The 57,671-nt window shown below is 43.6% G+C and carries 50 protein-coding genes (1 of these 50 running past the window's edge); 20 read left to right on the top strand and 30 right to left on the bottom strand.

What is annotated here, in order from left to right:
* Positions 1–22 precede the first annotated feature (22 nt).
* Positions 23–478, bottom strand: coding sequence for a DUF417 family protein (locus ACED25_RS15820; protein ID WP_371695642.1), 456 nt, complete (start codon positions 476–478; stop codon positions 23–25).
* A gap of 281 nt (positions 479–759) precedes the next feature.
* Between ACED25_RS15820 and ACED25_RS15825 the strand changes: the two genes are divergently transcribed.
* Positions 760–1,122, top strand: a complete 363-nt coding sequence (locus ACED25_RS15825; RefSeq protein WP_122046314.1) for a RidA family protein — start codon at positions 760–762, stop codon at positions 1,120–1,122.
* Positions 1,123–1,265: 143 nt separating this feature from the next.
* On the opposite strand, the gene ACED25_RS15830 is transcribed toward ACED25_RS15825, so the two are convergent.
* Positions 1,266–2,852 carry a BCCT family transporter gene (locus ACED25_RS15830; RefSeq protein ID WP_009845503.1) on the bottom strand — a complete coding sequence of 529 codons (1,587 nt, stop codon included), beginning with the start codon at positions 2,850–2,852 and terminating at the stop codon, positions 1,266–1,268.
* A 450-nt stretch (positions 2,853–3,302) separates the two neighbouring features.
* Between ACED25_RS15830 and ACED25_RS15835 the strand changes: the two genes are divergently transcribed.
* Both ACED25_RS15835 and ACED25_RS15840 read left to right on the top strand, forming a co-directional pair.
* Entirely contained in the window at positions 3,303–6,470 is a 3,168-nt protein-coding gene (locus tag ACED25_RS15835; protein WP_122046315.1) for a chitinase C-terminal domain-containing protein, read from the top strand.
* Between the two features lie 292 nt (positions 6,471–6,762).
* Positions 6,763–8,226 carry a diguanylate cyclase domain-containing protein gene (locus ACED25_RS15840; protein ID WP_371695643.1) on the top strand — a complete coding sequence of 488 codons (1,464 nt, stop codon included), beginning with the start codon at positions 6,763–6,765 and terminating at the stop codon, positions 8,224–8,226.
* A gap of 90 nt (positions 8,227–8,316) precedes the next feature.
* Here the strand turns inward: ACED25_RS15840 and ACED25_RS15845 are convergent, their stop codons facing one another.
* Positions 8,317–8,571 (bottom strand): YgjV family protein, encoded by a 255-nt coding sequence (locus tag ACED25_RS15845; RefSeq protein ID WP_009845500.1) that lies wholly within the window; start codon positions 8,569–8,571, stop codon positions 8,317–8,319.
* A gap of 268 nt (positions 8,572–8,839) precedes the next feature.
* Between ACED25_RS15845 and ACED25_RS15850 the strand changes: the two genes are divergently transcribed.
* The 3 genes from ACED25_RS15850 (at position 8,840) to ACED25_RS15860 (ending at position 11,278) form a co-directional block, all read left to right on the top strand.
* Positions 8,840–9,424, top strand: coding sequence for a DUF4136 domain-containing protein (locus ACED25_RS15850; protein WP_009845499.1), 585 nt, complete (start codon positions 8,840–8,842; stop codon positions 9,422–9,424).
* A 178-nt stretch (positions 9,425–9,602) separates the two neighbouring features.
* Positions 9,603–10,787: a D-alanyl-D-alanine carboxypeptidase family protein gene (locus ACED25_RS15855; RefSeq protein ID WP_017097507.1), complete on the top strand. Its 1,185-nt coding sequence runs from the start codon at positions 9,603–9,605 to the stop codon at positions 10,785–10,787.
* A gap of 197 nt (positions 10,788–10,984) precedes the next feature.
* Positions 10,985–11,278 carry a YkgJ family cysteine cluster protein gene (locus tag ACED25_RS15860; protein ID WP_012600484.1) on the top strand — a complete coding sequence of 98 codons (294 nt, stop codon included), beginning with the start codon at positions 10,985–10,987 and terminating at the stop codon, positions 11,276–11,278.
* 184 nt (positions 11,279–11,462) lie between these two features.
* Here ACED25_RS15860 and ACED25_RS15865 read toward each other — a convergent pair whose 3' ends face one another.
* The 6 genes from ACED25_RS15865 to ACED25_RS15890 all read right to left on the bottom strand — a co-directional run bounded on the left by ACED25_RS15865 (position 11,463) and on the right by ACED25_RS15890 (position 17,024).
* Positions 11,463–13,145, bottom strand: a complete 1,683-nt coding sequence (locus ACED25_RS15865) for a pseudouridine synthase (protein WP_371695644.1) — start codon at positions 13,143–13,145, stop codon at positions 11,463–11,465.
* A 151-nt stretch (positions 13,146–13,296) separates the two neighbouring features.
* Complete coding sequence (locus ACED25_RS15870) at positions 13,297–13,917, bottom strand: glutathione S-transferase family protein (RefSeq protein WP_009845492.1); 621 nt, start codon at positions 13,915–13,917, stop codon at positions 13,297–13,299.
* 34 nt (positions 13,918–13,951) lie between these two features.
* On the bottom strand, positions 13,952–14,983 hold the full coding sequence (locus tag ACED25_RS15875) for an NADP-dependent oxidoreductase (RefSeq protein WP_371695645.1): 1,032 nt from the start codon (positions 14,981–14,983) through the stop codon (positions 13,952–13,954).
* A 137-nt stretch (positions 14,984–15,120) separates the two neighbouring features.
* Positions 15,121–15,711 carry a TetR/AcrR family transcriptional regulator gene (locus tag ACED25_RS15880; protein ID WP_371695646.1) on the bottom strand — a complete coding sequence of 197 codons (591 nt, stop codon included), beginning with the start codon at positions 15,709–15,711 and terminating at the stop codon, positions 15,121–15,123.
* Positions 15,712–15,881: 170 nt separating this feature from the next.
* Complete coding sequence (locus ACED25_RS15885; protein ID WP_371695647.1) at positions 15,882–16,355, bottom strand: FKBP-type peptidyl-prolyl cis-trans isomerase; 474 nt, start codon at positions 16,353–16,355, stop codon at positions 15,882–15,884.
* A gap of 42 nt (positions 16,356–16,397) precedes the next feature.
* A complete protein-coding gene (locus ACED25_RS15890) occupies positions 16,398–17,024 on the bottom strand; it encodes a thioredoxin domain-containing protein (RefSeq protein ID WP_099165583.1) in 627 nt (208 codons plus the stop codon).
* A 271-nt stretch (positions 17,025–17,295) separates the two neighbouring features.
* Here ACED25_RS15890 and ACED25_RS15895 point away from each other — a divergent pair, with 271 nt between their 5' ends.
* Complete coding sequence (locus ACED25_RS15895; RefSeq protein WP_009845487.1) at positions 17,296–17,889, top strand: OmpA family protein; 594 nt, start codon at positions 17,296–17,298, stop codon at positions 17,887–17,889.
* Between the two features lie 108 nt (positions 17,890–17,997).
* Here the strand turns inward: ACED25_RS15895 and ACED25_RS15900 are convergent, their stop codons facing one another.
* Together ACED25_RS15900 and norR are read right to left on the bottom strand one after the other, a co-directional pair.
* A complete protein-coding gene (locus ACED25_RS15900) occupies positions 17,998–18,357 on the bottom strand; it encodes a glutaredoxin (RefSeq protein WP_065679986.1) in 360 nt (119 codons plus the stop codon).
* A gap of 89 nt (positions 18,358–18,446) precedes the next feature.
* Positions 18,447–20,039 carry a nitric oxide reductase transcriptional regulator NorR gene (norR, locus tag ACED25_RS15905; protein ID WP_009845485.1) on the bottom strand — a complete coding sequence of 531 codons (1,593 nt, stop codon included), beginning with the start codon at positions 20,037–20,039 and terminating at the stop codon, positions 18,447–18,449.
* Between the two features lie 348 nt (positions 20,040–20,387).
* On the opposite strand from norR, the gene hmpA reads away from it, so the two are divergent.
* Positions 20,388–21,584, top strand: a complete 1,197-nt coding sequence (hmpA, locus tag ACED25_RS15910; RefSeq protein WP_371695648.1) for an NO-inducible flavohemoprotein — start codon at positions 20,388–20,390, stop codon at positions 21,582–21,584.
* Between the two features lie 159 nt (positions 21,585–21,743).
* Here the strand turns inward: hmpA and ACED25_RS15915 are convergent, their stop codons facing one another.
* Both ACED25_RS15915 and clcA read right to left on the bottom strand, forming a co-directional pair.
* Positions 21,744–22,724 (bottom strand): TDT family transporter, encoded by a 981-nt coding sequence (locus ACED25_RS15915; protein ID WP_122047488.1) that lies wholly within the window; start codon positions 22,722–22,724, stop codon positions 21,744–21,746.
* Between the two features lie 301 nt (positions 22,725–23,025).
* Positions 23,026–24,432, bottom strand: a complete 1,407-nt coding sequence (gene clcA, locus ACED25_RS15920; RefSeq protein WP_017078301.1) for a H(+)/Cl(-) exchange transporter ClcA — start codon at positions 24,430–24,432, stop codon at positions 23,026–23,028.
* Positions 24,433–24,972: 540 nt separating this feature from the next.
* Here clcA and ACED25_RS15925 point away from each other — a divergent pair.
* The 3 genes from ACED25_RS15925 to ACED25_RS15935 all read left to right on the top strand — a co-directional run bounded on the left by ACED25_RS15925 (position 24,973) and on the right by ACED25_RS15935 (position 28,210).
* A complete protein-coding gene (locus ACED25_RS15925) occupies positions 24,973–25,956 on the top strand; it encodes a GTP-binding protein (RefSeq protein WP_371695650.1) in 984 nt (327 codons plus the stop codon).
* Positions 25,957–26,138: 182 nt separating this feature from the next.
* A complete protein-coding gene (locus ACED25_RS15930) occupies positions 26,139–27,425 on the top strand; it encodes a DEAD/DEAH box helicase (RefSeq protein WP_371695651.1) in 1,287 nt (428 codons plus the stop codon).
* 164 nt (positions 27,426–27,589) lie between these two features.
* Positions 27,590–28,210 (top strand): LysE family translocator, encoded by a 621-nt coding sequence (locus tag ACED25_RS15935; RefSeq protein WP_004731394.1) that lies wholly within the window; start codon positions 27,590–27,592, stop codon positions 28,208–28,210.
* Positions 28,211–28,459: 249 nt separating this feature from the next.
* Here the strand turns inward: ACED25_RS15935 and ACED25_RS15940 are convergent, their stop codons facing one another.
* Positions 28,460–30,487, bottom strand: coding sequence for a PhoX family phosphatase (locus tag ACED25_RS15940; RefSeq protein WP_371695652.1), 2,028 nt, complete (start codon positions 30,485–30,487; stop codon positions 28,460–28,462).
* Between the two features lie 252 nt (positions 30,488–30,739).
* Here ACED25_RS15940 and ACED25_RS15945 point away from each other — a divergent pair, with 252 nt between their 5' ends.
* Entirely contained in the window at positions 30,740–31,081 is a 342-nt protein-coding gene (locus ACED25_RS15945) for a YggL family protein (RefSeq protein WP_004731398.1), read from the top strand.
* Positions 31,082–31,348: 267 nt separating this feature from the next.
* On the opposite strand, the gene ACED25_RS15950 is transcribed toward ACED25_RS15945, so the two are convergent.
* Together ACED25_RS15950 and ACED25_RS15955 are read right to left on the bottom strand one after the other, a co-directional pair.
* Positions 31,349–31,804: an exoribonuclease R gene (locus ACED25_RS15950; RefSeq protein WP_371695653.1), complete on the bottom strand. Its 456-nt coding sequence runs from the start codon at positions 31,802–31,804 to the stop codon at positions 31,349–31,351.
* 158 nt (positions 31,805–31,962) lie between these two features.
* Positions 31,963–32,892, bottom strand: coding sequence for a DMT family transporter (locus ACED25_RS15955; RefSeq protein ID WP_371695666.1), 930 nt, complete (start codon positions 32,890–32,892; stop codon positions 31,963–31,965).
* Between the two features lie 149 nt (positions 32,893–33,041).
* Between ACED25_RS15955 and ACED25_RS15960 the strand changes: the two genes are divergently transcribed.
* Positions 33,042–33,500 carry an Lrp/AsnC family transcriptional regulator gene (locus tag ACED25_RS15960; protein WP_102250017.1) on the top strand — a complete coding sequence of 153 codons (459 nt, stop codon included), beginning with the start codon at positions 33,042–33,044 and terminating at the stop codon, positions 33,498–33,500.
* 219 nt (positions 33,501–33,719) lie between these two features.
* Here ACED25_RS15960 and ACED25_RS15965 read toward each other — a convergent pair whose 3' ends face one another.
* On the bottom strand, positions 33,720–33,962 hold the full coding sequence (locus ACED25_RS15965; protein ID WP_009845471.1) for a hypothetical protein: 243 nt from the start codon (positions 33,960–33,962) through the stop codon (positions 33,720–33,722).
* A gap of 260 nt (positions 33,963–34,222) precedes the next feature.
* The gene (locus tag ACED25_RS15970) at positions 34,223–34,798 is read right to left on the bottom strand and encodes a hypothetical protein (protein ID WP_017101824.1); all 576 of its coding nucleotides are present in this window, start codon (positions 34,796–34,798) and stop codon (positions 34,223–34,225) included.
* A 96-nt stretch (positions 34,799–34,894) separates the two neighbouring features.
* Between ACED25_RS15970 and ACED25_RS15975 the strand changes: the two genes are divergently transcribed.
* From ACED25_RS15975 to ACED25_RS16000, 6 genes are all read left to right on the top strand, one after another.
* Positions 34,895–35,575 (top strand): SH3 domain-containing protein, encoded by a 681-nt coding sequence (locus ACED25_RS15975; RefSeq protein WP_371695655.1) that lies wholly within the window; start codon positions 34,895–34,897, stop codon positions 35,573–35,575.
* A gap of 567 nt (positions 35,576–36,142) precedes the next feature.
* Entirely contained in the window at positions 36,143–36,883 is a 741-nt protein-coding gene (locus ACED25_RS15980) for an SDR family oxidoreductase (protein ID WP_012600512.1), read from the top strand.
* 26 nt (positions 36,884–36,909) lie between these two features.
* Positions 36,910–38,121, top strand: a complete 1,212-nt coding sequence (locus ACED25_RS15985; RefSeq protein ID WP_371695667.1) for an acetyl-CoA C-acetyltransferase — start codon at positions 36,910–36,912, stop codon at positions 38,119–38,121.
* A 132-nt stretch (positions 38,122–38,253) separates the two neighbouring features.
* Entirely contained in the window at positions 38,254–38,601 is a 348-nt protein-coding gene (locus tag ACED25_RS15990) for a phasin family protein (protein ID WP_269334797.1), read from the top strand.
* 73 nt (positions 38,602–38,674) lie between these two features.
* Complete coding sequence (phaC, locus tag ACED25_RS15995; protein ID WP_009845465.1) at positions 38,675–40,486, top strand: class I poly(R)-hydroxyalkanoic acid synthase; 1,812 nt, start codon at positions 38,675–38,677, stop codon at positions 40,484–40,486.
* A gap of 258 nt (positions 40,487–40,744) precedes the next feature.
* Positions 40,745–41,707: a DUF2860 domain-containing protein gene (locus ACED25_RS16000; protein ID WP_371695656.1), complete on the top strand. Its 963-nt coding sequence runs from the start codon at positions 40,745–40,747 to the stop codon at positions 41,705–41,707.
* A 179-nt stretch (positions 41,708–41,886) separates the two neighbouring features.
* Here ACED25_RS16000 and ACED25_RS16005 read toward each other — a convergent pair whose 3' ends face one another.
* The 12 genes from ACED25_RS16005 to napF all read right to left on the bottom strand — a co-directional run bounded on the left by ACED25_RS16005 (position 41,887) and on the right by napF (position 56,159).
* Entirely contained in the window at positions 41,887–43,194 is a 1,308-nt protein-coding gene (locus tag ACED25_RS16005) for a sensor histidine kinase (protein ID WP_371695657.1), read from the bottom strand.
* A gap of 2 nt (positions 43,195–43,196) precedes the next feature.
* Positions 43,197–43,877 carry a response regulator transcription factor gene (locus tag ACED25_RS16010; protein ID WP_135383805.1) on the bottom strand — a complete coding sequence of 227 codons (681 nt, stop codon included), beginning with the start codon at positions 43,875–43,877 and terminating at the stop codon, positions 43,197–43,199.
* Positions 43,867–47,022 (bottom strand): efflux RND transporter permease subunit, encoded by a 3,156-nt coding sequence (locus ACED25_RS16015; protein ID WP_371695668.1) that lies wholly within the window; start codon positions 47,020–47,022, stop codon positions 43,867–43,869. The genes ACED25_RS16010 and ACED25_RS16015 overlap by 11 nt, the downstream gene beginning before the upstream one ends.
* The gene (locus ACED25_RS16020) at positions 47,012–48,238 is read right to left on the bottom strand and encodes an efflux RND transporter periplasmic adaptor subunit (protein ID WP_371695658.1); all 1,227 of its coding nucleotides are present in this window, start codon (positions 48,236–48,238) and stop codon (positions 47,012–47,014) included. The genes ACED25_RS16015 and ACED25_RS16020 overlap by 11 nt, the downstream gene beginning before the upstream one ends.
* Position 48,239: 1 nt before the next feature.
* Positions 48,240–49,448, bottom strand: a complete 1,209-nt coding sequence (locus tag ACED25_RS16025; protein ID WP_371695669.1) for a TolC family protein — start codon at positions 49,446–49,448, stop codon at positions 48,240–48,242.
* Between the two features lie 418 nt (positions 49,449–49,866).
* On the bottom strand, positions 49,867–51,066 hold the full coding sequence (locus ACED25_RS16030; protein WP_371695659.1) for an HD-GYP domain-containing protein: 1,200 nt from the start codon (positions 51,064–51,066) through the stop codon (positions 49,867–49,869).
* 451 nt (positions 51,067–51,517) lie between these two features.
* The gene (locus ACED25_RS16035) at positions 51,518–51,655 is read right to left on the bottom strand and encodes a TIGR02808 family protein (RefSeq protein ID WP_009845457.1); all 138 of its coding nucleotides are present in this window, start codon (positions 51,653–51,655) and stop codon (positions 51,518–51,520) included.
* A gap of 11 nt (positions 51,656–51,666) precedes the next feature.
* Positions 51,667–52,248 carry a NapC/NirT family cytochrome c gene (locus tag ACED25_RS16040; protein WP_009845456.1) on the bottom strand — a complete coding sequence of 194 codons (582 nt, stop codon included), beginning with the start codon at positions 52,246–52,248 and terminating at the stop codon, positions 51,667–51,669.
* A 29-nt stretch (positions 52,249–52,277) separates the two neighbouring features.
* Positions 52,278–52,739, bottom strand: coding sequence for a nitrate reductase cytochrome c-type subunit (locus tag ACED25_RS16045; protein WP_009845455.1), 462 nt, complete (start codon positions 52,737–52,739; stop codon positions 52,278–52,280).
* A gap of 125 nt (positions 52,740–52,864) precedes the next feature.
* Complete coding sequence (gene napA, locus ACED25_RS16050) at positions 52,865–55,354, bottom strand: periplasmic nitrate reductase subunit alpha (protein ID WP_371695660.1); 2,490 nt, start codon at positions 55,352–55,354, stop codon at positions 52,865–52,867.
* On the bottom strand, positions 55,351–55,656 hold the full coding sequence (locus tag ACED25_RS16055; RefSeq protein ID WP_009845453.1) for a chaperone NapD: 306 nt from the start codon (positions 55,654–55,656) through the stop codon (positions 55,351–55,353). Before ACED25_RS16055 ends, napA begins: the two co-directional genes overlap by 4 nt.
* A gap of 23 nt (positions 55,657–55,679) precedes the next feature.
* A complete protein-coding gene (napF, locus tag ACED25_RS16060; RefSeq protein WP_017101835.1) occupies positions 55,680–56,159 on the bottom strand; it encodes a ferredoxin-type protein NapF in 480 nt (159 codons plus the stop codon).
* Positions 56,160–56,412: 253 nt separating this feature from the next.
* Between napF and narQ the strand changes: the two genes are divergently transcribed.
* A protein-coding gene (gene narQ / locus ACED25_RS16065) for a nitrate/nitrite two-component system sensor histidine kinase NarQ (protein WP_371695661.1) crosses the window boundary here: on the top strand, positions 56,413–57,671 show its 5' portion. Its footprint extends 472 nt past the window's final position; the window shows 1,259 of its 1,731 coding nt (coding positions 1–1,259); it begins with the start codon at positions 56,413–56,415; its stop codon lies beyond the right edge, outside the window.

A 57,671-nucleotide genomic window follows, 5' to 3' on the forward strand; every position in this document is an offset into this window, starting at 1 on the left:
GATCAGATCGTAGGTTCTTGATTTAGTTCCATTGAATTACGCAACAAAGCCGTTCGATTACGCTAATAGCGATTGCCAAAAACAGAATATCTTTCACTAGGAAGAAGTTAGTGACTAAGATGCCATCCGATACTTTCCAAACGTTTGGCGTGGTGACTAGAAAGCTCAGTGTCACAACAAAGATAGCCGCTGCTGCAATACCTGAGTAGAAAGCAATAGTCGGCTTCTTAAATCCCACGATCAATCCAATCGCGACGATGATCTCTGCACCACCCACCATGTTAGACACTGCTTGTACCGAGAATAGATTGTAAAGCCAGTTCATTGCTGGGTGGTTTGCAATTAAAGGCTCAATTAGCATCGCTTCAGTTGGCGTAAACTTGTAAATACCAATCCAAGCTAACACTAATGCTACACCAATCACGCCTAGGTTGTATCCGACATTACTCTGTTTTAAATCATAGGTTTGAACATGCATAAAAGTACTCCATTTAATAAAATCTCTGAATATGACCGCAAGAGTTCAGATTAAATTTCGCGTTGAGAGTAATACTTAATATATTTATCTAGAGACTCAATAGATGGTGATTTATTGTTTTGATATTAATGCGTAGGCTAGTGATGTTGAACACCAAAGTCATAGGTTGGCGATAGTGCTGTTTAGCAGGTACTACGAGCTTTCTAATTTTTGTTTTCAATGTTAGGAATTTGGATTAGATTACGCTGATGTGCACCCTAATTATAAGAAGAGTATAACCAGTGAAAATCCATAGAATTAACCCGACCAAACGTTGGTCTGATGTGACTGTGTTTAACGGTATTGCAAGCTTTGTTGAAGTACCAGAGACGGATACAACGGCAGGAATTAAGAGTCAGGTTCAGCAAATCTTCGAACAAGCTGAAGAAATGATGAGTTTGGTAGACAGCGATAAATCTCGTGTATTGTCAGTGACTATTTACCTAACGGATTTCGCTAACTTTGATGCACTCAATGAAGTGTGGGAAGCGTGGTTCCCTGAAGGCTGCGCGCCAAGCCGTGCGTGCGTGAAAGTAGAACTCGCTAACCCTGAACTATTGGTTGAGATGTCATTCATGGTTGCTGCTGGTGAAAAGTTTCAATAAGCCGAAATCTCGGTAGATACAAGCGCTAGTAGACATAACTATTAATAAAGTCGACAGCGAACAGATAAAAAAAGCCACTCAGGTGAATCACTTGAGTGGCTTTTTAGTGTTCTACGCTATCCGAAACTAAATCGGATTAGGTATTAAGCGAGACCTTGATCTCTTGCCATCTGCTTCGCGATCTTCGGTGCATGCCATAGACATGGCAGCAAGATAAACGAAACAGGAACGGCAGTGATCACAATGAACGACTGCAGAGCTGAGATGCCGCCAGAGCCCATTGAGATAAGCGCGATAGCCACTGCCCCCATAATGACGCCCCAGAACGTTCTAACTGCTGAGTTAGGTTCTGTAGTACCAGTCATTACTACACTGATGGTGTAGGTCATTGAGTCACCTGTGGTCACAATGAACGTGGTCGTCAGGATAAGGAACAGGATTGCAATCAGAGTCGGGAACGGTAGTTGCGAAGTAATAGCCAGTAGTACAGCTGGAAGGTTGAAACCTTCGAATGCGCTAGATATTACGCCTGGGTTCTCTAATTCAAACGCTAAGCCACTACCACCAACAATGCTGAACCAAAAACAAGTCACAAGCGGTGCAACGATGCTGATAGAAACGATCATTTGGCGAATAGTTCGGCCACGTGAGATACGAGCAATGAAGATCGCCATCATTGGGCCATAACCTAAGAACCAACCCCAGAAGAATACAGTCCAGCCACCTAGCCACGCAGTATCTTGGCGGTATAGCGCCATTGGGATAAAGTTGTCGACCATTTCACCGATGCCTTGTAGGTAACCATCAATGATAAAGCTGGTTGGGCCAACAAGGAGAATGTAAACGATTAGGCACACCGATAAGATGATGTTGTAACGGCTTACCAGTTGGATGCCTTTACTTAGACCACTTAATGCCGACAGCGTATACATTGCAATAGCGAATAGAATAACGACACTTTGGGTAGCAAAGCTGTCAGAAATTCCAAACAGCTCGCTCAACGCATAGCTGATCTGTAGGCCAAGGAAGCCGATAGGGCCGATTGTACCTGCGGCTACTGCCACAATGCTGCACGCATCAACGACGTTACCAATCCAACTGTTGATTGCCTTGTCGCCCAGTACTGGGTAAAGCAGGGTGCGTGGCTTAAGAGGAAGGCCTTTTTCGTAGTGCAAGTACATAAGCACAATCGAAGAGAGACCACCTAAGATAGCCCATGCAAGGAAACCCCAGTGCATGAAAGATTGTGATAGTGCATTGAATGCCATCGCTTGAGGGTCTGCGTTGCCATACAGCGGTGGAGCTGAAACAAAGTGAGCAATTGGCTCTGCAGCTGCCCAGAACACGCCACCACCCGCAAGGAGTGTACATAGGACGATAGACATCCATTTAAACGTAGTCATTTCTGGTAGGGCAAGCTTCCCTAAACGAACATGGCCTGTGCGACTTAGTGCAAGCACTAAACCGATAATGAAATTGAGTAGTAGTAGGACTTGCCAGAAAGCACCGAACCATTTAGTTGAGTAACTAAAGCCGATGTTGACAAGTTCGGACAATACGGAGGTGTTGGTGAAAGCAAGGATGACAAAGAGGGTCAGGAAACTGCCACTCAGCCAAAAGACTGGGTTTCCGAGTTCCAGTTTTTCACCCAAAGATTGAGCTCTATTGAAATCGATAGAAGTAGATTCTGCGTTGATGTTTTCGTTGGCGACTTGCGTCAAGTTGGACATTATTTCTTCGCTATATTTGGCTCTTTCAAGCCTATGTATTTCTCCCACATTCGGATAAAAATGTGAGGCTCGTCAAAAAAGCCGCTGATACTAACATATTTGTAATCAAAAAGTGGGCGATTTCATAAAATAATCCCAAATCGCCAATAAATCCCTACTTTTTGGTTAGTTTTGATACGAATTTTTCTCAAACTCAAATCACATTTCTGACTCTTGAGACATTATTTTTTTAGCTTTCCGAAATAAATTAATTTTAGTTGTTGGTGCAAAATAAGTGTCGAATCATTGCATGCTATAAACAAATTAATGCGAGTCATTTTATAAATAGTAAATATTTTAGGTGTTTAATTGGCACTGTTACCTACAGTTGTTTTTCGAAGGAATTTAAGTGGCAAAAAAAGTGTCATTTACTTTAAATATCTTAAAACAACAACTTAAGGGACTGCTAACATGCACCTAAATCAAGGAAGAGTGGCCAAAAAGGTTTTTACACTCAGTACTCTCACTGCGTCATGCTTAATGGCTTTCAATAGCTATGCGGCTGTGGATTGCTCAACGTTAGAAGCGTGGGATCCTGCCACGGTTTACACAGGCGGCGATCAAGTTTCACATGACAGCAGCGCGTACTCAGCAAATTACTGGAATCAGAACAACAACCCAAGTCAATTTGAAGGTGACTACGCACAGTGGAAAAAGCTAGATGTGTGTAGCGGCAATGGAGGTGGAGGTACACCAAATGAAGCACCAACGGCTTCGTTAACGACTCCATCTGCCTCTGACATGTTCACTGAAGGCGATAACGTGGTGTTGAGTGCAACGGCGCTAGATTCCGACGGCAGTGTTACTTCGGTTGAATTCTTCATTGATGGAACTTCAGTCGCGGTTGTTACAGCAGCACCTTTCGAAGCGGTTTGGGCTGCAACGTCTGGTAGCCATCAGGTTTCGGTTGTTGCTACAGACAATGAAGGTGCGGCTAGCTTAGCGAGCGCGGTCTCTATTTCTGTCGATTCAGTTACACCTGGAAATGAAGCGCCGACAGTATCGGTTGCGCTTTCTGCATCTTCGGTTGATGTTGGTGGTGTGGTAACGCTTACCGCAACGGCAACAGACAGCGATGGTACGGTTGATAAGGTCGATTTTTATGTGGCAGGTTCTTTAGTCGGAACGGCTGCGACAAGCCCATACACGCTTAACTACACAACCACTCAAGCGGGTTCTTTAGCGGTTTACGCAAAAGCGACTGACAATCAAGGCGCAACGACAGATTCAGCGCTGGCTTCTTTGACGGTGAATGGCGTACCAACGGTGAGCACTTGTCGACCTGATGGCTTGTATCAAACTCAAGGTGTCGATGTTCCTTATTGTACGATTTACGATGATGAAGGCCGTGAGAAAATGGGCGCGGATCACCCACGTCGTGTCATTGGTTACTTCACCAGCTGGCGTGCAGGGGATGACCCACAAGCTGCTTACCTAGTAAATGACATTCCTTGGGAACAACTCACACACATTAACTACGCTTTCGTGAGCATCGGCTCAGATGGCAAAGTAAACGTGGGTGATGTGAACGATCCGAACAACGCAGCGGTTGGTAAAGAGTGGCCGGGCGTGGAAGTTGACCCAGCATTAGGCTTCAAAGGTCACTTCGGTGCATTAGCGACAGCGAAGAAAAAACACGATGTTAAGACTTTAATCTCAATCGGTGGTTGGGCGGAGACCGGTGGCCACTTCGCCACTGATGGTAGCCGAGTGGCTGATGGTGGTTTCTATACCATGACGACCAATGCTGACGGTTCTATTAACCATCAAGGTATCGAAACATTCGCAACTTCAGCGGTTGAAATGCTTCGTAAATACCAGTTCGATGGTCTAGATATCGATTACGAATACCCGACGTCAATGGCGGGCGCAGGTAATCCGTACGATAAAGACTTTATGGAACCACGTCGTCAATACCTATGGGCTTCTTACCAAGTGTTGATGAAAGTGTTGCGTGAGAAGCTTGATGCAGCCTCTGCGCAAGATGGCAATCACTACATGTTAACGATCGCGGCGCCTTCTTCGGGTTACCTACTGCGTGGTATGGAAACATTCGATGTAACCAAATATCTCGATTACGTAAATATCATGTCTTATGACCTTCACGGTGCGTGGAACGATCACGTAGGCCATAACGCTGCGTTGTTTGATACAGGTAAAGATTCAGAGTTAGCACAGTGGAACGTATACGGCACAGCGGCTTACGGCGGTATCGGTTACCTGAATACGGATTGGGCCTACCACTACTTCCGTGGTTCTATGCCAGCAGGTCGTATTAACATCGGTGTGCCTTACTACACACGTGGTTGGCAAGGTGTAACTGGTGGTGAGAATGGTCTTTGGGGCCGAGCAGCACTGCCAAACCAAGCTGAATGTTCAGCAGGTACTGGTGAAGGCGAGAAGAACAACTGTGGCCATGGCGCAATTGGTATCGATAACATGTGGCACGATACTGATCCGAAAGGCAACGAAATGGGTGCAGGTTCAAACCCAATGTGGCATGCGAAGAACTTAGAGAAAGGCATTTGGGGTTCTTATGCAGCAGCTTACAAGCTTGATCCTGTTAACGACCCTTCAGATGTTCTAATGGGGACTTACACGCGTAACTATGACAGCGTGGCTGTTGCTCCTTGGTTGTGGAACGCAGAGAAGGGCGTATTCCTTTCAACGGAAGATAAAGATTCTATCGATGTGAAAGCCGATTACGTTATCGACAAAGAAATCGGTGGCATCATGTTCTGGGAACTAGCAGGGGATTACAACTGTTACGTACTCGATGCGAACGGTAACCGAACTTCAATCGATACAACCGAACAGGCGTGTAATAGCGGAAACGGTGAGTTCCACATGGGTAACACTATGACGAAAGCTATCTACGATAAGTTTAAGTCAGCTACTCCATATGGAAACAAGGTTGCAACGGGTGCTATCCCAACGGAAGCATTAGATATTACTGTCTCTGTAGGTGGCTTCAAAGTCGGTGACCAAAACTATCCAATTAACCCTAAGATCACGTTTACAAACAATACAGGTCAAGCGCTTCCTGGTGGTACTGAGTTCCAGTTCGATATCCCAGTGTCTGCACCTGATAACGCAAAAGATCAATCGGGCGGTGGTTTGTCTGTGATTGCTTCTGGTCACACTCGTGCCAATAATATTGGTGGTCTAGATGGTCCGATGCACAGAGTAGCGTTTACGTTACCTGCATGGAAAGAGCTCCCTGCTGGTGGTGTGTATGAACTCGATATGGTTTATTACTTGCCAATTTCTGGCCCTGCAAACTATACAGTGAATGTGAATAGTGTCGATTATGCATTTAGCTTTGAGCAGCCGGATCTACCACTGGGTGATATCAGTACTGGTGGCGGTAATCCTGGTGATGGCGGTACCAACCCAGGTACATGCGATACTGCGGGTTTAGCTGTATATCCCGACTTACCTCAGAAAGATTGGGCGGGTAACCCAAGCCACGCAAACACGGGCGACCAAGTGGTTCATAACGGTAGTGTTTACCAAGCAAACTGGTGGACAAGTGCCGAGCCGGGTAGTGACGGCAGTTGGACCAAAGTGTGCTCTTAATTTAATGCTAAGCAATGTATTTATAGACAATAGAGCGTAGTAATAGGTAATAAATGCGAATGCTTTTAAGTCGATTTATCAGGACTTTAGTATAAATTAAGTTATCAATTTAAACGTAAAATCAAAACGCCGAACTGAATCCAGTTCGGCGTTTTTGCTATAAGTCACAGATTGCACATGAAGAGCGCCATTAATATCGACTATCGTTCAGTAAAATAGATAAATATGATATAAAACAATCTACTTATAAAAACAATAGCGTTACCTAAAATTTAAAAGCTATGAGGTAATTTTGAAAGTAAGACGTAAGTATATCCTCAACTTTTCCATCGTGTTGGCCCTCGTATCTTTGGTCCTCTCTGCTATTCAATTTAACCGAACCAAAGAATCACTTTTAGAGTCTAATCAATTCTTCTTCCGTACTATTGTAAACGCAAGCTACGACATCGTAGATACTACCGTTAACGAAGCTATTAAAACCTATCTCAAAGGTGTGACTGATACTGTCGCTTCTCACACACTAGGTGTCACTCCAGAACAAGAAGTTAAAGAAGTCATCCGAATTGCTAACGAATTGGTGATTGGAGAGTCAGGTTATATCTATTTGATGCCACCACAAGGTGTCCACCTGTATCATCCGTTTTTACAAGGGCAAAATCGCGCGCATTTAACCCATATTCAAACGCAACTGACCTCAAAGTCTGGAATGACTCAGTATTCTCATGCTAATCCACATGAAGTCGGCAAGCGTGCGAAGGTCGCGTATTCAGTGAGGCTACCGAGTGGTAATACATTGGTGGCGACCACTTATAAAGATGAACTCATGTACTTGGTCGATCTCGAAGCGCTTAAAGATAAACTAAGAAAGTATTCATATGGCGATAGTGGTTATGTATATATTGTTGATTTGCAAGGCGAGCTAGTCCTCCGACCCAATTTTGAACACGAACACTTGAAAGCCTTAATTGGTTATTCATCAGAGTTGCTCATCGATAAGGTCGTTGCTGAGCCTGAAGGGCATTTTAGTTACTCAATTTCAGATGACAACGGTACGACAAACAAAAACATTTTCTATAAGTTCTACCCATATCTGAATTGGATCATTTCTGCTGGAGTTTTGGAGCAAGAGCTCAATAAGAACCACAGTTTATTGCTAGTTAGTTTGATGACCTTGGTTATAAGTTTGCTTAGCATCATCGCCGTTTTGGTGCTTTACCTGCGGCACCGTCATTTAAAGATCTTAGATGTAGCTAGCTTAGATTATCTTACGGGGTTGAGTAATCGGCGGGACTTTATTTCTCAGGTTAAGATGAGAATTTTAGAGTGTTCGCCTTATCCGTTAAAAGGTGTTGGTATCATTCTTCTAGATATTGACCATTTTAAATCGGTAAACGATCTACACGGGCATAATGAAGGCGATAGAGTGATCTGTGCCGTTGCAAAAGTATTGAAGCAATTTGCAAATGAAAATCGTCTAATTGCTCGCTATGGCGGTGAGGAATTTATCTTTGTGACTTTTGATTGCAATGAATATCAATTGTACGAGTTGTCGGAAGAGCTTAGGCGTAGCGTCGAAAAAATTGAGGGGTTAGTGTTACCTGTAACGGTCAGTGTTGGGTGTCGCTATGCAAATGCACTGTTCCACATAGAAGGCACGATAGACCAAGCTGACAAAGCACTTTATCAAGCGAAAAAGAATGGACGCAATAACACACAGGTATACAGAGAGAGTCAATATCGTATTGTCTGTCATTGAAGTTTTCTAAAACTGATAAGCATGAAAAAGCCCAAATAGAACGTTCTATTTGGGCTTTTTTAGAATTGTTTGAAAGTGCTAGCCGTTAATCTAAGCTTTTGCTGCTTTCATCGCTTCATTTTTTTTTTCCTTTTGCATTTTTGCAAGGAAGTAGATGTTCACACAAGCGATGAAACCGTTGGTTGCAACCACTGGCCATGCATCAATCATAACGCCGTATGCTGTGAATAGAGTACAGCCAACAAAGTTAAGGACACGCAGACGCACGATATCTTTCATTGTTAATGAAATTGCGACCATAATAGATGCCGCGTAACCTAAAATTTCAACCATATTGAATTCCATTGTGTGACCCTCTTAAATTTGCCGATGCTTTATCGGTACCAATTCTTCTCTTCATGAGATGATTGAGGAAGCTCCGTGCCCCGAATGGTTTGGTTATGTTTAACTAAGTTTACTATACCGAGTCTATTTCTGTGGTTAAACCCCCAAAATGAGTAGAAGTGAAGGTTAGCGATTACGCAAACGTTTAATGATCTTTCTATTAATATAATTACTGTTTATGTTGAAGGTTAAATTGATAATTATTCTTGTATAGGAAAGGAAGCCGCGAATGATAAAACGATTCATATGTGCAACAAAAGGCGTAAATAAAGTCGCGTTGTTGGCTTTGATAGCGATTGGACTGACAGCGTGTACAACCAATGAAACGACTCCAACTCACAATTATGGCGTGGTGACCAGTGGTGACTTTGATTTCATGAAGCATGGGGTAGTCACGTACTCATGGCATCCCGAATCAGAGCAAGTGTACCTTTCTGAAAAATATGACAAGACGGTCGTCACTGATCTTGTACGCGAAGCGATTAAAGAACAACTTTCATTGAAAGGTTATCAGTTGAAATCCGGGGCTGGTGATGTCGTAGTGGGTTTTGGATTAGCTGAAGAATCTGAACTGAACGATGAATCGATCTTTGATGCGATTCAGCTATCTACAGGTGTGCCATTTTATAGTGATGATGGAAAGGTAAGCGAGAAAGGATCTTTGTATATTGCTTTTTTTGTTCCTAATTCGGAAGTTATACAGTGGCAAGCACTGGCGCAGTCTGGTATCCAACCTGATTTAGAGCCGAGCGAAAGCAAACAGCGGGTTATGGGCTTTGTTGAAATGTTATTTAGACGTATGCCCGAGAGGTAAAGCGAAGTGTTGAATGCATTCATTGAGTCAATCGTTTTTGTGTAAAAAACGGACAGGTCGCAGATTATACTTTTTTATTTGTAACGAACCGTACAAATACGTAAAGCAACGTAAAGTTCGCGCTTCTTTTGCTAGCATTTGTCTATACTGAACAAAACGTTAACTTAGGTTTAATTCAATGAAACGGTTCTCAAAATACTCTCTCCCTCTATTAAGTATGTTCATTGTAAGTAACGCAGCGATCGTAGCAAATACTGCTGTCGCGGCACCTTCTATAGTACCAAGCCCACCTAGCCTAGGCGCAAAAGGGTATGTGTTAATTGATTTTAACTCTGGTGATGTGCTGGTAGAAAAAAACGCACACACTAAGTTGAACCCAGCGAGTTTAACCAAGCTTATGACCAGTTATGTGGCTGGACAAGAGATGAAACGAGGTAACATCTCTGCGGATGATCAGGTGCGAATTAGCGAAAACGCATGGGCGAAAAACTTCCCTGATTCTTCAAAAATGTTCATCGAAGTGAACACTGATGTCGCGATGATGGATCTTTACCGTGGCTTGATTATTCAATCAGGGAACGATGCGAGTGTTGCGATTGCAGAACATGTTGCTGGCTCACAAGATGCATTTGTTGACTTGATGAACTCTTGGGCAGCTTCGCTAAAACTGGAAAATACCCATTTTGCGAATGCACATGGTTTAGATGCGGACGATCTCTATTCAACGCCTTATGATATCGCTCTATTAGGCCGTGCGATTATTCGCGATTTACCGGATGTGTATGGTTTATACAGCGAACGCTCGTTTAGCTACAACAAGATTACACAACACAACCGCAATGGCTTATTACGTGATAGAAGCTTGACGGTCGATGGCATGAAAACAGGCTACACCTCTGGTGCCGGCTACAGTTTAGCGAGTTCGGCGACACAAGGTGAGATGAGACTTATTGCGGTTGTGATGGGCGCATCAAGCGTTAAGAGTCGTGAGTCAGACAGCAAACAATTGTTGAGCTATGGTTTTCGTTTCTTCGATACGCTAAACCCTCATCAAGGCGGTGACCAAGTCGCTGAAGAGAAGGTGTGGTTTGGTGCTCAAGATACGTTGAAGCTAGGCGTTGCAGAAGATACGTTTATTACGCTGCCTAAGTCAGACAGCAAAAAGTTAACGGCATCGATTGAACTAATATCTGAACTGAAAGCCCCGATTTCAGAAGGCCAAACCTTAGGCGTTGTTCATTACACCGTTGATGGTGAAGATGTTCAAACTCAACCTTTGATCGCGTTGGAAGCGGTAGAGCAGGCTGGCTTGTTCAAACGCTTGATGGACTACGTAAAGCTATTTTTTGCTAGTCTGTTCTAAATCGAGGCTAGTCTGTTGTAAAGCGAGATAGTGGCGACAAGTCGCGATGGAAAACCATAAATAGTATGGGCGTTGTGAGTAAATCACAGCGCCTATTTTTATTTCTACATCAATCAAAACACTGCGCCGCACTATCTTTATTAGCCGTAGCGGTCGGTTTCGATTACTATACGCAAAATTTAGCAGCGTAGTCACTTATGACGATTGAGATAAAGAACGTAACCGAACCCGAAGTAACATGTGCTAATTGTCAGGCATGCTGTTGCCGTTTAGAGGTTATGATCATCACAGATACAGGCGTACCTGAAGAGCATATCGCTTATGATGAATGGGGCGGCGAAACGATGTTGCGACTCGACGACGGTTGGTGTTCTGCGGTAGATAGAGAAACACTGATGTGTACTATTTACGAAAATCGACCTTGGATCTGTCGTGAATTTGAGATGGCCTCTTTTGAATGTGTTGATCAGCGCAAAGATGTAATGGGCTAAGTGTCTGCAACATTGACGTTAGTAACGAAAGTACGCTACCGAGCTGTAATAAGCACATTAAAAAATTAAATTTCAGGGTTCTATATCTCAAGCAGATTTAGAACCCTGATTCGTTTAACGAGACAAGAACTTTTATGGGACAAAAATTTTAGTGCGGTAATAGTTTTAGCAGGATAAAAACAGCTTAAAACTCAGAAGGCACTTCAAACTCGATCCATTCACCGGTTGTTGGGTGAATCAGTTTTAAGTAGCCAGCGTGAAGGTGTAAACGCTCACGTTTGTATCCGTATAAGTCGTCACCACGAATCGGTACACCAAGGCCTGACGGGTGAGCACAGTGTACGCGCAGCTGGTGGGTTCGTCCTGTTTTAGGGTACAAGTGAACCTTGGTTTTGCCATTGTTGGTGCTGACCGCTTCCCAATGAGTTTCAGCATTACGTCCATGTTCATGGCAAACCAATTGTCTTGGTCTGTCTGTTATGTCGCCGCGCAAGGGCAAGCTGATATCGCCAGATTTGCCGTCGATTTCACCATCTAACAGAGCTGTATATCGTTTCTCTACGGTTCTATCAATGAACTGCTTCTGGATGTGTTTATTGGACTCTGCGGTCAGCGCCAAGATCAATAAGCCTGACGTCGACATGTCCAATCGATGGATAATCAAAGAGCCTGTTGCATCGGGATAACGCGCTTTAATACGGGTATAAACAGAGTCTTCGATAAACTTACCAGGAACCGACAAGAACTCCTCGGGTTTATTCACCACCACGATCTCGTCATCTTCATAGACAATATCAAACGACTTACCAACCGCAGGGTTCACGATAAGCGGGTTCTCTTCTAATTCGATGCCGTTTAGCTGGTGGTCGAGGATCTCGAAGCTTTTACTTTGGCAAACCGGGTACAGGTTTGCGTGCTGGCGAATGACAGCCGTTGGAGGCAATCCCCACCAAAACTCAGACAATGCTAATGGCTGAAAGCCGTGTTCAAAAGCAAAATTAAGCAGCTTAGGTAGGCAGCAGTCGCCAGAGCCTTCAAGAGCGTCTTTGCCATCTAACAATTCAAGCAGGTTCTTTGATTCGAGAGCTTGGTTGTTAAAGCGATAATGAGACAACCGTTGCGCTTCTAATTCGGCTGAGATCGCTTGGTGATCTTGCTTACGGTTTTTCAGTTCGCTTTCGATCAAATCAACTTGTGATTGGCGTTCTGCGATCTTTTGCTTCCATTCGATACGAAGCGCTTTTAGGTCGCGTTTCTCTTGGCTACTTTGATTGCCCAGTTGTTTGAGCAAATTCGCAGCTGACTCTAGATTCCCCAATGCCTTTTCTTGATTGGCTTGCTCTCTGAGTTCGTTACGTTGAGCTTTATTCGCGGTCATCGCCAACTGAAAGGCTTCGATAGCTTGTGCTGATTCGACTGTTAACTCTTCAAGCTCAGCTACTAATGCGTTTAGGTTATGCGATTGTTGTAGCTTCTTAATGTCATCCGCTAGTTGTGATTGGCGAGCGAGGTTTGCACTATTGTGAGATTGAAACTGTTCTGAATCGAAGGCTGGTAGAACAAAGTTAATGTTGTTTAACTGAGAGGCCAAAGACGGATCTAACTGCAAACCTGAAAATGCAGAAAGGTACCCTAGCTCTTGAGTTGTTGGATCCTGAACAAGAAGAACAGCGTAGAGATTACCTTGCGAGGTTTCGTTTACACCACAGTCGATGAGTGACTGTTGAAGCTGCAGCATAGCTAATTCACACGTAGGGTGCGGGGTATAGTAATACGGAAACGTAAACCGAGTCGGTATCGACAAGTCTTGAGTCGCGGTTTGGTTTAAGGGAAGCAGTGGTGTGTATTGAGCAAGGTTTGCTGACATGAAGATCAAACTCTATGGCTATTCAGTTAGAGTTCGGTATTGTTGTCGAAATGAAGACAAATGAGAAGCCAAAGCGAAAGATAAATCGGCTTTGGCTTCATTTAGTTGCTTGTGCTTATCCGAAGCGCGTCCGAGCTTGATTGAAACTCGATCAGTTCGAGTGTTCTAGCTCTAGTTGCTCGGCTTTTTGGTAAGCAGGGTGGCTCGTTAAAAGATCACCGTATTTAGCAATGTTAGGGTAGAGCGCAGTGGCACCGAAGTTACCCACGATTTCTACGATGAACGACATCATGAAATCGGCACCCGTCAGAGTATCAGCAACAAGGTAAGTTTTACCTTCAAGCGCTTCGTTGACAAAGGTTAGGATCTTTTGGTTTTCATCATCAGCGTAGCCGCCAAGGAAATTAGTCTCGCAACCGTCTTTCATCACAAAGATTTTAAGTAGCATTGGCAGAATACCAGAGCTTTCAGCGAAGTGAAGCCACTGTGAGTATTCCACGTAGTCAGCGGTGCCGCGCACTGGTGCGAACTTACCTTGACCGTATTTGTCGATTAGGTACTCGGTGATAGCACCAGATTCGCTGATCACGACGCCATCGTCTTCAATAACCGGAGATTTACCAAGAGGATGAACGGCCTTCAATTCTGGTGGCGCTAGAAACGTTACACTGTCTCGTTGGTATGGTTTGATTTGGTAATCTACTCCAAGCTCTTCCAATAGCCAGATGATGCGTTTTGAGCGAGATTTGTTTAGGTGATGCAAAGTAATCATGATTTTACCTAGTTAACTGGTTCAGTTTTTGAATTTATTTAGCTTCGTTTGTTTTGATAACAAGCTTACCGAAGTTTTGGCCTTCCAATAGACCCATGAATGCTTGTGGCGCCTCGTCTAGGCCTTCAACTAGGTGCTCACGGTAATGCATCTTGCCTTGAGACAACCATTCTGTCATTTGAACAGCAAACTCGTTGTAACGGTGTGCGTAATCATCAAAGATAATGAAACCTTGCATCTTAATACGCTTGACCAAAAGAGTGCCCATAAGGCTAGACATGCGATCTGGGCCTTCAGGAAGTGATGTCGCATTGTATTGTGAAATAAGGCCACAAACAGGAATGCGAGCACCAGTGTTAAGCAACGGCATTACCGCATCGAACACCTTGCCGCCAACGTTTTCAAAATAAACGTCGATGCCGTTGCTACATGCTTTAGTCAGTTGCTCCGCGAAGTCGTCGGCTTTGTGGTCGATACATTCATCAAAACCAAGCACTTCTTTCGCGTACTGACATTTCTCTTGACCACCAGCAACGCCAATGACACGACAGCCTTTTAATTTTCCGATTTGGCCAACGGTTGCGCCTACTGCACCTGTTGCAGCCGCAACGACTAGAGTGTCGCCTTCTTTAGGTTGGCCGATATCAAGTAAGCCCATGTACGCAGTAAAGCCTGGCATACCCATGATGCCTAGTGCGTAAGAAGGGTGTGTTGGCTCTTTACCTAGTTTGATTAGGCCTTCACCATCAGACACACCAAGATCTTGCCAACCGGTGTAAGCCAGTACCCATTCGCCAACTTCAAAATCGCTATTGTTTGACTCTTCAACCTGACACACGGTTGCACCGACCATCACTTCATCAATCGCAACAGGGTCTGCGTAAGATTTAGCATCGCTCATTCGGCCACGCATGTACGGGTCTAGAGAAAGGTAAACTGAGCGAAGTAACATCTCGCCGTCTTTAATTGTTGGTGCGGCTACTGTCTCCAAACGGAAGTTATCTTGAGTCGGTGCGCCTACTGGGCGAGAAGCCAATACGATGCGGCGGTTGTCTTGTTGAGTCATTGGGTATCCTTAATTTTATATTATGTTTATTTGGAATTAGACCAGTCGTCTAGTCTTGTTGTCTAAAAATCCCGCCGTCATCAAATGATAAGAGGGCGGGTTATCTGTCGTTAGTAAAGACTAAACACAGTACGTGGTTAGTTTTTACCTTTTAAAATCTGTTGGGTTAGGTTTAAAGCTGATTCTAAGCTACGTGAACTCTGGCTTAGTTTGCTTAATAAGCTTGCGCCTAACCACATAGAATATAGATTTTGAGCGGTTTCTTGGCTCTCTTCAACCTTTATCGAGCCATCATCAATACCACCGACAATGCACTGCTCGATGGTATGCGTCACTTTCTCAGCACCTTTCAATAGCGCTTGGCGCATAGGGTCAGAAAGATCAGAAACTTCGGCGCTGAGCTTAACGACTAAGCATTTATGAGCGTTACAAGTACTGTTTTCAATCTGTGACCATCGAGTGAAGTAACTGATAATTCTCTGGTAATGGTTGCCTTCACCATGAACCAAAATAGTTTCAACTCTGCTGATGTAGGTCTCAAAATAGTGCTGGATCAGAGCCTCGCCAAATTGCTCTTTAGATTTAAAGTAGTGGTAAAACGATCCTTTTGGAACATCCGCTTCTTTAAGCAATTGCGATAAGCCAACGCCGTTAAAGCCGTTGTTCACTATTAATTGGTAGCCAACATCTAAAACATGCAGGCGTGTGTCGTTCGTTTTATCGTTCATGGGCTTACTATAAGTTAAATTAGACCAGTCGTCTAGTCTTCGGCTTTTTGAGGTATATTCCGACGTTACAAAAGTGGCTTCAACTATTCAATTATTCAATTATTCAAACGTTCACATATAAAAAAGCCCCAATATAGCTCGTATGTTAGGGCTTAAATCAGTCTCTTCAATTATTTGATAGAGATTAACTCAACATCAAAAATCAAAGTTGCTGATGGTGGGATAGGGCCTGAACCACCTTTACCGTAAGCCAATTGGCTTGGGATAAACAGGCGAACTTTTTGGCCTTCGACCATGTAAGTCAAACCTTCTTGCCAGCCTTTTATCACTTGTTTAAGAGCAAATGAGATTGGCTCACCACGATCAACAGAGCTGTCGAAAACAGTGCCGTCGATAAGTGTACCGTGGTAATGAACCGTTACTTTGCTGTTCTTAGTTGGGTGCTCTGTACCAGTACCTTCTTCAAGAACTAGGTATTGAAGACCACTTTCAGTCGTAACAACCCCTTCTTTAGCGCCGTTTTCGATAAGGAATTGTTGGCCTTGTTCAATATTTTCTTCGCCAGATTTATGGTTCATCCAAGTGCGGTAGCTCATGAAGCCAGCCAAAATAAAGACAATGACCGGGATGATAAATTTAGACATAGTAAAACCTATTTATTGTTGATTTTTTATAGAGAAAAGCCGTTAAGGCTGAGTCAAAAGGTAGTTGATCGTTTTTGCGATACCTTGAACATCTTGGTGACCTGCTGTTAGTACTTGGTATTTACCGTTGATGATAAATGTTGGTACTGAGTTGATTTGACCTTTAACCGAGATCTCTTCAGCTTTCTTTACGTAGTCAAATAGAGCGACTTGCTGTTCTTTGTTCAGTTGGTATGGGCTAACCAGACCACGAGAAGTGAACGCAGTCTCTAGAGCTTGTTGACGTTGTTCAGGAGTCGCATCTGCACCCATTTGAACCGCACCAAATAGGTCGTCCATGAACGCGTGGTCAGGGGTCGCATCAAGTTGCATTACTGCTGTGTAGTAGATCATTGCGCTGATTTGAGCACTTTCATTGAACGTAACGTGCATCTTGCCAATAGTTTGGTCTGTTAGAGATTCGATCTCTGGAATTGCACTTTCCATTTGACGGCAGTGACCACAATTTAGAGAGAAGATTTCAGTGATCGGAGACAGGTTAAATTCAGTTAGAGCAGTAGGCAGCGCTTCGTATTGAACGCCTTTCTGTGGCTCGTCTGTTTCACTACAACCCGCGATAATCAGTACGGCAGCAAGTGCTGTGATGAATTTAGTAAATGGTTTAAACATAATGTTTGCTCTAGCGTTGAGAAGTCGTGAGATTCTAACTATTTAGTACGAATTGGAAAACAATTATAAGGTAAATAAATGCAAACAGTTGGAACGGGCGGGCGATGACAGGCGAGTTGACGATTAACTGTGATCAAAAACACTTTTTTTGGACGTGCTTTCTTTTCGTATAAAGTTTTTGTCTAAAGTTTTTCTCTCAGTGCCGATATAGACATTAGTGAATGGTTTATCTGCATAAGTGGTTGGTGAAGTAATGAGATATTTAGCGATAATGTTAAGCATAGCTTTGGCTGGGTGCGAAACTACGTTACCAACAGGGTTATTCGGTGAGGATATGTTACAAACTGCACCGAAAACTGATTATGACATTATGTACCCTGAATGGGGTGTGGTTCAAACCACTCATCAGCAAGGAACTATTACCACTAACTACGGACGTGGCGTTTCGACCAATGATCCACTGGAAGTCTTTTTAAGACAAAACCGTATCGATTTTGAAGTTTTACCTGGCAACCATGTGATGGTAAAGCTTGTACAGCATGTGAACTTTAAAACAGGTTCGACATCTCCTGAACCCGCTTACAACAATTGGTTGGACACGTTAGGCAGCTATCTTTCTCGACGCCAAGACATTGATGTCGTCATTGAAGGACACACGGATAATACAGGCAGTGATCGTGTTAATGATCCGCTCTCTGAACAGCGCGCAAAAGAAGTGAAAGCTCGCTTAGAAAGTAACTATGTTTCGAGTCGTGCTATTTACACCCGCGGTTTCGGTGAGTACGTTCCCGCGTGTAACAACGCTTCAGCACAAGGTAAAGCCTGTAACCGCCGTGTAGAGTTGATGCTGATTGTGGCGAAATAGATGCGAGAAGCTTGATTCTTTGAATCGAAAGAGCGTATCGATTACAGACATAAAAAAATCCCTCATGAAGAGGGATTTTTTGTATTTAGCTTGTGTTGCTTTTTCCGCTTATGCGAACTGTTTTTCTAAGTAAGATACGATATCCGAAGATTCGTACATCCACTCAGTTTTACCGTCTTTCTCGATACGTAGACAAGGCACTTTCACACGACCGCCGCCAGCTTCAAGTTCTGCACGGTGTTGTTCGTTGTTTTTTGCATCACGAAGTTCAAACTGAACAGACTGACGTTTCATCGAGCGTCGCACTTTTACACAAAATGGACATGCTTCGAATTGGTACAACGTGTGCGTTTTTGCCTGTTCGTTCACTTTGCTTTGTTCTTCTTGAGAACGCTTCACACCGCGTGGGCTGAAAACAAAATTCAACAGCAAGATGACGCGACCTAAAAACCAACGGATAAACTTCATAACTCTCTCTACATATTTAAAATTAGCGTTACAATTTGCAGCATTATATACACAAGTTTTGTCAGATGCTCGCAACAAACCGCTAATATCTATTTTGTCCGTTCGATCGTGTGAGACTTCGCCACATTTAGCCCTAAACGTTTGGACAGTCGAGTCAGGTTTGCTCGGTCTGTTTTCAGAACTCGCCCTGCTTGCGCCCAGTTAAAGTTGGCATCTTCCAACACCTCAGTGATGATGCTGCGTTGAAAATCATCGGTAGCGCCACGTAAACCTGCAGATAGGTCGATCGTTGGTGTTGATAAAGGTGTGTTTTTTACCTGTGTCGTCGCTATAGGCTGATCTTGGTCGAGTGGGCCACAATCTTCTTTAGTGATTGTCACGAGGTTTTTGTTGGTGCTACGAGCTAATGCTTTTAGTGCTGAGCGGCTAATCACGTGCTCAAGCTCACGTACGTTACCTGGCCAACCGTAACGGTTTAAAAATACCAGTACATCAGAGCGGAATTTAACTTGGTTGATACCAAGTTTACGACGTGCCTGTTCTAGGAAGAAGCCTGCTAGCAAGCTGATGTCGTCACCTCGGTCTTTCAGAGCTGGCACTGCGATAGGGTACACACTCAATCGGTGGTATAAATCGGCTCTGAATCGACCGTCTTCAACTTCTTGCTTTAAGTCTCGGTTGGTTGCAGCTAAAACACGAACATCAATAGTTTGAATGTTGTCTTGGCCTACAGGTTGGATTTCGTTGTTTTGCAGTGCACGCAATAGCTTACTTTGTGCTGCTAAAGGCAATTCACCAATTTCATCTAAGAATAGCGTGCCGCCATCGGCTAGAGCAAACTTACCTAAGCGGTTTTTGTCTGCACCAGTAAACGCGCCACGAACGTGACCAAATAGTTCACTCTCTACCAAGTTCTCAGGAATAGCTGCACAGTTGACATAGACGAGTGGGTTACGTTTACGCTGCGATTGGTGATGCAGGGTTCGAGCAACGAGCTCTTTACCAACACCTGTATCACCATGAATCAGAATATTAAATTCAGAGGGTGCGACAACCGCGATATCGTTTTTAAGCGCGACCATGGTGTCACTATTACCAATCAATTCGCCGCCGTCACGTTCCCACGCTTCAACATTCAGCTCTTCCAGTAATTGCTTTGACTGTTTTGCTTGATGTTCAAGTTGCGAGAAAGTCATCGCCATTTGCATCGTAGAGGCAGCAATAGCAGCGAGAACTTCTAGGTTCCGAGCAGGAATATTCGCGAAGACATCAGGTTTTAGGCTGTCGAGGGTTAGTACCCCTAACAATTTGTCACCAAAAAGAAGAGGCAAACCCATACAGGCATGCATAGGCAAATCGCCGTCGTGGTCGATCAGTAAGCCATCGAAAGGATCAGGCAATGAGCTATCCGCATCAAAACGAACTGGAGAACGCGATGCACAAATCGCATCAAAACGTGGATGTTCTGAAATAATAAAGCGGCGACCGAATGTATCTCGACTGAGCCCTTGCATTGCGATGGGTACTAGCGTGTCGCCTTGAAGGCTTAAAAGTGCGACACAATCACACGTTATGGTTTTACGAATGGCATCGATTAAGCGATTGAAACGGTCTTGATCGTTCACACCGCTGGCTAAACCAATGGTCATTTCCATGAGAGTGGATGCTGAGATATCTTGCATAAAGGGCTCATACTGTTTGTATTTTTATACATGGTAGAGTTTTTATGACATAAAAAAAAGGTCTTTTTGACTAAAGTTTGAAGAGGGTTTTTGAAGGAATGCTAGGCACAACAAGCTTTCGCATGTTGGCACCGTTTGTGCAGTGTGTCCATTGCGTGTTGTCTATATGACTGAATATCTGACCCATCATTGATTTGAATCAATTAATGCGAATTTATCAGTCCACGTGATTCTCACAAAAATAGTAGCCAAAGAGCTCATTGAGAAAGAATTAATATAAAGTCATCTTTAAATAAATTAGTCAATTTGACATGAAAGGTCAAAAGACTAAGTGTTCGGAGTAAATCAATGCTAAACAATCTACATATCAACATCATCAAATCGACGATTCCTCTTTTAGAAAGCGCAGGCCCTGCTTTAACTCAACACTTCTATCAACGTATGTTTACACATAACCCTGAGTTGAAAGATATCTTCAATATGACTCACCAAAGAACAGGTCGCCAAGGTGTCGCACTGTTTGAAGCTATCGCGGCTTATGCTAAAAACATTGAAAACCTAGCAGCGTTAACCACCGCGGTTGAACGTATTGCACAGAAACACACGAGCTTTAACATTCAACCAGAGCACTACCAAATTGTTGGTTTGCACCTGATTGAAACACTACGTGAATTAGCGACTGAGGCATTTACTCCAGAAGTAGAAGAAGCATGGACTGCCGCTTACCTATTCTTAGCGCAAGTATTTATCGACCGTGAAGCAGAGCTTTACCTACAGCGTAAGCAAGCGGTAGGTGGCTGGGAAGCAGCACGTACTTTCGTGATTGCAGATAAGATTGAAGAATCAGCTCTAGTAACAAGCTTCATCCTACAACCAAAAGATGGCGGTGACGTTCTGGATTACACTCCAGGTCAATACATCGGTATCGAAGTAAAACCTGAAGGTGCTCAGTACAGCGAGATCCGTCAATACTCACTATCAGACAAGCCAAACGGCAAGCAGTACCGAATTTCTGTGAAACGTGAAGGCCAAGGTCAAGAGACTCAAGGCGTAGTATCTAATCACATGCACTATACTGTTGCTGTCGGTGATGAAGTTAGCCTATATGCTCCAGCGGGTGACTTCATGTATCAAGAGCGTAGCAAGCCAGTAACGCTTATCTCTGCAGGTGTGGGTGTAACACCAATGCAATCAATGCTTGAGTTCTTAAACAACCAGCAGAAAAACGAACCTGTACTGTACCTTCACGCTTGTGAAAACGTAGGTCAACACTCTTTCACGACTCGCGTTAAAGACATTGTTGCCGATAAAGGTTGGGAAGCGAAAACGTGGTACATGAACAAAGGCGAGTCTGCGTGTGAGAACACACATGAAGGTCAAATGGATCTAGCATCTATCTCTGACACCAACGGCTTTGAAGAGAGCGATTTTTACATTTGTGGCCCTGTTGGCTTCATGAAGAACATCGTAGAACAGCTAGATGCACTTAAAGTCGACCGTTCTCGCGTCCACTACGAAGTCTTTGGCCCTCACGCCGATTTCTAATAGCTCTCGACAGTTCTATTGACACTAGCCTGAACTATTAACACCTTGCCTATTCAAAGGCCTCACATTGTGAGGCCTTTTTTCGTTTGGTTTGTCCAGCGAGAGACAATTGGATATTCGAGTAGGGGGTGATCAGGGTAAGATCTTCTGGCGTTCGTTTTAAGAACGCTTAACCTTTTTGGACATGTAATCAGAATCAAAAAACTCAGGCCAGTACATTTTCACATAACCGCCTGCCACCCAAATCACTAGGATGGTCGCGATGGTTAATTCAAAGAAGCCGAATTTATGCAGCCAATACCATTGTGGGTATTCAGCACCGAAAAATGTGGTTAAGCGGTGCATAGCAATGGCGCTGATCACGGACGGGAAGGTGACGGCTGCAATCGAAGGTTGGAACTTCAGACGCATTAGACGGATGTAACATAAGTAAATCAATAGAGTCATGGTGATAGCAATGCCAGCCAATGCTCCTGTCAGAATCGGATCTGGGTTGTCGAAGTTCACCAAGTAAGCGGCTAAAGATAAGTTAACCGGAGCCGCCATGATTGCGAGTGTTGGTCTTGCTCGGCGTGGCAGGTTTCCTTCGAACACCAAGCGATACAACACCACTGGCAGCATGAGGAAATAGATACCGATACAAGTGGCCGCCAGTGTCTCTGAAAAAACGGTGTGTCCAAACTGTGTACCTGCTAAGGAACTGCTGATTAACCCCACGGGATACAGGAACCAACTCGGCACAATGTTCGACATTTTGAAATTGAGGATCTGGAAACTAAAGAACAACACCATCATGGTAAAATGCAACAACAACGCGCAGAACCAGACTGGATAGGCGATTATTGGAGATATCTCGGCGAGATAGTCACATAGAATCAATAACGCCATGCTCATCGGCGCCATTAAGCTTCCGCTAAGTGGATGGCGAATGTCATTGATAAAAGTATCAAAACTTGTGAGATAACGAAGTAAAACGGGTAGCAATAACAGTGCGCCAAACGCAGCAAGGTAAGAACGAATGAGCTCACCAACCCCTGGAAGATATAATGCCCAAGCTTGCCCCAGCCCTATAACGCCAAGTGCTAAAGATGCCTGAGATGGTGGAACATTCTTTACTTGGGTTAATCTTCTCCAGTTCAACGACTTGCTCCACTCAGTTAAATGTAGAACGTATACTCTAATCAAAACGTTCAGTCATGCTCACAATCGGTGTTGTTAGGCATGTAAATAATTTCGTGGATAATAGCAAGTTTAACGTTTGCTTTTAAGGTTTTGATTCGAAATTGATATATAAAGCGCGATGAAAGTGTTTTTGATTTTCTTGAGTGTTCTATAAATATTGAGCTTGGTTTGCTTATTGTAGTAGTGGAATTTGACTGTATTAGTGGAACTTAACGAGTTACGTTTAAGTCCCACATTTGAACTGAAGTTTTCAATGTAATTAACGAACTTCCTCTTGCTGAGGGAGATCTTGCTGTCTTAGTTTCTCGTTTTTCAGCGTACGGTTAAGTAGTTGGCTGTAAATTGGCTGACCACCTAACATCTGAGCAATGATTACCGCGCCTAAGCAGGTGATGATCAACGGTAAGATGAGGTAGTAGTTATTGGTCATTTCAATAACCAACAGTATGCCAGTGATAGGCGCTCGCACGGTGGCGGCAAATAAGGCGCCCATGCCGGCAATCGCAAACATACCCGGCTCTATGTTCAGTTCAGGAAAGAATGCAGCCGCGATAAGCCCAAACGCGTAACCAAAGAGTGTTCCTAGGGCAAGCATTGGTGCAAAGATACCACCCGGTGCACCAGAGCCGAAACAAAGTAGCGTGGTGAGCACGCGCCCTAAGAAGATTAACAGCAGCACGTTTGCGCTGTAGTTGCCATTCGTGATGTTCGGGATGATACCAATACCACCGCCAGTCAACTCGGGTATATAGAGCAGCAATAAGCCAAAGCAACCGCCCAGCAGGGAACCTGTCATTAAGTAGCGTTTACGGTCATTCTTGTGTATTGCCACAAACAGGTCTTGCGAAAGGGTAATCAGCTTATTGAAAATCACACCAAACAGGCCGAACAACACGCCTAACAACAAGAATAACCACAGAGCATCCAGTTCAGGCGGTTGGTATTGAGGCATAGTGATAACGGCAGATTGTCCGTTGATTGATCGAAAAACGATGTTGGCTGAAACCGCGGAGATGATGACGGCTTTAATTGATATGAGTGAGTAGCGAAACTGTGGTCTCATCTCCTCGACTACAAACATGATGCCAGCCAGTGGTGCATTGAATGCGGCGGCTAAACCACCTGCGGCACCCGAAGCTAATAGTGAGTGGCGAGTATCGTCATCTTTAACTCGAAAGATATCGGTGACCATGCGACCAATACTGCCGCCCATTTGAACGGTTGGTCCTTCTCGACCTAAAACCATACCAGAGCCTAATGCGCCCATACCGCCAAAGAATTTTACTGGCAATACTCTCCACCATCGAACAGGGCGCATACCGTCCATAGCACCTTCAATTTCGGGGATGCCTGAGCCTGCAGCCTCTGGAGCAAAGCGGTGAACGAGGAAGTAACCAATAAAGGCAAATGCAGCACTAATAAGGAAAGCGGCCAGCCAAAGGGGTAAATAGCTACCGATTTCATCTTTAAGCCAATCGGTACGAGTTTCTGTGATGAAATGAACCGCGACTTCGAAATAGGTACCCACCACGCCAGCAAGTACACCTACAATACAAGAAAGAAAGAGAACGGAAGCGGGTGTTTTATCTCTTGAGAGAAATTGATTAATAGCATCCCTTGGCATTTTGGCGAGTAGGGACTGCTTAATTTTCTCTCTTCTGGTCATTGAGATAAGGCTCCTGAATGGGTTGAGGCGGGACTGCAATAAATTATACGCGTCCTCTGCATATCCTATAGCAGCAAAGATGCAAAGTTGAATTTCATTTATGGAATATACGTGTTACATAAATGGAATCTATAGGCAATAGTTGAATCGCCGTCACAATTTTGATCGATTCTCCGGTGGCGGCTTGAATATCCCCAAAAATGAACCATAGTTAAACCGTAAAGCAACATAACGAACCGCAAGGAGAAGTGAGGTTTTACACACAATTTGGATGGATTCAGAATAAAGTTTTAGTTCCTCGTTAAATGTTCAGGTCGATATTTAAGGCTTCCTGATTCGCGAACTCACGATTGAGTAACGAGGGTGAGGCGTACTGAGTAAGTACGCCTTTAGTTCGTCTGGAGCATTCCTTTTTCATAGTTCCCCCCTTTCTAGTGACACTCATACAACTTCTGGCTTAAATCATTCTCCGTATAAACAAGCGATTGGGGTCAATTTCTCCGTGATTGTGTATATACTCCTAAAAAAAGGAGAACTGATATGACCAAAAAAGTTCCTACAAACATAATTACGGGTTTCTTGGGTGTTGGCAAAACGACAGCTATTTTGAACCTGCTCAAAAATAAACCTGAGAATGAAAACTGGGCTGTTCTGGTTAATGAGTTCGGGGAAATTGGCATCGATGGCGCATTGATGACAGATCAAGGTGCTTTGATTAAAGAAGTACCGGGTGGCTGCATGTGCTGTACCGCTGGTGTGCCTATGTCGGTGGGTATTAATGCTTTACTACGCCAGAAGCCGGACCGTTTATTGATTGAACCTACAGGGCTTGGTCATCCAAAGCAGGTTATTGCGACGTTAACTTCAGAGCAATACACACCTTACGTTGACCTAAAAGCGACGCTAGGTTTGGTTGACCCAAGAAATCTGTCGATTGAGAAATATACGTCTAATCAGAACTTCAATGATCAACTGGACAGTGCAGATGTGATTCTTGGTACTAAGGTTGACCTTGTTCATTCTGAAGACATCGATGTGTTCAATGATTGGGTGACGGATCAAACGCCAGCAAAAGTCTTCCATAAGCTAATTCACGATGGTGAAGTGCCATTGGAAGTGTTGGACATTGAAAGAGTATACGGCAGTGCTTCCTCTCATATTGAAGCGCACCATCACGATCACGCTGAACAAGAGCCTCAATTCCAACTTCCTCCCGGTGAAGCGTTCATCCGTAAAGAGAATAAAGGACAGGGCTATTTCAGTTGCGGTTGGCTATTTGGTGCAGAGCATAAGTTCGACTTCGATGCGCTATTCTCAATGTTGTCGGATCTAACGGCTGAACGTGTAAAAGCCGTGGTGAATACTGACCAAGGTTGCTACGCATTCAATGTGGCGAATCAAGTGGTGTCCGTGAATGAAATTTCCCTTGATGGCTTTGAGTCTCGTCTTGAAGTGATCGACTCGCAGTTAATGCCTTGGGATGAACTCGAGCAGATTCTACTCAAGCTGTGTGGCATCAAATAGCGCCATTTTTACTGTTTGAACTGATGATCTCGGTGTTTACTTCGTTGAAGGTGGGGTAAACACCAGATTAAATGAGAAAGTTTGCGTTATATCACGATAAATGTGAGATAAATCACTCTAATTACTTTATAGTGCTCGGCTGAAATAAGAATGTAGGCTGTCTGCTTAAGGAACCCGTAACAATGTCATTTTCCTCTCAAGGTTTTGCTCCTGAATTAGTCAAAGCGTTGACTGAGTGTGGTTATGAAAAACTCACTCCAATTCAACAAAAGGCGATTCCAATGGCTCGTAAAGGCCATGATATTTTTGCTACTGCTCAAACCGGTACGGGTAAAACAGCGGCATTTTCATTGCCTGTTATTCAGCACCTTTTGAACAGCGGTAAAAAGGCGTCTAGAGGAACGGCTCGCGGCCTTATTCTTGCTCCAACTCGTGAGCTTGCTGCGCAGATCGCTCAAAACATTAAAGACTACGTTAAATACACGGAACTAAGCGTTTCTGCGGTTTACGGTGGTAACAAGATGTCTTCACAAGTTCGTCAACTAGAGCTGGGTGTGGATATTTTGGTTGCAACACCTGGCCGTTTAGAAGAGCACTTAGAAGCGGGTAACGTGTCTATCGCAAACCTAGAATTTCTAGTATTTGATGAAGCTGACCGTATCCTTGATATGGGCTTTATCAATGCCGTTCGTAAGATCATGCTAGATGTAGAAACATCACCACAAATCATGATGTTCTCGGCGACAACATCAACTCAGTTAAACCAACTGTCTGTTGATATTCTGCGTAAACCAAAACGTATCAGTGTTGAGCGTGAAAACTCAACGGCTGCAACTGTTGGTCACGTGGTGTATCCAGTTGATCAAGAGCGTAAAACAGAGCTACTTTCTGAGCTGATCGGTCGTAAAAACTGGCGCCAAGTGCTTGTTTTCGTGAACTACAAAGAAACAGCAAACGATGTAGTTAAAGAGCTCAAGCTAGACGGCATTAAAGCGGTACTTTGTCACGGTGATAAAGCGCAAAGTGCTCGTCGTCGTGCTTTGGATGACTTCAAAGAAGGCAGAGCGCGCGTAATGGTTGCAACCGACGTTGCGGCTCGTGGTCTTGATATCGAAGACTTACCACACGTAATTAACTATGATATGCCTTTCCTAGCGGAAGATTACGTTCACCGTATTGGTCGTACAGGTCGTGCTGGTAAACAAGGTCATGCAATCTCTTTTGTTAACCGCGAAGAAGAGCTGACTTTTGTTCAAGTCGAAAAACTGATTCAACAACGTATTCGCCGTGTTGAACAACCGGGTTATGAACCGAAGAAACGTGATGCTTACATCGAGAAGCTGAACACTAAATCGGCTTACAAAAACCGCCAAGGTCGTAAGAACAACGCGAACGAAGAGCCTCAAGATCAAGCAAGCGCTGAACGTCGTTTGACTATGATGAAGCGAATTAAAAACCGTCGTAAGTAATTACGGTTGGTGACTAAAAAGAGCCACTGTTATGTGGCTCTTTTTGTTTGTATTGTTCGCAATATTGGTTATTGTCATCACGACTTCGTTTCAACCTCGCTTCATTTCAAGTCCGATCAAGAAGCAAAAGCCACTAAATAAAAATAAGCCAGTAAGGTAATAATATGGATAGCGCACTACTTTGGGCTTTTATTCCCACGTTTTTCTTCGTGTCAATCACGCCCGGTATGTGTATGACTTTGGCGTTGACACTTGGAATGAGTGTTGGATACAAACGTACATTATGGATGATGATCGGTGAACTGGCCGGTGTCGCTGTGGTTTCCATTGCTGCGGTATTGGGTATTGCATCTATTATGTTGAACTACCCGTGGCTATTTACGGGCTTCAAGTTTGTTGGTGCAGCTTATTTGTTCTATTTAGGCGTTCAGATGTGGCGTTCGAGAGGCAAGTTGGCGATCAGTACTGACAACCAAACAACAAAAGTCAGTAATGATTGGGATTTGGTGGTACAAGGCTTCGTAACGGCAATCGCGAACCCAAAAGGTTGGGCATTCATGATTTCGTTACTGCCTCCTTTTATTAACAGCAATAAAGACTTAGCGCCGCAGTTGTTGATTTTAGTGTCGATTATTCTGGTTTCTGAGTTTGTTTGCATGACCTTATACGCGACAGGCGGAAAGAGCTTAAAGCATATGCTGGGCAAAGCCGATAACGTTAAGTTAATGAACCGTATTGCAGGTACGTTGATGATGGGCGTTGGTGTTTGGTTGTTCGTGAGTTAATTGTGATCAGCGGTAACGGTTTGAGATCCCGATTCAGTCGTTCCTCCTTCTCGAGGATGACGGTGCGTGATTTGGTTTGGGGTGAAGAGCAGTTCACAAAGCCGCAGATCATTAGTTGAATCAAAGATCGTATAGAATTTAAAAAAAGAGCGATAGGGCATTTAGCCTTATCGCTCTTTTTGATTTTACTTAGCTAGCGAACAGAAACTAGATAATAGTAAGGTTGATGATCTTAGCTAGATTTGCTTATTAAACCGCGATTTCACCGCCGTCTTCACGACGAATCACAACGGTAGATGCTCTTGGGCGCACATTGCCTTTAGTCTGTGCGGTCGCATCTTCTGACGATGGCCAGTTTGCAGGGTGTTGAATGTTCACAAACAGTGATTTGTAATCAGGGCTAATGGTAAAGCCTGTTACTTCGCAACCGTTTGGACCAACAAAGAAGCGTTTAAGTTGTGCTTGGTTGTTTGCATCAATTACCGCGCTGTTGCCGTTGTCATCCGTTAACTGAGATGGAACCACTGCCAGCATTTGGTCATTGGTGTAGCCAGTTACTTCGTCTGCGCCGTTATCTGTCTGAATCCACAAGATGCCACGAGCATCAAACGCTAAGCCGTCAGGGCTTGCGAATTGGTTCATGTCCGTTAGACCTGAGCGGTTAATAGACTTGTCTTCTACTGCTGGAGAGCCAAATACGAAGATATCCCAATCGAACTCGCCTGCTGTTTTGCCTTCATCCCAACGAATAACATGACCGAACTTGTTGTCTACGCGAGGGTTCGCAGAGTTCGCTTCTTTACGCTTGTTGTTATTAGTTAGCGTTAGGTAAGCCGTACCTGTCATCGGGTCAACAGAGCACCATTCAGGGCGATCCATTGGCGTTGCGCCTACAAGGTCGGCTGCGCCTGCGGTATTAATGATAAGTGCTGCTTGAGAATCAAATGAATCACCTAGCTTACCGCCGTTTGTGGTCTTACTGCTCAGAATCAGTGGTAGCCAAGTACCTGAACCGTCATCGTTGAACTTAGCCACATATAGCGTGCCTTTGTCCATATACTTGTCACCCGCACTTAGGCGATTGCTCGGCTCTGAATCACGCGGGTCCCATTTCTCTTCAGAAACGAATTTGTACAGGTATTCAAAACGAGAATCGTGACCAGAGTAGAATACGATCGGCTCGCCTTCGGTCAACTTACCGAACGTACAGCCTTCATGACGGAAACAACCCAGTGCAGAACGTTTCTTAGCGCGAGAGTTCGCTGTGTATGGGTCGATTTCGACAATGTAGCCGTGACCATGTGCTTCGTTACGGTAGTCATCAATCGGCGAATCAGCGCTTGGTGTTACGTCAAAGCGTGCAAACTCGTCTAAGCGTTGTTGTTTATTGCCTGAAAGCGTGTCCCAACCGTAACGTGTTTTGTCGGTTGCGATACCAATACGTTCTTGTGCTGGCGTTGTCTCGCCTTTGTTAACAAAATAACCCGGCCAGTTTTCTTCACACGTTAGGTAAGTGCCCCATGGCGTGTAGCCATTACCACAGTTGTTTAACGTGCCACGAGCTTGGCTGCCGTCTTGTGAGAACTTGGTTTTGGCAAATTCACTGTGAGCAACAGGGCCAGACAGGTCAATTACTGTTGCGCCTGTGTAGCGGCGGTTCAGTGGATCGTTATCGACCATCACCCATTGGTTGCCTTCAAGTTTTACTCGAACAACACTCACGCCGTGCGCGTTGATCTCTTTGCGTACTTCATCAAGGCTAGGGCGGTTGCCTTCATCGTATGTTGGACCATTAGCGTGCAGTGCTTTTTGGTCGATGTATTCGTGGTTGATCACCAACAAGCCGTCGTTACTGTTGCCATCAAGCGGGAAGAAGTGCATGCCGTCGTGGTGCATGCCCAGTGAGTTCGCTTGATCTTGTGCGTTGTTGGTTCCATCTTTTAACCAAGCCTTGCCTTGCTTATTCAGTGGGGTACCCCAAGGAACCAATACTTGTGCTGTATAGCCTTTTGGTACAACGACACTGTCTGTCAAAGAGCCTTTAACCGATTCGAAGGCAAGTGTTGCAGTGCTTTTTTGTGCGCTCGTTGCTTGCATTGTCGCAGCGTTGGCCGCGCTGTGACCCGCTAAACCAAACGCGCCAAACGCCGTCATTGCACTGATGCCAAGACCGCCTTTCAATACATTTCTTCTTGAAAGGTTCGCATCTAGAACTTCTTCGAAGGGCTTGTTGTTACTCTTGTTAAAACGAGTGCTATCAAATGTTTCCTTGCTCATCGGGACTGCTTCCTGTTGGCTGACTTTATTATTCGTTATTCACGTGTAACCAAGCTATTTCTAATGAGTTAATAGCTGGTTCAATGTGTGACCAATCGTGAAGCAGTTAAGTGACAGATTTTTATAGTTTTGATTAAGGTTTTGTTTCTGCAGCACGATTTTTCCCGTTAAGCCTCTCGTGTAATACAAAACTCTTGGGAATTAACGAGGAACTGTGTATAAATGCTTTATCAAACGAAAAGAGAGACAGTTATGAAATTAGATAAAATCGAAAACAAAAATCGTCGCCTACGCAAGAAATTATACCTAGGTGAATTCGCTATTTTAGGTTTTGAAGTAAGCTGCACGACTTCGATTGCTGATTTTGACCAGTACGATGTGTTCATTGATGAATTCATCGATTTTATCGATAGCATCGGTCTGTGCTTTGGTGGCGGTGGCCTTGAGCTGTTTGAAGGTTTCTTATGTTCTATTGAGCGCTACCGTTCAGTAACAGAAGCAGAACAACTGCAAGTTGCACAATGGCTTGAAGCTCGCGCAGAAGTAAGCAAAGTTGAAGTAAGCGAACTTGTTGACGCAAACTACGCATTCTAATTTGGTGGTGTATGGTTCGCTCAGCTGAAATCGATTGAGCTTTCGTGAGAGAACTTTGACACATCAGATAAAAGGCCCAGTCGGTATGTCGATTGGGCCTTTTGCGTTTGGTCAGCTCAACACCAGACCTCGGGTTTCGAGTGTTGTAGGTTTCTTCGATTTAGAACCTGTACGACTTGTCCAAGGGGGAGCGAGCAACTTGTTGGAGTGTTTGAAGCAGAATTGGAAATATGCGCTTTTTCAATTCGTCCCGTGACTTAGTGCTCTTTACTTAGCGTCGTTTTCTTCGTTCACTTTTGCATAGAAGTGCAGCAACTCTGTGAGCTCTTTAACCCAACCAAATGCTTCTGTCGGTGCTTTCGACAAAATCTTCTCGACTTTGTCACAGTGAGTTTCAAGGCTGATCGCTTGCTCAAGGTTGAACGACATTGCATAGAAGTGCCAAAGCAATAGTCGAGTCATGCGCTCGATGTTTTGTTGTGAGTTATCCGACTCACTAAACGCAAGATTCATTTCACTCAGCGCGATTGCTGTCATTCGCAACATCGCATCAAACTTCGCTGATTGCATACGCTCTTCATTGGCCACTTCTTCCTGTTCGAACGTAAACAGTTCCGTCATTGCATCTTCAGGGACAAGGCGATGAATCATTCTTAAACTAAATTCTTCTAGTTCTTCACGAGGCATGTTGTTTAAGCAAGTTAAAGTGTAATCGCGTTGCATGGTGTTCTCTTGGATCTGCAAAAAGGCCGGACAGTTTAATGGAGAAGCGAGTTCAGAAAAAGCAGATTTTAGATAAGCCTACGTTTGTAGGCTTATCTATGTACTACAAGCCCTAAAATTGATGTTTAGGGGAACTGTATTTAGGTTTGAACGCAGTATCAGGCTTTGCTATGGCTTGGCGGTTGATACTGCATAGACTGATCGTTTCTCATGAAAATGTTACTCGCGACCAAGCTGCCAATACAAATTGAACCAAGCGCTAACCAAGTCATCGTATCTGGAATCTCGTTAAACAGTGGGATCGCCAACAAAGTTGCAACGGCGGGTGTTGCACTGCCAAAGGCGGCTGATCGCTCTGCTCCTAGTGTATTAACAGCATAGAGATAAGTGAATGCCGCTATTAGGCCTGCGCCGACGCCTTGTACCGCTGAATGTACGGCAAGCTCTGTGACTGGCCATTGAGCAATTGGTGTACTCATTAAATGGCTAGGGAGGGTTCCTGTAAGGATAAGGACCAGCAACAGCAAAGTGGAACAAAATGAAATGAAACTCGCACTCACAAGCGCATTAAGATTGGCAACACGTGCTGAGATGGTAAAAGTCGCCCACATTAAGCTGCCACACAAAAACAACAAGTGACCTTTGGTGTATTCAAAGTTGAAGCTGCTTAAGCTATTTCCTAGAAACAACAATATCCCGAGTAAAACAAGACCTAAACCAACGACACGATGTCGGCTAAGCGGTTGTTTAAAAAAGAGTACCGCGATCCCTGTTACGAACAGAGGAAGCGTTCCCGGAACCAAAGCACTCCCGTGTGATACCGGAACAAACTGCATGGCTGTCCCTGCAACGAGTAAATAAGGCAACCCACACCCCACAAACATACCGACCAAGTATCGATTCGGGACAGCAGCGATCGTGCTGCGTGCTTTCCACATCAAAGGCAATAGCACCAATGCAGGTATGAGGAATCGAGTCAGTGCGATGTCAGCAGGTGTTAAGTCTGAATTTGCGCCGCCTTTAAGAGAAAGGAAAAAGCTCGCCCAGATGAGCAGAGTGACAATAATAGATAGGTAGCCAAGCTTCATAATAAACAAGGAAAGTGGATGATGACTCATTATGGGGTACTTGGTGTGCCACAGGTTGGCAAGTTTTGTTCTAACTTAAGTTATTGTTGATGATTTCTGCTAATATCTTGTCAATTGTTAACAAATTTAACCAATAATTGGTATTTGCTATGGATAGGATTGATAGACATCTTCTTGAGTTGCTTCAGAAAGACGGCAGGCTAACCACCGCTGAGTTAGCTGATGAAGTTGGCTTATCGGCTTCACCGTGCGCGAGGCGCATCAAAAGACTGGAAGAAAAAGGGATTATTGATGGCTACCGTGTGAGCCTGTCACGGGAACAGGTCGGCATCGCAATGAGCGTGTTTGTTGAGGTGAGCTTGAACAACCACCAAGAAGTGTCGATTGATAAATTTGAAAGTGCGGTTGTCGAGATGGAAGAGGTCATCAGCTGCCACGTTGTATCTGGGGCTTATGATTACTTGTTAGAAGTTGTCAGCCCTAACTTGATGGCTTACGAAGCATTTACCAGAAAGCTACAGCGACTCTCCAACGTAAAAGACATACATACCCATCTTGCGATTAGGCAAGTGAAAGGCAATGCGCCACTTCCGGTTTATACGAGCTAACGGTTTATACGAACAAACTGTCTATACGAACTAACAGTTTACACCGACTAAGCCGTAGGTAGGTGACACGCTGCCCGATGACATGAGCTGAAAAAGAAATGATTTTATGACTAATAGGAAGTACGGTCGCTATTAACGGCTATCTGACGAATGCGGATACGCAACAATAAAAAACGGAGCACCTCGTGAAAGGTACTCCGTATATGATAGGTGCAAAACTTAGTGATACTTAAAGTTAGAGATTGAACAATCCCCGGTTTGAGCGTTGATTCTGAATGAAAAAGCATGTGAATGATAATCCACACCGTCATTCCAAATCGTCTCTCCAAATATCTTACATAGCTCTAGCTCACTTACTGAACCGAACTCTTCCATGTGTTTAGCGACAGATAAAAGTTTACCTCTTATCTCTGCAGTCCCTTCCGTGTTACTCAAGCAGTTGAAAGCCATAGTTTTTTGCATATTACCTAGCCAAAATATTTCTTGTTATTAAGTTATATGAATAATCATGATAACAATTTTCTGGCGTTTGTAAATCTATTTTGTGATGAATATCTCACATAGTCGCTTGCATTGGTCGGAAATTGAACGTCATTGTTGATAGTTACCACATTAGTTTTACAACTTATTGATAAAGCTTTGACTGATTATATTTCTGAATGTGTTGGTTTGTTCGAACTATGATTATTGGGATAATCAAGTTAAGCAAGTGAGTAATCATTTCAGTTTTGTACATCGTTTATCGGTTGGTTTGTGTGGCGAGCTTCGTCAATCATCGTCGCTTCTTTACGGTATTTTGAAGAGAGCTGACGAAATTTTTTACTGAGTGTATGAAGATCTTGCGAGAGTGATTGTGAGCTTTGTACGTGTACCTGTGCACTTTCTGTTTGACGCGGTAGTCTTGCTTTAGCGCAGTGTTTAGCTATGGTTTGCCACGAATGCGTTAGAGACTCCGCTCCATCTAGTTCTGTAGACACAATATACGCCTGTTTTAATAGAACCTCAGAGACATCATAAGCGGTATTCATATGACTATTGAGCTGCACATTAAATCTTTGTTCGTACTTTGCCCAAAGCCCAATGATCTGCTTTTCGTTGAAATGTTTCGATAGCAACGTTTGTGATTCATAGGTCGAGAGAACTTGGTTAAATTCTTTGGTGTATTGATTATAGCGTTCTTCAAATGATAACTGGCGATCTAACAGTGTTTGCCAGTTTTCACGGTCACAATGGTCTGCTAACGCGATATCGGCACTCAGAGGTACACTTATAATGACAACCTTCACCAAAAAATTCATGATTTACCTCTACTTAACTCGCTCTCTATTAAGAGTATAGATGAGCAGCAACATGAGTTGATGTACACTTGAAATATACCTAAAACGGAAGAGCTGGTGGATTTGATGAAAAAAGCGCTGATCGCTTTACTTGTGTTATTAATATTGGGCGGAGGAGGGGCTGCATACTATTTCTTCGTCATGAAAAAAGACCCCACTCCGCCAGAGAAAGAGGAAGCGCCGGCTGTTGAAGTCGCGGCGCAATCTGAATCTGACCTTGCATCCCTCACTAGTACTCAGCCTGAGCCAGAACAGACTGAGTTCTACGTTTTAGATAGAAAACTAAAAGTAGTCGAGCAGCCCGAAATTGATGGTTTGATAACCGACTATCTTTATAAGGGTGAAAAGGTCGAACTACTAGAGAAGCAAGGCGAATGGGCGCGTATCTCTGACTATATTGTTTTAAAGGAAGGCGGACCACAGACGGCGGAATGGATTTCAATGTCTGGACTATCTAGTGATGAAGTGATTATCTCTGAGCAAGAAAACAGAGAGATACTAGATTCATACTTATCTAAATCCGATGATCTGAAGCTCCATCAAGAGAAGTTCCGCAACACGGTAGCTAAACTTATCTCTGAAGGGGAGTGCGACCCAAGTGATTTTGAAGAGTTAGGCGGTTGGGTTAAATCAGTTAAATACAGTAACCGAGATGTTTATTTTATTTATTGTGGTGGGTTGTCTCTTGAAAACAAAATTTATCTAGATGTAAATACTAATGAAACATTCACGAAGTAGGAGCCGATTCCCATTTAATATGGGTATTCGTCACTGACTTTTAATTACTCTATTTTTCCAAGATATTAACTAAAGCCTACTCATAGATTGAGTGGGCTTTTTTATGCTACCTATAATGCTTGTTTTTCTATTTACCCTGCAATTCATATTGAAGATCATATATAACCATCATTAAATATTTATTAATGAGTAATAAGGTCTTTCCTATTATTCTCATGATCAATCATTTCAAATTCCCACATTGCATTCTTCTTGAAACAAGCTGAGAGATATAGGTTTATCTCATATTAACAAAGGCTTATCTGCTTGGTGATAAAACTGAAATTAAATAAACTTTATTAATATCAGAGCTTTGCGTTTGTTTACATGTATTTAACATTTCATTGGTTTTGGGATGTAAGTCTAGTTTTTAATCATAATGCGAAAATATTATCTATTTGTAATAATACTTTTTGATTTTGAGTTGTAGGGTTTAATTAAAGCAAAACGTAAAGTTTAATTATCAACTAAGACATTATCTTATTAACATCATTGTTATTTAATTGCTTGTAAGGGATGGAATCATTAATGAAAAAACTTGCTTTAATTACAGGGTCAAAAGGCGGTATCGGCTCAGCAATTTCCTCTAAGTTAGTTGCAGACGGCTATCGTGTTATCGCGACTTATTTTACTGGGAATTACCAATGTGCCTTGGATTGGTTTAACGAAAAACAATTCACCGAAGATCAAGTGAGATTGTTTGAATTAGATGTTACCAATACTGCGGAATGTGCGCTGAGCTTAAGCAAGTTGTTAGAAGAAGAAGGCACGGTGGATGTGTTGGTCAACAATGCGGGTATAACGCGTGACAGTGTTTTTAAGAAGATGGATGCCGAAGCATGGAAAGACGTGATTGAAACGAACTTAAACAGCCTTTTCAATGTTACTCAACCACTGTTTGCGCCTATGTGTGAAAAGGGCAATTGCCGCGTCATTAATATCTCTTCAGTGAATGGTCTTAAAGGTCAATTCGGACAAACTAACTACTCAGCAGCGAAAGCCGGGATGATTGGTTTTTCAAAAGCGCTTGCCGCTGAAGGCGCTAGGAGTGGTGTGACGGTAAATGTTGTTGCCCCTGGCTACACAGGCACGCCTATGGTTGAACAAATGAAACCTGAAGTCCTTGATTCTATAAAGAATCAAATTCCAATGAAACGGTTAGCGACGCCTGTTGAAATTGCCGATGCAGTTGGCTTTTTAGCGAGTGAGTCTGGGGCGTACATTACAGGTGAAACATTGTCTGTGAATGGCGGCTTGTACATGCACTAATTGGCGAAACTGAAGGGATTGGAATGATGGAAAAAGTATTTATGGTTGCGGCTAAGCGCACTCCTATTGGTGCATTCACCGGGTCGCTAAAAAACGTATCTGCGGGCGAGTTGGCTGGCGTTGCGATCAAAGGCGCGTTGGAGTCTGTCGATCTTTCGTTGGATGCGATTGATGAAGTGATCGTTGGTAATGTGATTTCGGCAGGTCAAGGTATGGGGGTTGCTCGTCAGGCTTCCATCTATGCAGGGTTACCTGAGGAAACACCTGCATACGGTGTGAACATGATTTGCGGCAGCGGCATGAAGTCGGTGATGGACGCAGCGTCGCACATCAAAGCACAAGATGCTGAAGTGGTTATTGCTGCTGGCGTTGAAGTGATGTCCCAAATCCCTTTTGTAGTGCCCGCGAGTGTTCGTAATGGTCACAAAATGGGTGACATCTCGATGAAAGACTTGTTGGTTGGTGATGGCTTAACCGATGCGTTTAATCATTATCACATGGGCATGACGGCTGAAAATATCGCGAACACGTTAAATATCTCGCGCCTAGCTCAAGATAACTATGCCCTAGAAAGCCAACAGAAAGCCGTCGCAGCGATTGAGGCGGGTAAGTTTAGCGGGCAAATAGTGCCTGTAGAAGTCAAGCAGCGCAGACAAACCGTCATTTTTGATACCGATGAGTATCCGAAGTCAGACGCGACATTCGAAGCTTTGCAAAAGCTTCGCCCAGCCTTTGACCGTGAAGGTTCGGTTACGGCAGGTAACGCTTCGGGCATCAATGATGGCGCAAGTGCCATTATCTTAGCGTCTGAATCGGCGGTAGCGAAATATGGCCTGACACCTTTAGTGGAACTGACCAGTTACGCACAGTCAGGTTTGGACCCAAAGATCATGGGGTTAGGACCTGTAGAAGCGGTTTCTAAAGCGCTTGATAAAGCGAATCTCACCCTCGAAGAAATCGATTTGTTTGAATTGAATGAAGCGTTTGCAGCACAAGCCCTTGGCGTAATGTACCAATTGTCAGAGCAGCATGATTTACCGCTTGATGCGTTCAAGCCAAAGGTCAATGTGAATGGTGGTGCAATCGCGCTTGGTCACCCTCTAGGTGCGTCTGGCAATCGAATTATTGTTTCACTCATCTATGAAATGCTTGAACAGAAAACGACTTATGGCGTTGCTTCGCTCTGTGTGGGTGGAGGAATGGGAACCGCTGTTTTGCTAAAAGGTCTTGAAGGTTAGAGCCTAAGGTATCGGTAGCAAGCTTAAAAACATCGGATCAGCTTTTCAAAGCATCGCGAGCTCATAGATGAATGTTGGCTGAAACGATGATTATACAAATTTATTAAACTATGTATTCATCAGGAGTTACTTATGTACACGGATATTTTCAAAACAATGACTGACCAAACAGAAAAGCAATTTGAACCGTACTTAAAGTTCAACAAGTTGGTTGCTAAGAACATTCAAACGATGACAGAACTGCAAATGAATGCGATGCAGACTTATACGGATATGGGCCTTTCTCAAATGAAGGCAGTCAGCGAAATCAAAGATGTAAACAGCCTGACCGCTTTCAATAGTCAACAACTCACGGCATTAACTCAACTGTCTCAGCAAATGATGAGTGACAGTTCGAAACTGCAAGCGGCTGCCAAAGAATTCAAAGACGATGTTGAAACACTAACAACTGAAAACTTGAAAACAGTCACACCTGCATAAATTTAATCGCCATCGAGTGAGGCAGTTTTACTGTCACATTCGGTGGCGATTTTCCGATTATTGGAGTCATGTTATGTTTCAACACTTCTTTTCGGACTACCTTGTTAAACTTCAACAAACAAACCAGCAATGGTGGGATAACTTTGAACAAAACAAGGAAGCCGCGCAATCTCCCCTAAATCAAGCGATGCAAGAATTGAATTTTGATGATGCATCAAAAATCTTCGAGCAAGCCGCCAACCAACCCGCCGTCCTGCTTCAGCTGCAATCTCAATGGTGGGAACAGCAACTGCAAATCTGGCAAAACGCAGCACTGATGGGCAACACTGAAAGTGTCATCTCAGAAGATCGCAGTGATAAGCGCTTTATCGATGATGCATGGAAGAACGACCCTTTCTATAGCTTCATCAAGCAATCCTATTTGTTATTCAGTAAAAGCTACATCGACACCATCAATTCTATCGAAGGCATCGACGAGAAAACCAAAGAGCGTGTGGCGTTCTTTTCACGTCAGGCAATCAATGCTCTCTCTCCTAGCAATTTCATTGCGACTAACCCAGAGTTGATGAAACTGACGCTTGAGCGAAATGGTGAAAACCTGCTTGATGGGTTAGAGCAGTTACAAGCAGACGTTGAAGCAAGCGCCGATATACTCAAGATCCGCATGACCAACAACAACGCTTTCCGATTGGGTGTAGATGTTGCGAACACGGAAGGTGATGTTGTTTTTCAAAACGAGCTGTTTGAGCTGATTCAGTATCATCCAAAGACACCGCAGGTTAACGCGACGCCTTTGTTGATCGTTCCGCCGTTCATCAATAAGTACTACATTCTTGACCTTCGTGAGAAGAACTCGATGGTGCGCTGGTTACTTGAGCAAGGACATAGCGTATTCATGATGTCTTGGCGCAACCCAGGTGAAGCGCAGAAAGACACTGAGTTTGGTGATTATGTCACGGAAGGCGTGGTTAAAGCCGTTGCTGCGATTGAAGACATTACCGGTAAAGAGCAAATCAATGCGGCGGGTTACTGTATTGGCGGCACGGTGTTGGCTTCGACGGTGGCTTACTACGCTGCAAAACGCATGAAGAAACGTATTAAAACAGCGACCTTCTTTACCACCTTGTTGGATTTCTCGCAGCCGGGTGAGGTGGGCGCGTACATCAATGAGACAATCATCAACGCGATCGAGAAGCAGAACGATGGCAAGGGCTATATGGATGGTCGTTCGTTGAGTGTGACGTTCAGTTTGCTTCGAGAGAACAGCTTATACTGGAACTACTATATTGATAACTACCTCAAAGGCAGTAGCCCGATGGAGTTTGATCTTCTGTACTGGAACAGTGATAGCACTAACGTGGCGGCTAAATGCCATAACTTCTTGCTGCGAGAGCTTTATCTTGAAAACAAACTGGTTCAAGACAAAGGCGTGAAAGTGGGCGGCGTATGGATTGATTTGAATAAAATTAAGATACCAAGCTACTTCATCTCGACCAAAGAAGACCATATCGCGTTGTGGCAGGGGACTTACCGTGGTGCATTGAACACTGGTGGCAACAAGACGTTTGTTCTGGGCGAGTCTGGTCATATCGCAGGCATTGTTAACCATCCAGAGAAAAAGAAATACGGCTACTGGTTGAACGACAACCTAGACGACTCTGCTGACGAATGGCTAAACAACGCAAGTCACAACGAAGGCTCATGGTGGACACATTGGGATCAATGGTTACAAGGCTTTGAAGCTGACGAGAAAATCGAACCTTTCAATCAAGGTTCCGAGCTTCACCCTGTGATTGGCAAGGCACCGGGTAACTATGTAAAACAGGTACTTCCTATCGTCGATAAAGAAGTCGTTGATGTACAGGCTCCGAAAAGCGACGCTTAGCTTGTTTAACGTGAGTGGTTGATACCTATTTCTGCTAGGGTATCAGCCACTTATATCAGAGGTGCACTTATCAAACGCATCAATACCCAAACGCCCACTACCACTTGAGGTGTAACAATACAAATCGTCGTAAAAAAAACGGCTGTCTGAGTTGTTGCATATGCCGTCAGTATACTCCCACAATGAAGTATCTCTATTCACCCCAAATTTACCTTCGAGTTGGCAAACTATTCGCTACTTTCATAAGGAGAAGTAGCGATGAATTACCGCATGTTAATGACTCTAGGGGTTTTGTTTAGTGCAAATGTATTGGCTGAACTTGATGAACCAGGCTGGGGAGGCGAAGTTGGAGTATTGGTCGGCTTTGGTAGTGAAACCGATGACTCAGAGGCTGTAAAAAAAGGCAGCTTGAACAGCAAAGGAGAATCGGATTCGAGTGCGCTTGTTGTACCATTAGGACAGTTGCGCTACACATTTGGTTCAGATAGCGACCAGCAGGTCTTTATGGGGACCTCGCGTGGCGATATCATTGAAGGTGTTTTTGCTTTTGAATTTGGCTACGCACTGGAATATGGCAACGAATCGGTTGTATCTTTCTCTTACCTTCCAACAATCGCAAATGGTGAAGTATGGGAAGACCCGTTTATAGCCAATACTACGAGGACTAAAACCGACATCTCTGGTGATACCTTTCGTGTACAACTCGACAACTTATTAGATATTGGTTTATCGGGTGATTTCGCTGTCTACAAGCAAGACATTAAAAATGACAAATCGGGCGTTCATCTAGGAGTGCCAACAGGTGTACTCCAACGTGACGCTAAAGGCTATTATGCAAGCCTATCTATGGAGATGCCTGTTAGTGAGAGCTCTTTTATCGAACCATCGTTGTCTTATCAAAAACATCTTGCAGACGGTAAAGCAGTTTCTTTCTCTGATTACTCTGGCTCGTTGACCTACATAATGATGGTGGATGATCATGCATTCTCGGTCAATGCAGATTACAGTCACCGCTCATATGATGCATCCAATCCAGTATTCAAGAAAACACGTGAAGACAATGGATATAGCGCAACGCTTGGCTATGAATATATGGACGTTATGGGGTGGGAAGACTGGGGATTCAACGCATTAGCGGGTTATTCTAGTAACAATTCCAATATCGCATTCTACGATACCAGCGGATATTTGATGAGTGTTGGTGTTAGCTATCACTTTTAAGTAATTGACTACTTAATCACGATGAGTTGGGGCTAGCATATTTGTTAGCCCTTTTTATTGTTTACTTTTTCGGCTAGAGGCTGCGACTGAATATGAGTGATGAAGCTTAAATTCAGTCAATGGCGACCAAAACACCCGGTCGGATTGCCCCGAGGCTTGGTCATTCGACTTAAACGAAGTTAAGCATTGGTATTTGATTTTTCTTCGACCGGCAAATGAAGCCGAGCCAACAAGCCTCCCTCTATTTCCTCTGCTTCAAGGTGCCATCCTAGCTTCTTACATATTTTCTCGGTTAAATCCTGCCCAAGGCCAAAGCTATCTTGAAATGGCAGATCAAGTTTCTGTGTGTTTATATTCTTGATGACTATGCTGTTTTCTTCGAAATAGATATGGATAGTGCCGCTATGTGTGTATTGGAAAGCGTTACGAATGAGGTTACCAACGACAATTTTGATTGGAGTCTCTGGAAGTTCCACTGTTGGGGCATGAAGGTAATTGCGGATGATGTCGATCTCTTCACCTTGAATTAAATACTCCAACTCTTCTATCAAATTATCTAATAAAGCGACGACCGAAACTAAGCTCTGATTCGGTGGCGTTTCACTCTTTCGGACTAGCCAGAGCATGGTTTCGGTAATTTGCTGCATGTTGCTGCTCGCGCGGTCGATACGATTGATCGGGCGCTGTAAATCTGAGGGCAGGGAGATGCGCTCTAAGATCTCCATATTTGCTCGTATGATTGCAATAGGCGTTCTCAATTCGTGACTAGCATGAGATAGAAAACGTTGTTCTCTTTCTACCAAATGCGCATTCTTACTGAGTGCCTTTTCTAGATAAAGCGCAACTCGATTGTATTCACTGAATTTAAAGTTGGGAGCGGGGTTCGCCAATAGGTCGTTGGACGCGCTTTCTGACCATTCGACGAGTTGTTCGGTTTTTTTTCCTACTCGGTAACTGTAGAGCCAAAGCGCTAATACAATAAAAAATATATAGCCAAGAGCAATATAGATAATAAGGTTGAAGCGATGATCGAACCACACATCTATTGTATCGCCAATTAGGCGGTAGTCGTACCTAGCGACTCCGAATACCAATCGTCCGTCTTCGAGAGCAAAACGGTAGACACCAAAGACAGCCTCTTTCTTGATGTCGTTGGTAACCGTTTCATCAACGAAGACGACTGTGAACTCGTCATTAACAAATGTCACATCCCGAAGTACGTCTTTACCATCGACCTTTATGTTAGGCAATTGGTCATAATAAAATGACACTACGTAAGATTTAGGTAGTTTGGCTTCTGGATTTATAAGGCGTACTTCGTTAAAGCTCAACCATTCACTGGCGAGTCGCATTTTTACTGAATCTTCTATTCCATATTCAAAGTGACGGATTAAAAGTTCTCCGAATAGTAAGGCTGTCAGAAGTGACAAGCCCAAGAAAAAGGTAGTAAGGTGACCCCGTATTGGGAAGCTCTTTTTCATGCTCATGGTTACCCTTTGATCCTCAGACCTTGGCCAACGACGGTTTCAATCAACTTAGATTCAAAAGGCTTATCGATTTTTTGTCTCAGTTGATAAACCTGCACTTTTATGTTGTTACTTTCTGGTGCGTCATTTGGCCATAAACACTCCTCTATTTCTCTACGAGTAACCACTTGTGGACTTCGGCGCATGAGGAGTTCTAAAAGCATTAGGTTGAGTCGATTTAAGTCCAAGACTTGCTCTGATCTTGATACTTGCTGGCTTTCTAGGTCATAGACTAAGTCACCTTGTATTAACCTTTTTTGTTGGCTACTCCTTCGCTTAGAGAGCGCCTTGATACGTAAGGCGAGCTCTTTCATTGCAAATGGCTTGATTAAGTAGTCATCGGTGCCTGCATTGAAGCCAGCTTCTTTGTCTTGCAGCGTATCTTTTGCCGTCAGCATCAAAATAGGCGTATCGTCACCGTCGTCGCGAAGTCTTTCACAGACAGTAAAACCATCTATTTTGGGTAACATTAGGTCAAGGAGAATAACGTCATAGTAGTTTTGTTTTGCGAGTGTAAAACCGCTTAACCCATTGTAAGCATGATCGCATTTGATGTTTTCAAATTCGAGAAACTCTGCAACTGAAGCGGCGAGTTCCTTGTCATCTTCAACTAGTAACACGTTGATAGATAAGTTAGATTTCATTTTTCTTAACCCCAGTAAAAGAAGCGGATCTTTGGGTGGTTATGTTGTGAAACAACTGCTTGATATCTTGCTGAACCATTAGCAATACGGGTACCAAAAGAAGTGTTATTACCGTTGCGAATAAGATTCCATACCCCATTGACGTAGCTGCTGGTATTAAAAACTGAGCTTGAGGAGAGGTTTCTGACAGTAAGGGCACTAAGCCAAAATACGTGGTTGCAGAAGTCAGCACAATAGCCCTTAAGCGTCCTGTTCCTGATTCAATTAACGCCTCGTATACGGTATCACCACTCATTATCTTGGTATTAAAGCGTGAGATAAGTAAGAGGCTATCATTCACGACGACCCCGGTTAATGCAAGCATTCCGAACAGAGAAAGTATACTGATGGGTATCCCTTGGATTAAGTGTCCCATCAAGGCGCCCACAATACCAAATGGAATTGTGCACATGATCAGCAGTGGCTGGAAATATGAGTTGAGTGGTATTGCAAGCAATGCGTAGATGCCGATAAGAGCGATAGCAAACACGCTATACAGTGAATTAGATATTTGTTCCTGCTCTTGTTGCTGTCCAGAAAGGACAATGTTTAGGTCACGATACTTATTCTGTAATCTTTTAAACAGGTCGCTATCTAACTTATCAATGATCTCTTCTGGAGAGGCGATCGTTTTATCAACATCAGCTGATATCACATTGACTCTGTTACGATTCATTCGTTCAATGTTTTTGGACACATATCGAGTCGATATATTGGCTACCGCATTGAGTGGTACTAACTTACCATTGCCCAAGCGAATTTGTGCGTATTTGAGATTATCCAGTGTTTGTCTTTTTGCCCGCGGATACTGAATTTTGACCTTTATTTCATGCGAACCTTCTTGAAATTGCTGCACTTCATAACCTTGATAGGCCATGTTGAGTTGCTGTAAGAGATTCGATGTAGTAAGCCCCATCGTTAACCCCATATCGTTAACTTTAATATCAACTTGGGCTTGTGTATTCGCGAGGCTACTTTTTATTCCATGCACACCTTGTACATTATTGAGATGATCAGTCAGTTCGCGAGTTGCGTTGCTGATCGTTGCTTCATTTTGACTTCTTAATTCTATGCTTATTGCTTTATCGTTGATCATATCGGCTAAGAAATTGGCGCTGTCTATGCCTTCAAGTGTTGGGACCATGGATTGCCATTCTTTAGCGATTGCACCCGCGCTGATTGGGCGTTCAGTGTTGCTCGAAAGGCCAACAATGATTTGCGAACTGTTATTGGTGGTTTCTACCAATACACTTTGGATTGGTGGTACAGACAGCGCATATTGCTTCACCAACGAATCATTCAATGATGCCGCCATTTGTTCAACTTTAAGTGTTTCACGTTGTACTAATCCGTAGCCAGTATCATCTTCGAATGCGAGCTCGATCGTGATGAAGTTAGTAGAAATCTCTGGGAAAAATACCGACTTAAGTTTGCCAGTTATTAGCGAACCGCCAACTAGAATACACAGGGAAAAAAAGCCACAAATTACAGCATAACGGTAGCGTATAGCCAGTTGTAAACAGGGTTTGTATAGATGCCAAGTGATGTATTTGAAACCACGTAGAACACGCTGTTGAATATAGTGCCATACGGCAGGAATACCCCATGCTGAAGTCGGTTCCATTTTGACTCGGGCAAGGTGAGCTGGGAGAATTAATTTGGACTCAATGAGTGAGAAAATCAGGCAGAAAGTTGCAGCCATGGCAAATTGCGCAAAGATCTTACCGAGTTCCCCTTCGATTAAGCTGAGAGACATAAAAGCGACGATGGTTGTCAACACACCAAATGTGGTTGGTGTTGCAACTTTTTGCGCGCCAGCGATGGTCGACTCAACGGACGCTCCGTGTTTCTCTCTTTGTTCGTAAATACTTTCACCAATGACGACTGCATCATCAACAACAATTCCGAGGGCCATGATGAAGCCAAAGGTGGTTAATTCATTAAGGGTGAGTCCAAAGAAAGAATTTCCCATAAGGACCATTGCACCGGCAAACGTAACAGGTAGGCCAACGGCAACCCAGAAAGCCACACGTATGTTTAAGAGCAGAGCCAGTAAAATAACAACGAGAGCGATACCTTGAGCACTGTTCTTAAGTAGCAAAGATAAACGGTTTTTAATCGGCTCACTTTGATCATTCCATTGGGTCAGGTGGATACCGTTCGGCAGAGTCAATTGGTAAGCATCAACGATGGATTTGGTCTCTTGGGCTAGCTGGTTGATGTTTGATTGACCATACATTTTCACCTTTAATCCTACTGATGGATGGCCGTTATAACGAGTAATGATGCCGTCGTCGTCAAATCCTAATTCAATATGTGCCACGTCGGACAAGAGTATGGTTTGCCCTGTTGCTGTGCGTTTAATTGGCAGCGAAGCGAACTCTTTCGCGCTACGGTGTTGCTGGTCCGCTTTAAGAACTAACGTCCCTTGAGAACCTTTGAGCTGGCCGGCCGTTTGGGTTAATGATTCTGCTCTAATTTGGCTGACAATTTGCTCCATCGTGAGACTGAAAGCTTGCAATTTTGCCTCGTCAATTTCAATCGAGACCTGCTGAGATTTTCGGCCAATGTAATCAACCTTTTGTATCAAAGGAGAGTTTAGGAGCTTGTGTCGTAACTCGTCTAAATAACGCTGTAATGCACCGATAGGCACGTCACCAAACAGGTTAATTGAAACTACCTCTTCAAGGTCGGCTTGACGCGTGATCACTGGTTTTTTTGCTTCACTAGGTAAATCGCCAATAGCATCAACCGCACTTTTTACATCTTGTTGCAGTTTGTCGAGTGAATAGCCACTCGACTTAGTGATGGTTACCGTGGCACCGTCACTATTTGAACTGCTGTGTATCTGTTTGATGCCTTCTACACCTAACAATGAATCTTCTATTTTTATCGCAATGCTTTCTTCAGCAGAGCGAGCTGAGCCACTTTGATATTCGACGCTTACCGTAATATTGGTAGGGGGGAGTGAGGGGAAGCTTTCTACCCGTGATTGGATAACCGAAAAACCACCCGCGACTATGATCAAAACCATTAAAAGATTTGCAGCAACAGGATTGTGAACAAACCATGCGATAACGCCATGAGTTTTTAGGTTATTGTCCATCATTCACCTCTTTAAGTGATTTATCCCCAGAGGCAGGAGTCGGGAGGCTCCGATTTAATGCGAGTTTTTCCGTGTCGTCTGCGTGAGAGCTATCCGAAAGTGCTAATACTTGCATTCCCTCCACGTAGCTGGACAACGGCTTTACAACCAAAGTGATGTGTTGATTTAGGTTGCCCTGTTCAAAACCAATCGCATCGATATCTTGAAACAGTGATTGAGTCTTGTGACGATGAAGTTGACCTTCTTTGACGTACCAAATATTGCCATCTGCAGTAATGGAAGAGGATGAAACTACAAAACTATCTGAGTGGCTCTTACCTTGAATGACAACTCTAACAAAGCTCCCGATCAGCAAAGGATCTGGCTGTTGAAGAGGGGAGTCTATTTTTAATATGAGGTTACGCATACGTGTTGATTGTTCCACGAGCAGTGAAAGGTGACTCGCCCGTGCTGCCCATTGTTGCCCTGAATCTAAATCAGATGCTGACTGAATTGTCACCGACAGTGCACTCAAATCGGAGGGGAGCTGTTGCCAGTCGCGTTCTGTGAGCTGAAGATGTACTTCAGCAGTTTCTATGGATTTGATCTGTCCCAACGAGGTTCCGGATGCAACAACACTGCCTGTGGTGACGTTGCTTTGGCTGACAATGGCATCAAAAGGAGCATGGATATTCGTGTTATTTAGTTGTTGCTTAGCATCTTCAACTGCTTGTTGTGCGGCGTTTAATCGTGCCTTTGCTGCTTTAAACTGAGGCTCTCGCAAAGCGAGGGGGCTCGGTGCCTCTTCTATACCTGAAGTTTTCCACTCTTTTTTAGCACGTTGATGTTTGCGTTGTTCTTGGAAAAATGAAAGTTGTGCGTTAGCTAGCTCCTTTTCTGCGTTAGCCAGAAGTACTTGGTAACTGGAATCGTCAATGTGAAATAGCAGATCACCTTTAGAGATTTGTTCACCTAGTTGAAATTTTTTTGCTTTCGAAAGAATCACTCCTGAAACCTGACTCGTGAGCGTTAAAGTTTCTTCTGGAATTACCTGACCGTAACCTTCAATGGTAGAGCGGTGTTCCCCGGCAGCAATGTCGACTGTGGTGACTTTGATATATTGTCGAGGCTGAGCTTCCAGCGCTAACGTTGTTTCTTCGGGGATTGACTTCATGATGTACATCGCGGTGGCAATGATACTGAGCAAGCCCAAAGCTGTAACAAGTATCTGTTTCATTTTAAACCCCCATTCCTAATGCTAACCCTAAGGTAATTCTGTTTGAGAGCCGACTACGCTGAGTATTAAGCAACTGGATTTTAGATTGGTAAATAGATTGTTGGGCGATAAGCAGTGCCAAAACGTCACTGGCTCCTTCCTGGTAAAGGTTTTGATAGTTTTTCATACTAGCCTTGGAGAATGTAAAAGCATCTCGATAATGCTGTTCTTGTTGTTTGAGGTAGAACTCTTTGTCTAGTGCATTTCCTACCTCATTGATGGCAACCAATAGTTTCTTTTGGTAATCAACAAAGCTCTCTTCTGCTTGAAGCTGAGCTATTTTTGCTTGGGTTTGTAGTGATGATTGGTCAAGAAGAGGTGCGCTGATCCCCCCAACGAGATTCCACAGGGAAGGATTGTCGATAAGCTGGTTTGGTGTTGAACCGCTACGATAAACAGAGGCAGACAGCGTGAATTTAGGCAGTAGATCTTTGTAAGCAACTGCCGCGCTTTTGTCGGCGGCGAGCACTTGCTGATAAGCGGCAAGGAGGTCAGGACGTGATCCAATCATTTCTCCGGGAAGACGTAATGGCGGAGCTTCAACTTCTGAGATCGTGAAAATCATTCGGTTAAGCTGGTTGTCGCTCTTACCTCGCAAGGTATTAAGCCCTCTGATTGCGATAAGTTGATCTTGCTCTTTAGCCGCTAAACTCGCTCTTACTCTGGATGTTGCAGCACGAGCTGTGTCGAGGTCTGCTTGTTCTTTAAACCCATCGAGCACTTGCTCTAGTACAATATTCTCAGTGTTTGAAAGGCTTTGTAGCCAGCGTTGTTCAACCCCGATCACTCTTGCTCTGTAAGCAACATCAAGCCACGCATCTATTACGCGAGCCGCGAGAGAGTTTTGTGCGTAAGCATAGTCGAGTTGTGTTGCCTGTTGTTTCGCGTTAGCTGCGCTTGCTGAGTCAGCTAAGCGTCCCCAAACATCAAACTCCCAACTTAAATTCAAAGACAGTTTGTGACTGTTCTGAATTTGACTTGTTTTTTGTCTAGAGGCTTGAAAGTCTGTATTTAAAGAAGGTTGAAGGTATTGATCACTTTGAGCCGCTAATAGTTCAGCTTGCTTCAAGCGAAGTGCAGTTTTATGTAGGTCGTGGTTATTGGTGAGGGCTTCTTGAACCAGATCGGCGAGAGCTTGATTGTTGAACAGCGAGAGCAATTGTGTCGACATCGTAGTGTTTACGTATCGTTGAGAGCTTTCCCATTGCTCGGGAATCTGGGTTGTATTGTTTAAACTGGCTTGCGGCGTTGGTGATAGAGAAGCGCAACCCGTGAGATAGGTCAGACTACCCAGTAGTAATAACGCGGATAGGGGGTGGTGTGTGTTCATGCTGTCTTACTCTAAGGTATTTATCTATAGATATACCTAACAGCGAGTAAATTGGAGGTGAAATGAGTGTTTGGTTATTGATTAAAATTGGATATGGATATGGATATGGATATGGATATGGGCTAGTAAAGGGTTTATGAAAGAACTTCTGAAAAAATAAAAGCCACTGAAATCAGTGGCTTTCTAGACTTGTCCGTTTTATCTAATCAGGCCATACATGGAATGTGCTGACCTCATACCCCTCGAATAGCAGGCTCTATTAAAAGAAAGGGGTGACATCAATTTCAGCCTTCGTAGGAGAAATTGCTTTTACAATCGTATGCCAGCTGTGTTTTAAATCCACATACTTGACGTCAATGAAACGTTTATTCTTTCGTGAATAGAAGCACTTAACGACAGGCTCAACAGGAGCATCATCATTCGATGACCATACGATTCCAAGATGGCCATTGCTCAGCTCAACGATGGCCCCAATAGGGAAAATACCAATGCAATTAATAAATTTGTACACCAATTGCCGGTCTAAGTGATTAGGTGTCATACCTAACATTATTTTAAACGCTTCCGCTGGGCTCATTCCACGTTTGTAGCAACGGTCAGCCGTCAATGCGTCATAGATATCGACGATACAAGCCATTCGGCCGTGCTGCGGAATTTGCTCGCCACTCAATCCATTAGGGTAACCTGTACCATCTAACTTTTCATGGTGCATTAAACATACATCACGGCTAATTTGACTTAAGCCTTCGATTTTTTTGATGATAGGTTTAGCAAATACTTGGTGTTGCTTGATGTGAGCGAATTCCTCCTCGGTTAAACGAGAAGGCTTGTGCAAAACATTATCATCGATATGCACTTTACCGACATCATGAATAATCCCACCAATAGCCAATGGCTTTAATCGGTCTTTGCCAAAACCCAAATGCTTGCCAAATGTGACCAAAAGTGTGGCGACATTAACGGAATGTTCAAGCAAATAGGCATCTTTCTTACGTAATGCAGAAACACATTGCAAGGCATCTGAATTGATCAGTGCTGATTCAATCAGCTCATCCGCCCAACCATCCAGTTCATCCGAAACAAACGTATGCGAATCAAATGTTGCCGTAATAATTTTCTGAGCAAGACCACGCGCTTCTTGGATGATTCGCTCTGCATTTTTTTGTCTTACTTCTCGAGAGACCAATTTACTTGGAGAACTTTTACTGCTCTTTTGTTGTTCCTCACTCGTTTCATCATCAGGAACTGGATGAAATTTACAACCTTTAGCAGAGAGCTTCTTGTCAACCCAGACATACTTAATGCCTTTATTAACTAATGTATCAATTCCTTTTTTTGAAGACACGCGTCCAGCGTTAGATAAATAAACACGCTCACTTTTCTGAATTGATGTAACAAACATTCCCACAACCAATGTGTTTATGGAAATTTTTACTGAGTCTTTAAGGTCGAACTGCATTAAATTCAATTAAGTGTTGTCAAAAACAGTGTGATTCTAATCCAATTTCGCGACGAATCTAGTCAAATTGTTGATTTATTTACTCAAAACACCTGAAATTAATCGTGAAACACGTGAAATCAATAGCAAAACACATGAAATTAAAAACAAAAGGCCGAAATGTCACAGAGTTATGCTTCGATCTTAGCGATATTGTTTACAACGGTTAAGTGGCAGTGGTGTAGTAATAACCGTTCTTTTCTAATCGAAGTGTCTATCTAAAGGGCTCTGTAGAAAGGTACTTTGTATTGTGGATGTGGCTAAAGAGGTGAGGTAGGGAGGTTGACACTTGTTAATAAAAAGACAAAACGCCAGACATTAAAAAAGCCACTGAAATCAGTGGCTTTTTAGAGTCAACCCATATCAGAATAGATTAAAATTAGCTGATAAAAGTTGACGTACTCTTCGATGTCTAATCGATTTCTTTGTCTTTAGTCATAGATAAAAGCCAAAGAGATACGGCTGCAACACCTGCAAAGCCACCAAGAATGATAACTGGCATAGCGCTGTAACCTAGGATGTGCCAAATTACGTTCTCTAAAGTACTCATTCAATCGCTCCTTATTGCCAGCCTTCAACGCCGTGCATGTCTGGTAGTTTGTGTGCGATACCTTTGTGACAATCTACACACGTTTTTTCACCAGAAGCTAGCGCTGTCGAGTGTTGTTTCGCACTACGAGGGCTCTGCTCTGAGAAGTCCATGTAATCGAACTGGTGACAGTTACGACACTCAAGTGAATCATTCTTTTTCAATCGAGCCCATTCGCGTTCTGCTAAGTGAGCACGACGTGCTTTGAACTTTTCTTCAGTATTGATGGTTTTCGCAATAAAGTGTGCGTATAGCTCTTTAGAAGCCTGAACCTTACGAACAATTTTATCTGTCCACTCATGAGGTACGTGACAGTCTGAACAGATAGCACGAACACCAGAACGGTTAGAGTAGTGAATTGTTTCTTGGATTTCAGCAACGATAGGTGCGTGACAACCAGAACAGAACTCTTCCGTATTGGTTGCTTCCATACCCGTGTTGAATGCACCCCAGAACAAAAGACCACCCGAGAAACCCAAGAACAAAACAACGCCTACCGCTGCTTTACTTGGTGTCGCGAGTCTTTTCCAAAACGCTTTAAGTAATTTTATCATATATAGCCTCTCTTACAGTCCGGCTACGATTAACGCAGTGAATCTACAGGTTTGAACTCGTTCTCAACTAGCGGTTTAGCATTAGCTTGAGGTACGTGACACTGTAGACAGAAGTAACGACGAGGTGAAACATCAGCAAGTACCGCATCTTCGCGGTTCATGTAGTGAGTTACACTCACTTTAGTTGCACCCATTTCTTTTGCGTTTTTCCAGCTATGACAAGCAAGACACTTGTTAGCGTTAAGAGACACTTCATAGCTACGAATAGTATGAGGTACTAAAGGTGGTTGGTATACGTAGTCACTCTCAAGTACTTGGTCACGAGGAAACTTTTTGAAGTCATCTGCTGCGCGAGTTGCTTCAAGTTCACTTGCACCACGTAGAGATTCTACGCCACCAATGCCGCCTGGGTTATCCAGCTCAGCTTGAGCTTGAACTGCACCAGCTAGCAAAAGACCAGCTGATAGTAGGGCAGTAATCAGTTTTTTCATGGTTAATTTCTCCGCCTAAAGGCTAATTCTTTGAGTGGACTACTTCCTTCAAAAAGTGATGAAAAAAGTAGTCGCAATATTAAATACGTTAGATCTTGTATCTAGGTTCTAAAAGCGCTTGGCTCTTAAGAAACCTTAGTGATCTTAACTGGACACTTCTTGTAATCCGTCTGCTTAGACAGAGGATCCGTTGCATCCAAGATCAACTTGTTGATCAGAATTCTTGCATCAAAGAATGGTACGAATACCAAGCCTTGTGGTGGACGGTTACGACCACGAGTTTCAACACGAACGCGTACTTCACCACGTTTGTTTTCGATAAGAACTTCATCACCACGGCGAAGGCCACGAGCTTTAGCGTCAGCAGGGTGGATGTAACAAAGTGCATCCGGTACTGCTTTGTAAAGTTCTGGTACACGACGAGTCATAGTACCTGTGTGCCAGTGCTCAAGAACACGACCTGTACATAGCCACATGTCGTATTCGTCGCTTGGTACTTCTGGTGGCGCTTCGTAAGGCGCATTGATGATAAGAGCTTTACCATCTGGCTTACCGTAGAAATCCCAACCAGAACCTTTCTTAGCGTATGGATCTGAACCTTCTTTAAAGCGCCACAGTGTTTCTTTACCGTCAACAACAGGCCAACGTAGGCCGCGGACTTTGTGGTAAGTGTCGTAAGGTGCTAAATCGTGACCGTGGTCGCGACCAAAGGCAGCGTATTCTTCGAATAGACCTTTTTGAACGTAGAAACCTTGAGCTTGAGCATCGTCATTAAGATCTTGTGCTTCAGACAGTGGGAATGCATCAACGTTGCCGTTTTTGTACAGCACGTCGTACATCGTTTTACCACGATACTCAGGTGCTTTAGCTAGAAGCTCTTCGCCCCAAACTTCTTCAACAGTGAAGCGTTTAGAGAACTCCATGATTTGCCATAGGTCAGACTTTGCTTCACCTACGGTTTTCACTTGTTGGTACCATGCTTGTGTACGACGCTCAGCGTTACCGTAAGCACCTTCTTTTTCAATCCACATTGCTGTTGGAAGGATAAGGTCAGAAGCTTGAGCTGTTGCTGTTGGGTACGGGTCAGAACATACAATGAAGTTGTCTGGGTTACGGTAACCTGGTAGACGTTCAGTGTTGATGTTTGGACCAGCTTGCATGTTGTTGTTACACATTACCCAGTACGCGTTGATCGTACCATCTTTTAACGCACGGTCTTGCGCAACAGCGTGTTTACCCGGTTTAGGTGGGATAGTGCCTTCTGGAAGCTTCCAGATGTCTTCTGCAATCTTACGGTGTTTAGGGTTAGCAACCACCATATCTGCCGGTAGACGGTGAGAGAACGTACCTACTTCACGAGCTGTACCACATGCAGATGGTTGGCCAGTAAGTGAGAATGGGCTGTTACCTGGAGTAGAAATCTTACCTGTAAGAAGGTGGATGTTGTACACAAGGCTGTTCATCCATACACCACGAGTATGTTGGTTCATACCCATAGTCCAAAGTGACATTACTTTGATGTTTGGATCTGCGTATTGCTTAGCCAGCTTGATAAGGTCATCTTGAGATACACCTGACATTTCAGATGCTTTTTCAACGGTGTATTCAGCAACAGAAGCTTTGTAGTCTTCGAAGCTGATATCAGTCATTTTACCTGAGTTAGGGTTCGCAGCGGCTTTCTGTAGTGGGTCATTGTCACGAAGGCCGTAACCGATGTCTGTTGTTGCTTGCTTGAAGTTCGTGTGTTTGTTCACGAATTCCCAGTTCACCGCATCGTTTTGAATGATGTAGTTAGCGATGAAGTTAGCAATCGCAAGGTCTGATTGAGGTTCGAAGATGTAACCTGTGTCTGCAAGCTCGAAAGAACGGTGGTAGTAAGTAGACAGTACGTTTACTTTAACGTGTGGGTGGCTTAGACGACGGTCTGTAATACGAGTCCATAGTACTGGGTGCATTTCTGCCATGTTTGACCCCCACAGTACGAATGCATCTGCGTGTTCAAAGTCATCGTAACAACCCATTGGCTCATCGATACCGAAAGTACGCATGAATGCACCTACCGCAGATGCCATACAGTGACGAGCATTTGGATCGATGTTGTTTGAACGGAAGCCCGCTTTCATCAGCTTAACCGCTGCGTAGCCTTCCATTACTGTCCACTGGCCTGAACCGAACATACCAACGCCTGTTGGACCGTTCTTCTTCAGAGCGGCTTTCCATTTCTCAGCCATTACGTCGAAAGCTTTGTCCCAAGATACTGGTGCAAAATCACCATCCTTGTGGAACTCACCATCTTTCATACGAAGAAGAGGCTGTTCAAGACGGTCTTTACCGTACATGATTTTTGAAAGGAAGTAGCCTTTAATACAGTTAAGGCCTTTGTTTACCGGTGCTTCTGGGTCGCCTTGAGTCGCGACCACTTTACCGTTTTGAGTACCAACTAGTACCGAACAGCCCGTACCACAAAAACGACAAGGCGCTTTATCCCACGTGATTTTTGTTTGATCAGAGCTAGCAATCAGGTTGGTTGCTGTTGCTGGTAGAGTTACACCTGCAACGGCTGCCGCTGATGCAGCTGCGTTTGCTTTCACAAACGCGCGTCTTGTCATTTTCATACTTCACCCTCAAGTTGAGAATTGTTGCTTCCAGTTTCTAAATCCGTTTCGTCTAGTCCAGTCTCGATTTGGTGGTAAACCAAAGCTGTCCCTAAAACGTTCGTAATATTATTAATCTCTTCGATGGTGTCCGTAACAAAACCTTGGTTCTCGGTTTCTAGGACCACGATGATTTTGCCTTCAGGGCTACTGCCGTAGATTTCCGCATTATCGTATTGCTCGATTTGTGCTTTGATCTCGTCTAGATGCTCTGGGCTCACATGCACGACTAAACTTGATATATGCACTTCATTTAGTGCCATAAATTGCTCTCGTTATTTTTGTTTTATGCATTACTCACAAGAATAGCCGAAGTAGGGCAAACTGCTACGCAGGCTCCACAACCGCTACACTCATCTAACTCGATTTTTGGTAGAGCAACACTGCCTGCTCTAAGTTGAAATTGAATCGCCATAGGTTCACACATGTCACCACAGCTTCGGCATTCAACATTTTGTTGGGCCAAGCATTTATCAGAGATAGTTGCTTTTGCCAGCCAAGGCGTTTCTTCCTTGGGTTTAAAAATTGGCTCTGGACAAACGTCTGCACATTGATAACAGAATGTACATTCGTCTTTTGAGAAGTCGACAGTAGGAAAACCACCGTCGCCGACAATGATGATGTGTGTCTCGCAACTTTCGATGCATTTACCACAACGTGTACAATCATCTGCGAAGCTTTCTAGACTTTTAATCCAAGGCAATCGAATTTGGCTTGAATCTACTTTTCGCCTAGAAAATAGGCGTCGTCTCGATAGGTCTACCACTAAATGCCTACTAATGTTGCTAAGATGTTGTAATTGTAGATCATTGTTTCGTTAATATCTTGTCATTTATCCTCACAAGTAGTGTAGTTTTAGAAATATTTGTATAAATACCCCTTAAGGGCTAAATAGGATCCTATATTGTCTTAGATCAATAAATTATGAAGCGTTTGGTCACATATTGAATGGAGCTCTGTTTTTTGATGTGTGACAATAGGTTCCCGATAGCCATTTTTATACCTTCAGGATATTAACCTTGCTTATTAAACCTGTTTCATCTGTGACGAGTACAATAGCTAAATCATTGCTATTTATATTGCTCCTTTCAGTTGCCACCACCGGTTTTGCTATTTTTACATTGGCGTCCAGCCTTAATGATGCCGAGGCGGTTAATGTTGCTGGCTCGATGCGCATGCAAAGCTACCGTTTAGCGCATGATATTCAAATAGAATCAGTGGATTACGATTCTCATATTCGTGAATTTGAAAGTTCCCTTTATTCCACATCGATGACTAATTTGGTGAGTTGGGAAGTACCAACTGATATTACAAATGATTATTATTTAATAATTGGCCGTTGGCATGAATTGAAGCAGGTTTTAAATAGCGAAGATAGAAAACACTACCTGGTACTCGTTGAAAATTTTGTTATTGAAATCGACCGCTTTGTTTTTAAGTTACAAGAATTTTCAGAAAATAAATTAATTAAATTGGCATGGGCTGGTGGTATAGGTCTAGGTGGAATACTCGTCATATCTCTTTTTGTTGTTCATTTTGTACGTAAACAAGTTGTTAAGCCTCTACACGCTCTCGTTAGAGCTAGCCAGAGAATCAAAAATAGTGATTTCGAGGTTAAGTTAGAGGTTACCAACAATAATGAACTGGGCATTTTGACCAAAACATTTAACTCGATGGCGAAAGATTTAGGCGTGCTGTATCGAAACCTTGAAGATGTTGTCGATGCCAAGACGGTTGAGTTACAAAATGCTAACCAATCATTGCAAGCACTCTATTATTCTTCTCAAGAACTCACGGTAACGCGTGTTGCACCAGAAAATTTCAGAGCTATTTTGCAGCACTTAGTCAGCCTAGAAGGGATTGAATCGCTAAGGTTAGAAATAGTTGATAATTCGGGACGTTCTTTGATTATGGATGAAGGTTACAACCCGACTTGCGATTATGAAAAGTTTGAAATGAAACTGGATGATAACGAGCTTGTATTGGGCTATCTGTATTGCTCATATCATCATGGTCATTCAACTAAGACGCTAATTGAGAGTTTTATCCAACTGTTATCGAGAGCTATCTACTATAATCGCGCTCAAAAGAAAGCTGAGCAGCTTATTATTATGGAAGAGCGAGCGACGATTGCGCGTGAACTGCATGATTCATTGGCCCAATCGCTGTCGTATTTAAAAATCCAAGTGACATTGTTGAAGCGTGTTATTGGTAAACTTCCGGAACACAAACATCGAGAGCAGTCAGAGCAGATAGCATCTGAGATAGGGAATGGGTT

The organism is Vibrio sp. 1F263 (assembly GCF_041439035.1).
Taxonomy (GTDB): domain Bacteria; phylum Pseudomonadota; class Gammaproteobacteria; order Enterobacterales; family Vibrionaceae; genus Vibrio; species Vibrio tasmaniensis_A.

Excerpts from the sequence above, each read along its gene's own strand:
- ACED25_RS15820 (WP_371695642.1), bottom strand. The coding sequence starts at position 478 with ATGCATGTTCAAACCTATGATTTAAAACAGAGTAATGTCGGATACAAC.
- ACED25_RS15830 (WP_009845503.1), bottom strand. The coding sequence starts at position 2,852 with ATGTCCAACTTGACGCAAGTCGCCAACGAAAACATCAACGCAGAATCT.
- ACED25_RS15835 (WP_122046315.1), top strand. The coding sequence starts at position 3,303 with ATGCACCTAAATCAAGGAAGAGTGGCCAAAAAGGTTTTTACACTCAGT.
- ACED25_RS15845 (WP_009845500.1), bottom strand. The coding sequence starts at position 8,571 with ATGGAATTCAATATGGTTGAAATTTTAGGTTACGCGGCATCTATTATG.
- ACED25_RS15850 (WP_009845499.1), top strand. The coding sequence starts at position 8,840 with ATGATAAAACGATTCATATGTGCAACAAAAGGCGTAAATAAAGTCGCG.
- ACED25_RS15855 (WP_017097507.1), top strand. The coding sequence starts at position 9,603 with ATGAAACGGTTCTCAAAATACTCTCTCCCTCTATTAAGTATGTTCATT.
- ACED25_RS15860 (WP_012600484.1), top strand. The coding sequence starts at position 10,985 with ATGACGATTGAGATAAAGAACGTAACCGAACCCGAAGTAACATGTGCT.
- ACED25_RS15865 (WP_371695644.1), bottom strand. The coding sequence starts at position 13,145 with ATGTCAGCAAACCTTGCTCAATACACACCACTGCTTCCCTTAAACCAA.
- ACED25_RS15870 (WP_009845492.1), bottom strand. The coding sequence starts at position 13,917 with ATGATTACTTTGCATCACCTAAACAAATCTCGCTCAAAACGCATCATC.
- ACED25_RS15875 (WP_371695645.1), bottom strand. The coding sequence starts at position 14,983 with ATGACTCAACAAGACAACCGCCGCATCGTATTGGCTTCTCGCCCAGTA.
- ACED25_RS15880 (WP_371695646.1), bottom strand. The coding sequence starts at position 15,711 with ATGAACGATAAAACGAACGACACACGCCTGCATGTTTTAGATGTTGGC.
- ACED25_RS15885 (WP_371695647.1), bottom strand. The coding sequence starts at position 16,355 with ATGTCTAAATTTATCATCCCGGTCATTGTCTTTATTTTGGCTGGCTTC.
- ACED25_RS15890 (WP_099165583.1), bottom strand. The coding sequence starts at position 17,024 with ATGTTTAAACCATTTACTAAATTCATCACAGCACTTGCTGCCGTACTG.
- ACED25_RS15895 (WP_009845487.1), top strand. The coding sequence starts at position 17,296 with ATGTTAAGCATAGCTTTGGCTGGGTGCGAAACTACGTTACCAACAGGG.
- ACED25_RS15900 (WP_065679986.1), bottom strand. The coding sequence starts at position 18,357 with ATGAAGTTTATCCGTTGGTTTTTAGGTCGCGTCATCTTGCTGTTGAAT.
- norR (WP_009845485.1), bottom strand. The coding sequence starts at position 20,039 with ATGCAAGATATCTCAGCATCCACTCTCATGGAAATGACCATTGGTTTA.
- hmpA (WP_371695648.1), top strand. The coding sequence starts at position 20,388 with ATGCTAAACAATCTACATATCAACATCATCAAATCGACGATTCCTCTT.
- clcA (WP_017078301.1), bottom strand. The coding sequence starts at position 24,432 with ATGACCAGAAGAGAGAAAATTAAGCAGTCCCTACTCGCCAAAATGCCA.
- ACED25_RS15925 (WP_371695650.1), top strand. The coding sequence starts at position 24,973 with ATGACCAAAAAAGTTCCTACAAACATAATTACGGGTTTCTTGGGTGTT.
- ACED25_RS15930 (WP_371695651.1), top strand. The coding sequence starts at position 26,139 with ATGTCATTTTCCTCTCAAGGTTTTGCTCCTGAATTAGTCAAAGCGTTG.
- ACED25_RS15935 (WP_004731394.1), top strand. The coding sequence starts at position 27,590 with ATGGATAGCGCACTACTTTGGGCTTTTATTCCCACGTTTTTCTTCGTG.
- ACED25_RS15940 (WP_371695652.1), bottom strand. The coding sequence starts at position 30,487 with ATGAGCAAGGAAACATTTGATAGCACTCGTTTTAACAAGAGTAACAAC.
- ACED25_RS15945 (WP_004731398.1), top strand. The coding sequence starts at position 30,740 with ATGAAATTAGATAAAATCGAAAACAAAAATCGTCGCCTACGCAAGAAA.
- ACED25_RS15950 (WP_371695653.1), bottom strand. The coding sequence starts at position 31,804 with ATGCAACGCGATTACACTTTAACTTGCTTAAACAACATGCCTCGTGAA.
- ACED25_RS15955 (WP_371695666.1), bottom strand. The coding sequence starts at position 32,892 with ATGAAGCTTGGCTACCTATCTATTATTGTCACTCTGCTCATCTGGGCG.
- ACED25_RS15960 (WP_102250017.1), top strand. The coding sequence starts at position 33,042 with ATGGATAGGATTGATAGACATCTTCTTGAGTTGCTTCAGAAAGACGGC.
- ACED25_RS15965 (WP_009845471.1), bottom strand. The coding sequence starts at position 33,962 with ATGCAAAAAACTATGGCTTTCAACTGCTTGAGTAACACGGAAGGGACT.
- ACED25_RS15970 (WP_017101824.1), bottom strand. The coding sequence starts at position 34,798 with ATGAATTTTTTGGTGAAGGTTGTCATTATAAGTGTACCTCTGAGTGCC.
- ACED25_RS15980 (WP_012600512.1), top strand. The coding sequence starts at position 36,143 with ATGAAAAAACTTGCTTTAATTACAGGGTCAAAAGGCGGTATCGGCTCA.
- ACED25_RS15985 (WP_371695667.1), top strand. The coding sequence starts at position 36,910 with ATGGAAAAAGTATTTATGGTTGCGGCTAAGCGCACTCCTATTGGTGCA.
- ACED25_RS15990 (WP_269334797.1), top strand. The coding sequence starts at position 38,254 with ATGTACACGGATATTTTCAAAACAATGACTGACCAAACAGAAAAGCAA.
- phaC (WP_009845465.1), top strand. The coding sequence starts at position 38,675 with ATGTTTCAACACTTCTTTTCGGACTACCTTGTTAAACTTCAACAAACA.
- ACED25_RS16000 (WP_371695656.1), top strand. The coding sequence starts at position 40,745 with ATGAATTACCGCATGTTAATGACTCTAGGGGTTTTGTTTAGTGCAAAT.
- ACED25_RS16005 (WP_371695657.1), bottom strand. The coding sequence starts at position 43,194 with ATGAGCATGAAAAAGAGCTTCCCAATACGGGGTCACCTTACTACCTTT.
- ACED25_RS16010 (WP_135383805.1), bottom strand. The coding sequence starts at position 43,877 with ATGAAATCTAACTTATCTATCAACGTGTTACTAGTTGAAGATGACAAG.
- ACED25_RS16015 (WP_371695668.1), bottom strand. The coding sequence starts at position 47,022 with ATGGACAATAACCTAAAAACTCATGGCGTTATCGCATGGTTTGTTCAC.
- ACED25_RS16020 (WP_371695658.1), bottom strand. The coding sequence starts at position 48,238 with ATGAAACAGATACTTGTTACAGCTTTGGGCTTGCTCAGTATCATTGCC.
- ACED25_RS16025 (WP_371695669.1), bottom strand. The coding sequence starts at position 49,448 with ATGTCGACACAATTGCTCTCGCTGTTCAACAATCAAGCTCTCGCCGAT.
- ACED25_RS16030 (WP_371695659.1), bottom strand. The coding sequence starts at position 51,066 with ATGCAGTTCGACCTTAAAGACTCAGTAAAAATTTCCATAAACACATTG.
- ACED25_RS16035 (WP_009845457.1), bottom strand. The coding sequence starts at position 51,655 with ATGAGTACTTTAGAGAACGTAATTTGGCACATCCTAGGTTACAGCGCT.
- ACED25_RS16040 (WP_009845456.1), bottom strand. The coding sequence starts at position 52,248 with ATGATAAAATTACTTAAAGCGTTTTGGAAAAGACTCGCGACACCAAGT.
- ACED25_RS16045 (WP_009845455.1), bottom strand. The coding sequence starts at position 52,739 with ATGAAAAAACTGATTACTGCCCTACTATCAGCTGGTCTTTTGCTAGCT.
- napA (WP_371695660.1), bottom strand. The coding sequence starts at position 55,354 with ATGAAAATGACAAGACGCGCGTTTGTGAAAGCAAACGCAGCTGCATCA.
- ACED25_RS16055 (WP_009845453.1), bottom strand. The coding sequence starts at position 55,656 with ATGGCACTAAATGAAGTGCATATATCAAGTTTAGTCGTGCATGTGAGC.